At 45.4% G+C, this 42,736-nt stretch carries 36 protein-coding genes; 21 read left to right on the top strand and 15 right to left on the bottom strand.

What is annotated here, in order from left to right:
- Positions 1 to 499 (top strand): hypothetical protein (locus QUA47_RS07530; protein WP_333430277.1); only part of this gene is annotated, 499 nt, incomplete at its 5' end.
- 44 nt (positions 500 to 543) lie between these two features.
- Positions 544 to 1,278, top strand: coding sequence for a GTP-binding protein (locus tag QUA47_RS07525; RefSeq protein ID WP_333430276.1), 735 nt, complete (start codon positions 544 to 546; stop codon positions 1,276 to 1,278).
- Positions 1,279 to 1,310: 32 nt separating this feature from the next.
- Here QUA47_RS07525 and QUA47_RS07520 read toward each other — a convergent pair whose 3' ends face one another.
- From QUA47_RS07520 to QUA47_RS07490, 8 genes are all read right to left on the bottom strand, one after another.
- Positions 1,311 to 2,138 carry an IS4 family transposase gene (locus tag QUA47_RS07520; RefSeq protein WP_445302492.1) on the bottom strand — a complete coding sequence of 276 codons (828 nt, stop codon included), beginning with the start codon at positions 2,136 to 2,138 and terminating at the stop codon, positions 1,311 to 1,313.
- The gene (locus QUA47_RS30945; RefSeq protein ID WP_445302493.1) at positions 2,068 to 2,454 is read right to left on the bottom strand and encodes a hypothetical protein; all 387 of its coding nucleotides are present in this window, start codon (positions 2,452 to 2,454) and stop codon (positions 2,068 to 2,070) included. The genes QUA47_RS07520 and QUA47_RS30945 overlap by 71 nt, the downstream gene beginning before the upstream one ends.
- A 274-nt stretch (positions 2,455 to 2,728) precedes the next feature.
- Positions 2,729 to 3,130: a hypothetical protein gene (locus QUA47_RS07515; RefSeq protein WP_333430275.1), complete on the bottom strand. Its 402-nt coding sequence runs from the start codon at positions 3,128 to 3,130 to the stop codon at positions 2,729 to 2,731.
- 347 nt (positions 3,131 to 3,477) lie between these two features.
- Positions 3,478 to 5,361: a glycoside hydrolase family 2 TIM barrel-domain containing protein gene (locus tag QUA47_RS07510; protein ID WP_333430274.1), complete on the bottom strand. Its 1,884-nt coding sequence runs from the start codon at positions 5,359 to 5,361 to the stop codon at positions 3,478 to 3,480.
- 216 nt (positions 5,362 to 5,577) lie between these two features.
- Entirely contained in the window at positions 5,578 to 5,934 is a 357-nt protein-coding gene (locus tag QUA47_RS07505) for an STAS domain-containing protein (RefSeq protein ID WP_190658147.1), read from the bottom strand.
- A 104-nt stretch (positions 5,935 to 6,038) separates the two neighbouring features.
- Positions 6,039 to 7,289: a UDP-galactopyranose mutase gene (gene glf / locus QUA47_RS07500; RefSeq protein ID WP_333430273.1), complete on the bottom strand. Its 1,251-nt coding sequence runs from the start codon at positions 7,287 to 7,289 to the stop codon at positions 6,039 to 6,041.
- A 123-nt stretch (positions 7,290 to 7,412) separates the two neighbouring features.
- Positions 7,413 to 8,714: a glycosyltransferase family 1 protein gene (locus tag QUA47_RS07495; protein ID WP_333219180.1), complete on the bottom strand. Its 1,302-nt coding sequence runs from the start codon at positions 8,712 to 8,714 to the stop codon at positions 7,413 to 7,415.
- An 839-nt stretch (positions 8,715 to 9,553) separates the two neighbouring features.
- Positions 9,554 to 10,588, bottom strand: a complete 1,035-nt coding sequence (locus tag QUA47_RS07490; protein ID WP_333430272.1) for an aldo/keto reductase — start codon at positions 10,586 to 10,588, stop codon at positions 9,554 to 9,556.
- 425 nt (positions 10,589 to 11,013) lie between these two features.
- On the opposite strand from QUA47_RS07490, the gene QUA47_RS07485 reads away from it, so the two are divergent.
- From QUA47_RS07485 to dtd, 3 genes are all read left to right on the top strand, one after another.
- On the top strand, positions 11,014 to 11,415 hold the full coding sequence (locus QUA47_RS07485; RefSeq protein WP_190738996.1) for a fasciclin domain-containing protein: 402 nt from the start codon (positions 11,014 to 11,016) through the stop codon (positions 11,413 to 11,415).
- A gap of 451 nt (positions 11,416 to 11,866) precedes the next feature.
- A complete protein-coding gene (locus QUA47_RS07480) occupies positions 11,867 to 13,012 on the top strand; it encodes a GTP-binding protein (RefSeq protein WP_333430271.1) in 1,146 nt (381 codons plus the stop codon).
- 878 nt (positions 13,013 to 13,890) lie between these two features.
- The gene (dtd, locus tag QUA47_RS07475) at positions 13,891 to 14,346 is read left to right on the top strand and encodes a D-aminoacyl-tRNA deacylase (RefSeq protein ID WP_333430270.1); all 456 of its coding nucleotides are present in this window, start codon (positions 13,891 to 13,893) and stop codon (positions 14,344 to 14,346) included.
- A 313-nt stretch (positions 14,347 to 14,659) separates the two neighbouring features.
- Here dtd and QUA47_RS07470 read toward each other — a convergent pair whose 3' ends face one another.
- On the bottom strand, positions 14,660 to 14,890 hold the full coding sequence (locus tag QUA47_RS07470; protein ID WP_333430269.1) for a hypothetical protein: 231 nt from the start codon (positions 14,888 to 14,890) through the stop codon (positions 14,660 to 14,662).
- Between the two features lie 43 nt (positions 14,891 to 14,933).
- On the opposite strand from QUA47_RS07470, the gene QUA47_RS07465 reads away from it, so the two are divergent.
- The 3 genes from QUA47_RS07465 to QUA47_RS07455 all read left to right on the top strand — a co-directional run bounded on the left by QUA47_RS07465 (position 14,934) and on the right by QUA47_RS07455 (position 18,315).
- Positions 14,934 to 16,169 (top strand): HetZ-related protein, encoded by a 1,236-nt coding sequence (locus QUA47_RS07465; protein ID WP_333430268.1) that lies wholly within the window; start codon positions 14,934 to 14,936, stop codon positions 16,167 to 16,169.
- Between the two features lie 859 nt (positions 16,170 to 17,028).
- Positions 17,029 to 17,922 (top strand): DUF2382 domain-containing protein, encoded by an 894-nt coding sequence (locus tag QUA47_RS07460; RefSeq protein WP_333403197.1) that lies wholly within the window; start codon positions 17,029 to 17,031, stop codon positions 17,920 to 17,922.
- Positions 17,923 to 18,087: 165 nt separating this feature from the next.
- The gene (locus QUA47_RS07455; RefSeq protein ID WP_333430267.1) at positions 18,088 to 18,315 is read left to right on the top strand and encodes a hypothetical protein; all 228 of its coding nucleotides are present in this window, start codon (positions 18,088 to 18,090) and stop codon (positions 18,313 to 18,315) included.
- 179 nt (positions 18,316 to 18,494) lie between these two features.
- Here QUA47_RS07455 and QUA47_RS07450 read toward each other — a convergent pair whose 3' ends face one another.
- Both QUA47_RS07450 and QUA47_RS07445 read right to left on the bottom strand, forming a co-directional pair.
- Entirely contained in the window at positions 18,495 to 19,463 is a 969-nt protein-coding gene (locus QUA47_RS07450) for a TIGR03885 family FMN-dependent LLM class oxidoreductase (protein ID WP_333430266.1), read from the bottom strand.
- Positions 19,464 to 19,657: 194 nt separating this feature from the next.
- Positions 19,658 to 20,509 carry a DUF1206 domain-containing protein gene (locus QUA47_RS07445; RefSeq protein WP_333430265.1) on the bottom strand — a complete coding sequence of 284 codons (852 nt, stop codon included), beginning with the start codon at positions 20,507 to 20,509 and terminating at the stop codon, positions 19,658 to 19,660.
- A 1,077-nt stretch (positions 20,510 to 21,586) separates the two neighbouring features.
- Between QUA47_RS07445 and QUA47_RS07440 the strand changes: the two genes are divergently transcribed.
- From QUA47_RS07440 to QUA47_RS07430, 3 genes are all read left to right on the top strand, one after another.
- Positions 21,587 to 21,712, top strand: a complete 126-nt coding sequence (locus QUA47_RS07440; RefSeq protein ID WP_333430264.1) for a hypothetical protein — start codon at positions 21,587 to 21,589, stop codon at positions 21,710 to 21,712.
- A 457-nt stretch (positions 21,713 to 22,169) separates the two neighbouring features.
- Entirely contained in the window at positions 22,170 to 22,745 is a 576-nt protein-coding gene (locus tag QUA47_RS07435; protein WP_333281876.1) for a DUF3611 family protein, read from the top strand.
- Positions 22,746 to 23,182: 437 nt separating this feature from the next.
- Positions 23,183 to 24,823 (top strand): alpha-amylase family protein, encoded by a 1,641-nt coding sequence (locus QUA47_RS07430; protein ID WP_333430263.1) that lies wholly within the window; start codon positions 23,183 to 23,185, stop codon positions 24,821 to 24,823.
- Here QUA47_RS07430 and QUA47_RS07425 read toward each other — a convergent pair.
- The gene (locus tag QUA47_RS07425; protein WP_333403192.1) at positions 24,820 to 24,942 is read right to left on the bottom strand and encodes a hypothetical protein; all 123 of its coding nucleotides are present in this window, start codon (positions 24,940 to 24,942) and stop codon (positions 24,820 to 24,822) included. The two genes, QUA47_RS07430 and QUA47_RS07425, sit on opposite strands and share 4 nt — an antisense overlap.
- A 493-nt stretch (positions 24,943 to 25,435) precedes the next feature.
- Here QUA47_RS07425 and QUA47_RS07420 point away from each other — a divergent pair, with 493 nt between their 5' ends.
- The 9 genes from QUA47_RS07420 (at position 25,436) to QUA47_RS07380 (ending at position 36,601) form a co-directional block, all read left to right on the top strand.
- Positions 25,436 to 26,047, top strand: coding sequence for a hypothetical protein (locus QUA47_RS07420; RefSeq protein ID WP_333430262.1), 612 nt, complete (start codon positions 25,436 to 25,438; stop codon positions 26,045 to 26,047).
- A gap of 206 nt (positions 26,048 to 26,253) precedes the next feature.
- Positions 26,254 to 26,577, top strand: coding sequence for an SH3 domain-containing protein (locus tag QUA47_RS07415; protein WP_333430261.1), 324 nt, complete (start codon positions 26,254 to 26,256; stop codon positions 26,575 to 26,577).
- 14 nt (positions 26,578 to 26,591) lie between these two features.
- Positions 26,592 to 27,713, top strand: a complete 1,122-nt coding sequence (locus QUA47_RS07410; protein WP_333430260.1) for a hypothetical protein — start codon at positions 26,592 to 26,594, stop codon at positions 27,711 to 27,713.
- 170 nt (positions 27,714 to 27,883) lie between these two features.
- Complete coding sequence (locus tag QUA47_RS07405; RefSeq protein WP_333430259.1) at positions 27,884 to 28,870, top strand: mechanosensitive ion channel family protein; 987 nt, start codon at positions 27,884 to 27,886, stop codon at positions 28,868 to 28,870.
- 14 nt (positions 28,871 to 28,884) lie between these two features.
- Positions 28,885 to 30,204, top strand: a complete 1,320-nt coding sequence (locus QUA47_RS07400) for a DUF2254 domain-containing protein (RefSeq protein WP_333430258.1) — start codon at positions 28,885 to 28,887, stop codon at positions 30,202 to 30,204.
- A 23-nt stretch (positions 30,205 to 30,227) separates the two neighbouring features.
- Positions 30,228 to 30,980, top strand: a complete 753-nt coding sequence (locus QUA47_RS07395; protein ID WP_333430257.1) for a hypothetical protein — start codon at positions 30,228 to 30,230, stop codon at positions 30,978 to 30,980.
- Between the two features lie 742 nt (positions 30,981 to 31,722).
- Positions 31,723 to 32,484: a ZIP family zinc transporter gene (locus QUA47_RS07390; protein ID WP_333430256.1), complete on the top strand. Its 762-nt coding sequence runs from the start codon at positions 31,723 to 31,725 to the stop codon at positions 32,482 to 32,484.
- A 467-nt stretch (positions 32,485 to 32,951) separates the two neighbouring features.
- A complete protein-coding gene (locus tag QUA47_RS07385) occupies positions 32,952 to 35,483 on the top strand; it encodes a bifunctional serine/threonine-protein kinase/ABC transporter substrate-binding protein (RefSeq protein ID WP_333430255.1) in 2,532 nt (843 codons plus the stop codon).
- A 398-nt stretch (positions 35,484 to 35,881) separates the two neighbouring features.
- Entirely contained in the window at positions 35,882 to 36,601 is a 720-nt protein-coding gene (locus QUA47_RS07380) for a PHP domain-containing protein (protein ID WP_333430254.1), read from the top strand.
- 348 nt (positions 36,602 to 36,949) lie between these two features.
- Here QUA47_RS07380 and QUA47_RS07375 read toward each other — a convergent pair whose 3' ends face one another.
- Both QUA47_RS07375 and QUA47_RS07370 read right to left on the bottom strand, forming a co-directional pair.
- Positions 36,950 to 38,116, bottom strand: coding sequence for a CO2 hydration protein (locus QUA47_RS07375; RefSeq protein ID WP_333430253.1), 1,167 nt, complete (start codon positions 38,114 to 38,116; stop codon positions 36,950 to 36,952).
- 282 nt (positions 38,117 to 38,398) lie between these two features.
- A complete protein-coding gene (locus QUA47_RS07370; protein ID WP_333430279.1) occupies positions 38,399 to 39,913 on the bottom strand; it encodes an NADH-quinone oxidoreductase subunit M in 1,515 nt (504 codons plus the stop codon).
- 128 nt (positions 39,914 to 40,041) lie between these two features.
- Between QUA47_RS07370 and QUA47_RS07365 the strand changes: the two genes are divergently transcribed.
- Positions 40,042 to 40,653, top strand: coding sequence for a Uma2 family endonuclease (locus QUA47_RS07365; protein ID WP_333430252.1), 612 nt, complete (start codon positions 40,042 to 40,044; stop codon positions 40,651 to 40,653).
- Positions 40,654 to 40,788: 135 nt separating this feature from the next.
- On the opposite strand, the gene QUA47_RS07360 is transcribed toward QUA47_RS07365, so the two are convergent.
- On the bottom strand, positions 40,789 to 42,663 hold the full coding sequence (locus tag QUA47_RS07360; protein WP_333430251.1) for an NAD(P)H-quinone oxidoreductase subunit F: 1,875 nt from the start codon (positions 42,661 to 42,663) through the stop codon (positions 40,789 to 40,791).
- Positions 42,664 to 42,736: the final 73 nt, after the last annotated feature.

The following is a 42,736-nucleotide window of genomic DNA, read 5'->3' as shown; positions in this document are numbered from 1 at the left end:
CATCTTTTTTCACAGTTTTACTAGCTTTTTCATTTTGGCGCTTTTTTCATATATTTGCAAAAGTGAGATGCACCCGAAAGTATTTTTTATAGTGATCAATCAAGTTGACAAAATAGAACCTTTCAGAGAATGGGATGAAAAAAATCACAGACCAGGCCCAAATCAACTGCAAAATATAGAGGCGAAATTATCGGTTGTGTCAAGATTTTTTGCAACACCCGTGTCTAAAATTATTGCTGTTTCTGCTGAAGAAAAATACAATTTAGTTCGCTTAATTGATGAAATCGTGTTTGCGTTACCCAAAGATAAAAAAGTTACATTTGCCAGCAATGTAAAAAAAGAAAATGTTTCAGAACCAACAAAAACCAAAGCAGAAAAAGGATTTTGGGATACTGCTTGGGATATTGTCACAGAAGTTATTCCAGCAGTAATAGAGTCTATCCCCATAGTTAGTTCCTTCTATAAAGGTGTTAAAAGCATTTTCAAGTGGTTCTTTTAAATCGCTCGCCTCTAAATTATTTCGAGATGATATAGGATGAAAACATGGATATAAATGTTAATGTAAGATATGAAGCCTTGCTAGACAATTTGCTGATGAAATACCCATGTTTTCAATTTCTGAAAAATCAAAAGTTGAAACATTCAGATAGAAGAAAATGGCATCTCAAGAGTGAAGACAGGCTAATATACTGCCTTCAGGTCATATTTATTGGCAAAACTGGTTATGGTAAATCTACAACTGTCAATCATATTCTTGGACAAGAGATATTTGAGTCAAGTGATATTGAGAGTTGCACAAGAGAGTGCCAATCTGCTATGTTCCAAATTCATGAAAGCACCGATCTATATTATTTTTCCCTAGCCGATTTACCGGGAATTGGTGAGTCAATAGCTTTAGATAAGAAGTATATTGAATTATATTCCGAATTTTTAGAATTCAGCGATACTGTGGTTTATTTGTTGCGGGCCGATCAAAGAGATTTAGCTGTCGATTTAGAGACCTTTAGCCGTTTGTTTGCAACTAAAAAGCAAAGGGATAAAGTAATTATTGCTTTGAACTCAGTTGATAAAATTGAACCTATCAACCGGACTAAACCCTTTAAACCCAGTCAATTACAGCTAGAAAATGCTAACAAAAAAATGAAGATTATATCTGATTCTTTGGGAATTTCCCCAAATAAAGTATTGTATTATAGTGCAACAGAGGAATATAACTTAGACAGTTTAATGACAGCGATTGCTCAAAATTTGAAAGCACGCATAGACAAGTGGGCATAAAAGGTTAATAACTGGGGAGGTGACAAAGAGAGCTAAGAGCTAGGCCTAATCTGAGTTACAGCCCTCATCCCCCGTTGATAAAAGTGGCGCTTATGCGGGGTTAATTTCATTAACTCTTGAACTGCTCCGGTATATTTGTCTAGGTATGTAACCCATTGTTGGCTATCTAGACCGCTGCCAAAGGTACTCCGCCTCTGATACTTTCTCTTTGATTCTTTAGGACGAACAATATACTTTTTGACCGATTTCATTTTCAGCGTTGTCCCTTGCATGACAGCATTACTATAAGCGAGGGCTATTAATAAAATGAGGGCCATCAGTCGCTTACCTTTTAAGCCAGTTCCCTCTAAATAATAACCTCCACTTTTATAATCTCGGAACATCTCTTCAATTCCCATCCGCTTTTTGTAGGCAGCGATCGCACTATTGAGAGAGCCTAAATTGGTCAGGATAAACCAACCCTCCTTAACCGATATGCCCCGATATTTTCTTTTCCATTTACAAGCCACATCAAATCCCCCTATCGGTTGAGTCTTTCTGACTTTGACTCCAGGGAAATAGAGAGAAATTCCGGGAACTAATCCTACCTCCTTCAACGGCTTCCAGATTTGAGGTTCGGTTTCGATACAAAGAGAGCATTTAAGTCGTAAACAAAAATATACACCTGCCTCCCTGATCCAGTTAGCCAGCTCGACCGAGCAAAATTCCCGGTCTCCTAAAACCACTACTTTATAATCTTTCAAAAGCGGTAAAATTTCTGAGAGCGCATCCCTTTGTTCTGTCAAATTACTACTTCCTAGCTTGGGTAACAGGGACCAGGATAAAGGAATAGCTCTCTTCTCCCAAACCAGACTTACCACTCGTCAAGTTTATATATCCCCATTGGGTGCGATCGATGACAATTGATAAAGTCTGACCCACTTGGCAATAGGTGGTTAACCAATAAGTTATCAGGGGATACCAAATCTGGCGGAGGGTTAATTGAGGTAAATCCAAGAACCTTTGTAATTTCCGACGCCGACTTTCGGCGGTAATCGGGTAGGGAAACACTCGCGCTAATTGCTCCAACTTAACTTGTCTTTCCGATTGCAGTAGATTGAGCAGGATACTTAATACTAAAAACTGAGTACGAGTTAAGTGTTGCTGGAGATGCGTCTGATAAAATAGAGGTAACATAATTTGTGATAGGTCGTCGGTACTTTGAACGGGCCTATCTTTTTTTACCACAAGTGGGTCAACGCCTTACCTTGTCTAGCTTCTAACGGGGTTGTCACCCCCCCAGGGTTAATAAATAATAATCCTGCTTTAAGACCCCCTAAATTTCTTAGTCCGCGAAGGCGGACTTTGTTTGTGTAGAAGCGGTTTCAACCGCCGAGTCTCTAAGAAATTTTTAACGCAGATTTAGTATAAGGTGCGCCGAAGCGCACCCTACAGAATTAGATCGAAGTTTTTACTCGTGCAACTTCAGCAAGGGTTCAATCTGCTGCCTTTGAAACTGCAATTCATCCGCCAAAGGCTGGTAAATTTCTCGATCGCCCGATTCATTGCAATAATCCCACAAACGATTGTAACAGTGCCTGTCGTCGTCCCAACCCGGATGGTTAACAATCGGATACAAGCAGATTCCCTCTATCGGAACTCCTGCTTTCATCGCCGCCATTACCTCAGTGCACACATAATTAAACCAGACAGGTCTAAAATCGTCTTCAGTACCCGTTTCTGCTATGAATAACGGGCGACGGTAGCGCTCAAACACTTCTTGCAGCATTTCACGAAACGGGCGGTACAGCGGATCGGTGTATTTCATCGGCTCTTCATTGTGAATCCACTGATTGCAATCGTAATAATTCACCCCAATAATGCGGACTGTGTAAATGCCTTGCTCCTGCAAGCGTTGTTAGTCGGCTGCTGCAAATTTATCGTGACCGGTGGCGGCTGTGACATCGAGGCGTTTTCCGGATCGCAATCTCTGGGTGGAACATTCAAATCCGCCCATGAAAAAACTTTGAAACATCAATCGGATGGGTAATGGGGCATTCAGGTTTGTAGTCAGGACTAAATTCCTTAGATTTCAATCATAAAAAACTCAAGTCCTTACTACAAACGGTATTTTTGTAAGAAGTATATCGATCGGCAAAAACTCAAAATGAAATCAGAAAAAAATCTCAGATTTTCACTTTTTCCTTGACCAATCACCAATTAGCATTGAGTAATACCTTGCGGCAGTGAACTGTCTTCGGCCCTATTCCCGCCGAGAGTTGCCTCCGCGATCGCCTCTAGGGGAAACTTGGGAGTGCGATCGGCATACAGCAAACCGTTAGCTTCTTGGTAAGTATCGGTCAACTGCGTGTAACAAAATCCACTGAACATTTCCACTTGGTTTACCACCTTCAGCAGCGCAGTGTAGCGCCTTTGCAGTTCCTGGGTGTCCGACGCGCGTACGTAGCCCCAAACTCTGTAAAAATCGGGGTTTTCGCGGCCAGCGCAGGCGATGCCGCCGAATTCTGTCAGCATCATCGGCTGTCCTTGGTGGGGGTGGCCGTCGAGGGTGAGGATGCGCCCTCCCGGACGCCCGCGATCGAACAAATCCGCTAGCTGGACTTCGGGCCCGTAGCGCTTGGCTAGGGTGTGCGGGTTGTTGTCGTAGTCGTGAATCGCCAGGATGTCGGTATCGATGCTTTCCCAGCCGTCGTTACCGATGACGGGGCGAGTCGGATCGAGGGTTTTTGTCAAGAAATACAGCGCTTGCACGTAGTTGCGGTGGGCTGCTGCTTCGACTAAATTCGGAACTCCCCAAGATTCGTTAAACGGCACCCAGACTACGATACAGGGGTGGCTGGAGTCGCGGTCAATGACTTCCGTCCACTCCCGCGTCAGCCGTTGAACGGCTTTGGGAGTGAAGCGGTAGGCGCTGGGCATTTCTTCCCAAACTAAGAGCCCGAGCACGTCAGCCCAGTACAAAAATCGGGGGTCTTCGATTTTTTGGTGCTTGCGGACGCCGTTGAAACCCATTGCTTTGACTAACTCGACATCGTGGCGCAAAGCTTCGTCGGAGGGGGCGGTCATCATGGTGTCGGGCCAGTAACCTTGGTCGAGCACCAGTCGCAAATAGTAGGGGCGGCCGTTTAGCATGAAGCGATCGCGCTGGATGCTCACCGTCCTCATGGCGGTATAAGATTTAACCTCGTCGAGCAGTTTGCCGTCGGCCCACAACTGCACTTGAGCATTAATTAGCGTCGGTTTTTCGGGACTCCACAGCAATTCGTTGCGGTAGTCGTCGATACCAGGGTCGGAGAGGGCGATGCGGCGGTGGATTTCGCCGTTGATGACTTCGTAGGTGTCGTTGACCAGCAGCATACAGCCGATCGACAGTTTAACTTTAACCTGGATTCCCGACTGGCGATCGCCCGCGACAAACGCTTCAAAACCGATTTCCCAGCGTTCAAACTGGGGAGTCCAGCGGATGCGCTGGATATAAGTGTGAGGCACCAATTCTACCCAGACTGTCTGCCAAATGCCGGTCGTGCGCGGATACCAAATATTGTGTGGCTCTATTTGCCAGTCTTGCTTCCCGCGCGGTTGCTCCAAATCTTGCGGGTCGTCCTGCGCCCAGACTGTGACCCGCTGCGGCCCGTTGAGGTTCACAAGTGCTGTAATGTCTGCGCTGAAAGGAGTGTGTCCGCCTTCGTGTTCCATGACAAACTGACCGTTCACCCAGACGCGGGCGCGGTAGTCTACGGCCCCAAAGTGGAGGAGAGTTCTTCCTTCTGTATGGGGTATGTCAAATTCGCGCTCGTACCAGCAGTTGGCGTGAAAATTCGTGTCCCCGATCCCACTTTTTGCCGATTCTGGAGCAAACGGCACTTCTATAGTGTGAGTCCACTCAGAAATATCGATCGGCTGCACGCAGCGTCCCGCGTCATCGTAAGCAAATCTCCACTGACCATTGAGACAAATCCAGTTGCTCCGGCGCAGTTGAGGGCGGGGATAACCTGTTTTCCGTCCTTGAACTGTGACCTTACTATCAAGAGTTGCAGACTCTTCTATCTCGCAATTTTCTAATTCTCTTCCTAACCAACTCATCGGCACATCTACCTGAAGTTATATATATAGGTTAGCCACAATTACCACCACTTTGACAAGTTTTTTGCTGATTAATTTGCAAAAGTTCTGCACCTTAATACAGGCTCATCTGAAGGCTCTCTTGTGCTGAAGTCATTAGTCAGAAGAAAGAAGAATAAACCAGGAAGATTTTTCCTATTCCCCACTCTCCCCCTCTCCCCCTCTCCCCCTCTCCCTCTAGCTAGCAAGACTGTGCAAACCTCCTAACGGTTCAGTTAGCTCACTTTTGAGAGAAAAGTCTTCTGCAAACGGCAAACACTGAAATATTTGCTGTAGTCCCGTGAGTTCAAAGAGAATTCTAACTTGTTCGCTCATGGCAGAGATCAAAAGTATACATTCGCTGTCCCTAACTAATTTCACGATCGCCACTACAGCCATTAACTCGGAATTTTTCAGGAAATTTATTTTTGAGAAATCCAGCATAAGAATTTTCCCACCGCTTTCAATGAGGCGCTGTATTTCTTTCTGAAACTGAGCAAATTGAGAATTTTCCAAAACCTCATGAGACAAAACAATTTTAACTAGAACGTTCATTTTTACCTCACTGCTTGTTTGAATTATTAAATAACTTTTGATGAAAACCGAGTAAGGTGCTCTGTGGGCACCTTACCTTTTTACCCGTAACTCGCAGCTTCCAGCTACTTGCTAGCAGAGTTGCCGTTACCGTTGCCGTTGCCGTTACCGTTGTTGACAGCAGCGACTTCTAGAGAAGCTGCGGCTGGACGAGGGGGGGTAACTCCATTGGAGGAGCTTACATTAGAGGCCGAACCGTTAACATTTTCTACCAATTCAATTACCGGCTTGGTAGTAATTTGTTTGTAAGTTGTCAGAGCTTGAGCGACTACTTGATCCATGTTGTAATACCTGTAAGTCGCCAGCCTTCCCACGAAAGAGACTCCCGGAGTTGCATCAGCCAAAGCCTTATATTTCTTGTAAATTTCGGCATTTTCTGGACGCGGAACAGGGTAGTAAGGGTCTCCCTCAGCTTGGGGATATTCGTAGACAATGCTAGTTTTTTGATGCTCTTGTCCGGTGAGGTATTTAAACTCCGTGCAGCGAGTATATAAATGCTCGTTGGGGTAATTTACGACCGGTGCTTTTTGGTGTACGGGTACGTTCAGTGTTTCGTGCTTGAATTCCAAGGAACGGTAAGGAAGTTTGCCGTAGCAATAATTGAAATAGGAATCCACCGGCCCGGTGTAAATCATTTCTCCGTAAGGGATAAAACCCTCAATTTCCCGGTAGTCGGTATTCAGCATCACCTTGATGTTTGGGTGAGAAAGCATCTTTTCAAACATCCGAGTGTATCCGTGCAACGGCATTGCTTGATAGGTATCGGTAAAATAGCGATCGTCCCGGTTAATGCGAGTGGGTACGCGCGCAATCACTGAGTTGTCGAGTTCCGACGGGTCCATTCCCCACTGTTTGCGGGTGTAGTTGCGGAAGAATTTCTCGTAAAGTTCGCGACCGACTTTGCTGACAACCACATCTTCTGAAGTGCGAATGTAATCCTTTGGTTCTGCTACTTTCGCGAAGAAATCTTCTACTTCAAATGAGGTGAGATTCAGTCCGTAAAGTTGGTTGACGGTGTTGAGATTGATGGGAATTGGCAGCAGTTGACCGTCAACGCTGGCTAGGACGCGGTGTTCGTAGGGCCGCCACTCGGTGAAGCGCGAAAGATACTCGAAAACTGGGCGCGAATTGGTGTGAAAAATGTGGGGGCCGTATTTGTGTACCAGGATGCCGTGGTTGTCGTAGTGATCGTATGCGTTGCCGCCGATGTGGTTGCGGGTATCAATTATCAGGACAGTTTTTCCAGCTTCATTTGCTAGTCTTTCGGCAATGACGCTACCTGCAAATCCGGCTCCGACGATTAAATAGTCAAACATTGAAACACCTCTAATTGTGGGTAAGGGTAAGGAATAATTGGTAATTGGAGATAAAGCGAGGAGTGTTGAGTGTTAATTTTTGAATCCGTAAAGTGTAACTCTTTAAATTCACCCTCAACATTCCTAACTTAAAACTTTGATCCGGTCTTCGGCTTTCTGCCGTTTCTGGTCTATCGCACTTTCGATCAACCCCAGCATTTCGCCCCAGGTATTGTCCCAAGAATTGTCTGCTAAAAAGGCGTCTACTTGGCTGAGCCACTTGGTGCGAACGTCCGAACTTTCGCTGAGGATTTCTTGGGCACAAGCAACGAATTCTTCAGAATTGCTAGCAATCCGAACCAAGCCCTTTTCTCCGTAGGGCCGCACCACGTCGCGGATAGGAGTAGAAATCACAGGTTTGCCGGCAGCGAGGTATTCTGGAGTTTTCGTGGGACTAATAAACTTAGTCGATTCGTTTATCGCAAAAGGCAGCATTGCGATATCCCACCCGCCAAGATACGCTGGCAGTTCTTGATAAGATTTCCCGCCGAGATAGTGGATATTTGGGTGGGTTGGCAGAGTTGTCGGAGCGATTTTCGTCACCGGGCCAATAATGACTAAATGCCAGTCCGGCCTTGCTTGGGCTATGTCCCCCAGCAGTTTGATATCCATGCGTTCGTCTATAACGCCATAAAATCCCAAACGCGGGTGAGGAATGTCTTTTTGATCCGTCGGTTCTTGTGAAAGATTCCTGGCGGTCGCAAAGTGTTCTTTTTCGATGCTGCTGGGGAAGGCGTGAATGTTTGGGTGCTGGTGCTGCTTGGCTTCGTAAAGGTTGTGTCCGCCTGTAAATACTACGCTGGCGCGCTTTAATAGTTGGTTTTCATTGGCTTTTAAATCGGGGTGTGCGCCTTTGAATGCTGACAATTCATCCATGCAATCGTAGACTACAGCTAGCGGCTTTAAGTGGTTGGTGAAACTCACAGCCATTGGTGTGTAATACCAGAGGATGTACTGGCTGATTTCGGCCGCTCGAAACAAATCATCTAGCATGGCTTGCTGAGCAGTTTGTGCTGTTGCTTCGCTGGTTCCTTTGGTCAGGTGCGGTACTATTACCCAGACTCCGCTTTCGTGGATGCTGACATCAAGCCACCAATCAGTAGCCACGCTATAAATCGGTTCTTCTACAAAGAATACGCGACGACTTTTGGCACAACGACTTAAGAGATGTTGCGGACGCTGATAGACAAAATTCCACCGCAAATGAGACAGGCAAACTAAATCTGGTGCATCTAAAGCCTCAGTTTTTGATAAGTTGGCGCGCAATGCGGGCGAGGAAGCAAATTGAGAGGGCGATTTGGCTGGATCTATAGAGGTAAATCGGATCTCCCATGCTCGCTCTTTATTGCTATAACTATTGTTTACTGAGTTTTCTGGGGGCGACATATTAGCCTCGGGAATTTGTCCATGAAAATTTGTCCGTTAAAATTTGTCAATAGGATATATTTCTCAGCATTCTCTTACTGAAAGTCGCAAGCATAAATCTGAGAACTTTTATTGACTAGCAAGGGCCGCATTCAGTGAGCCAAACAAAGAAACTGTTTAGCTGCGGAGAAACACGCTTATCTGCTTTTTTCAGAAGTGAAACTTGGAGATAAGTTAATATTGTTAGACTTGCTATTGCTGTTAAATGTAACCCAGTTTTTCTGCCCTAACTTCTATCTGAAGGATGACTTCTATCTCAGGACGCGCTTAGCTTGTATGCTGGGTTCAAAAGCCGTTAAAAGGCCGATCGACCTTGTAAAATGACTCTTAACTGGCAGGGACGGCGTGAAAAAAGAGCGAGTTTTATTGCTTTATTTGGAGATGAAAGAAAATTTGTCATCAAGTTTATGTTGCTTTTTGATTTGACAAACCTGGCTTTTTTTTCACTCATCCGAGCGCTAATTGGGAAATTTTGTATCCTAATATACAAAAAGCCGGCCGACATTTCTGACTTCCGATAGATTAACAATTGACAGTTTCATAGAGTGGGGTTAAACTCACCGAAGAGCACCTGTCTCAACAATATCAAAGAAACCACGCAACCGCAACGATAAACCTAAGATTTTGCGCGAGTCTGCGACAAGAAACCAAGGTGGTGAGATTTGCGCTGTGGGCGTCAGTTTAACCTCGCGCCCACAGCAAAAATGTCAATCATCCCTCTAAGGGCGGCTTCGCCGATATCTGCAATGGAACGCCAAATATCCACCTAAACCCGCCCAGACTAGAAGATAGCAGCAATTTTAAAGTCGGCGGTCAATTTTTGCCAGTCCCCCTCCGAAGGCAAAATCTTGCAGCGTCGAACTCTTTAAGAAATCGTGGGGAAAACCCAATTCAATGGCACTTACGTTGTCTAACTGCTGCATTTGCTCCGGCGTTAATTCAAACTCCAAACAAGCGAGATTTTCCTGAAGTTGCGAGAGTTTGCGGGAACCCACAATCGGAATAACTTGGACTGGCTGTTGTCGCAGCCAATTTAGGGCTATTTGAGAAGCAGGTTTACCAATTTCGGCTGCTATTTTGCTAACTTCGCCAGCAATTTGGAGGTCTCGTTCGTTAATTTTTCCCGATTCAGGTGAATTCAGCCGTTTAGCTTCGCTGGCTGTTTCTGAAGTGTTGTATTTTCCTGTCAGCAAACCGGCTGCTAGGGGGCTCCAAGCTGTGACGCCAATATCAAAGGCTTTTGCCATAGGGATCAAGTCCCGTTCAGGAGTTCGCTCTTTTAAAGAATACTCGATTTGCAAGCCGATAAATGGTGTCCAACCGCGCAGGTTGGCGATCGTATTTGCTTGAGAAATAATCCAAGCCGGCGTATCGGAAATGCCGATGTAAAGAACTTTGCCGGCGCGCACCAAATCGTCAAAAGCGCGCATTACTTCTTCAACGGGTGTGGTAAAATCCCAAGCGTGCAGCCACAGCAAATCTATGTATTCAACTTGCAATCGCTTCAAACTGGCCTCTACTGCTTGCACCATATTTTTGCGGTGGTTGCCGAAACCATTGATTTCGCCATTCTTCATGTTGAGGCTATACTTAGTGGCAACTACCCATTTTTCGCGATCGGCTGCGATGAACTCACCGACATATTTTTCGCTAGTACCGTTGGTGTAGAGATTCGCGGTATCAATGAAATTGCCACCTGCTTCTGCAAAGGCGTCGAACATTTTCCGGCTTTCGTCGTAGGAACTTCCCCAACCCCACTCTTCCCCAAAAGTCATGGTTCCGAGGCAGATTTCGGAAACGCGAAGTCCGCTGTGACCTAGTAGTTTGTATCTCATGTCACCCTTCCGCTAGTTAATGTTTGTTAACAGTTTAGATCGGGATTTCCCAAACTGTTGCCATCAGTCGGGGTGGCGGGTTTTACCGGGCCTTAGCGCTGTGCTTAATGTTGAATGTTTTGCCAAGTCAATCAAAATGTTTTAGCTTCCGGGGTTCCGAGCCATCGCCCCTGCGTTTAGTTTAAACACCGGGCAGGGGCGATTATCTTATTAATATATTTAGGATTACATTAATGAATTAAAATACAGTAAAATCCCAAAAAAAAGATCTACCTTTAGATAGGTACTTTATGAAACGAGTTAAATTACACGGTGCTATCTTAAATATTCAGAAAACCCCACAGAACTAGAGAAAAAATTAATGTAGCTAAATTAACTTTTTAGCGTTATAGTGATTTATAGATTACAAAAACTAGGTGACTCACTTGGCTGATATCGTTGATACCGCCGTTTCGGCTGGATCTTTTACAACCCTAGTTGCTGCTGTCAAAGCTGCTGGTTTAGTAGATACTCTCAAAGGCGCTGGCCCCTTCACTGTTTTTGCGCCTACTGACGAAGCTTTTGCTAAGCTTCCCGAAGGTACTGTAGAAGCACTGCTTAAGGACATTCCTAAGCTCACAAAAATCTTGACTTATCATGTCGTTTCTGGCAAAGTTATGGCCGCTGATGTGGTCAATTTGAAATCTGCCAAAACAGTTGAAGGTTCAGAAGTTAAAATTGATGCTTCCAATGGCGTCAAAATCAATGATTCTACCGTTACCACAGCCGATGTTGCTGCTGATAATGGCGTCATCCACATTATTGATTCAGTCTTGCTTCCTGCGTAAGCACAGACTTAGATAGCGCAATACTATCTTGAGGGCGGTGGCTATAGTTAGCCGCCGCCCTGTTTTCGTTGAGGTTTAAATATTTTAGGCAGCTCAATAATTAAAACTATTATAGAGCAGCGGGAATTGACCGATCGCACTCAGCTTGACTTGGGTCCCAATTTGTCGCTGCTGGATTTACCGGGAAAACTCGTTGCAGGCAAACAGCGACAGGTACTCTGAACAAAAAAATTATCAAAAAAATAAAAAAGTGCGATCGACGGCGTTAGCAATTGTCCATAATTAGCGGCGCACTTATTTTGCACTCTCGCGCTGATTGCCATTGATGCGTAGATACCTGGCCACCAAACCCAAGATTTCTCCGAGCAACTGGGTTTACGGGGCCTTGTCCTAATTAAGATACAATAAGAACCACAAGTTTAAACTTTAGACCTTATTTGACATTCAAGCTATGCAATCTACAACTCAGTCCGAGACAGAACTGGCGATGGACGCTCCCAAACACGGATTGCCCGTTACAATCATTACAGGATTTCTCGGCAGCGGTAAAACAACCCTGCTCAACCACATCCTGACCAACCAGCAGGGTTTGAAAACAGCAGTTTTGGTAAATGAATTTGGCGAAATCGGCATCGACAACGAACTGATTGTCACCACCGACGACAACATGGTCGAGCTGAACAACGGCTGCATCTGCTGCACAATTAATGAAGATTTGGTTAATGCAGTTTACAAAGTTTTGGAACGTCAAGAAAATCTCGATTATCTAGTAGTCGAAACAACCGGACTCGCCGACCCGCTGCCAGTAGCGATGACTTTTTTAGGCACAGAACTGCGCGACCTGACTCGTCTCGATTCGATAGTGACAGTAGTAGACGCAGCCAACTACAGCTTAGATTTGTTCAACTCTCAAGCAGCTTACAGTCAAATAGCTTACGGCGATATAATTATCCTCAACAAAACTGATTTGGTTGAAGAAGCAGATTTAGATTTGTTGGAAGTTAAGATTCGGGATGTCAAAGAAGGTGCTAGAATTCTGCGAACGGTAAAATCGGAAGTTCCCCTACCGCTAGTTCTCAGCGTCGGATTGTTTGAATCTGACAAATATTTCCAATCTGAAAAAACTCCTAGCAGTCACGACCACGAGCATCACGAGCATCACGACCACCACGACCACCACGACCACCACGACCACCACGACCACGAACATCACGAACATCACGACCATCACGACCATCACGACCACAGCCATCACGACCACTCCCACCATTTAGAAAATGACGGATTTACCTCAATTTCTTTCCAGAGCGAGAAGCCCTTTTCTCTGAGGAAATTTCAATATTTCTTAGACAACCAACTGCCAACAAACGTGTTTCGCGCGAAAGGGATTATGTGGTTTGAAGAAAGCCCCAAACGGCATATTTTTCACTTGAGCGGCAAGCGATTTACGATGGACGATGACGAGTGGAAAGGCGAGCGGAAAAACCAGGTTGTTCTCATCGGTCAGGGTTTGGATACCGAGACTTTGCGATCGCAACTCGAAAACTGTCTTTGTATGCCTTCAACCAGTCGCGGCAAAGGTTTTGGGAAGAACTAACAGTAAAATATTCTTTTCACCTAAACCAAAGAGCGTCGCGGTGTAATTGTTTTCGCGATCGCGAACTGGAGATGGATGGGGACAATGAAGGCCGATCGCCCTCCAAGAAAAAGAGTGCCCTCCAAGAAAAAGAGCGCCCTCGAATAAAAAGAGCGATCGACCTATTTTATTGTTGCTAACAAAAACAGAGCCGCACACTTATACTGTCCGCCGATCTCAAAAGCACGATCGCCAGTGCTTTCAAAGGTGCAGAGTTGCGTTGGTTTTACGTAATCTCTGCACCTTTATGCTGTTCCCACCACCTCTCACCACTCCTACTTCCCACAAGCAGCGCCATAGTTGGCAAACTCAACGAGATCTGGGAGTTTCCCTTGACCGTCTCACGTTCCTTGTTTTCGGCTAAGCTATTACAACAAGCTTGCAAGGAGACGGGCTATGAGCAATCGGCAGCTAAAAAGAATTCGTCATTATATTTCGCTCTTTTTATCACGACTCCAAAGGAATTTTTGGTGTTTTTGGGTAAAAATTCAAGATGACATTTTTCTTTTTTTTGCTAATTGTTTATTAGCCCTTCTCAAATTTATTGGTTACACTGCCTGGTTTTTGGCTTTGATTTTAATGCTGGGTCATTTCTGTCTAGTTGACATACACATTAGCCGTGCGCGCATAACCCTCCAATCTCAGTGTCCTGAACCAGTGATCCAGCCTAAGCCTGCCGTGTCATTTAACACTCAGGCGGGTCAACTATAAACTTGCCTTTGAAGCCCCACGCTTAATCTAAGATTTAGTGGTGAGTGGCTGACAATTTCATTTTCATCCCGACACGGCGATTGCGCTGCTGTTGAAATAATCCTAGGACGCTACCAAAAAGCAGGTCAATGCGAGTCATCATCCAGCGAGTAAAATCATCTCAAGTCGAAATTGACGGTCAAATTGTCGGCAAAATTGGCTGCGGACTTAACTTGCTTGTAGGTATTGCAGACACCGACACCGAAGCAGAACTCGATTGGATGGCTCGCAAATGCCTGGAATTGCGTTTGTTTCCCGACTCGGCCACGGATACCGGGCGCTGGGACAAGTCCGTACAAGACATCGGTGGCGAGTTGCTGGTTGTGAGTCAGTTTACGCTCTATGGGGACTGCCGCAAAGGTCGGCGGCCTTCATTTGACCGAGCCGCGGCTCCTGAACGAGCTGAAATTTTTTATGATAAATTTGTCGAAAAGTTGCGCCAGAGCGGCTTAAAAGTTGAAACAGGCTTGTTTGGAGCGATGATGCAAGTCTCGATCGACAATGACGGCCCAGTGACTTTGATATTAGAGAGAGAATGCGGGTGAGTTGGTTGACAGGCCTCTCTGTGCACCGCACCGCACCCTACTTTTCTTGTCTTCCTACCCTTCGGGAACGGCTTCGCCGAACGTGTCCTTTGCGTCTTCGCGGTTCGTTCAAAAAAGGCCGTTGCGCGTTTTACTAAGAGCAAATTTTCAGATTAACCGGGTTTCCTAACTGCTGTTGCGTAGGTTCAGAAGACATGGGTTTTCGCTACATTTTCTCCCATCCCGATTCCAGAACCTCAAACCCTTAAAAAACCAGTTTGTAAATCGTCCACTCAGCGGCCCTGGAACACCGTCAATCTTTTTCGCGATCGCCCTACCCGAGTAACAGCTCAGAATGCTTGTACAGTAAGGCTTTAATGGCAATAAAACCAATCTCCCACAGCCAGCGCTTAGAATCAGATTCAGCAGCCAAAAACTGTTGGATGAGAGAGTGGAACACTGGCATCACTGCGGTTATCTCTACTTCCGTAACATTCAATGTATAGAGAGTTGAATCAGCACAGCAAGCGAAACCGCCAGCAACTGCCACCTCACTCTCTAACAAATGTCCTCGCACACCCGCTGTGCCCTACCACCCGATAAACGCCATGACTGTCAAAGCTGCCACCACCGTCAACTGCAACACCGCTTCTGACCTCAACTGCATTCCAGCCGCCTCCAGCGAACCAAACGCCGAAATCAATACTGTTCCCAGCATCGATATCCTCGCTTTGGCTAACTTCGCCCTCAAAGAATTGCAAGCCGAAATGAAAACTGCCAGCCGCAGCGCTCAAGCAGTGGCGATGCGGATTGCTAAGGAAGTCGAACGGATTTGCCAAAAAAGCGATCGCATCCAAATTTCCGGCGAAGTTGAAGCTTGGCAAATCACCTTGGCCGAGCACCGGTTGCAAAAAACCCTGCAATACTACCGCCTCGGTTCCAAACAAGGCCGCGTCGAACTGCACTCCCACCTCGCGGCTATGATTTACCGCCATGTTGCTTCTTTCCGATCGAACTTGAACTTCCAAGCTCGCTACAACATGATTGAAGACTTTTTGCAAGGCTTTTACATCGAATCTCTGCGAGCTTTCCGCCGCGAACACCAACTCGATGCCACCTACCAGCCCCGCACGCAGCTAGAATTAGCTGAGTACATGGCTTTCACCGAACACTACGCCAAGCGCCAAATTGGTTTGCCCGGCCGCAACCGCCAACGCCTGATCGTGTTGCGCGCTCAAGGATTTGCCAAGGGTCAGCCTCCAGAAACTGCGATCGACATTGAAATGGCTGTAGAATCCGGCAAGGGAGAAGAAGCGGAAATGTACAGCCGCTCTCCGGCGCTGCAACAAGTGCGTGAGCAAATGGTATCGGAAACTGTCGATCCGGCTGATGCTGTGCTGCGCGATCGAGTAGTCTCGGAATTGATCGCCTATCTGGAATCGCAAAATCAGCCAGAATGCGTGAATTACTTAACTTTAAAATTGCAAGACCTTTCGGCTTCGGAAATTGACCGCGCGCTCGGTTTGTCTTCCCGCCAGCGCGACTACTTGCAACAACGTTTCAAGTACCACGTCGAAAAATTTGCCCGTACTCAAAATTGGAAACTCGTCCACGAATGGCTGGGTGCTGATGTCGATCAAAAGCTGGGAATGACTTCGGACAAATGGGAAGCATTTCGCGCTCAACTGTCGCCGGAACAGCAGCAACTGTTAGACATGAAGCGGAATCAAGAAAGCGACAAGGCGATCGCCACCGCCCTCAAATGCACTCCCAAACAAGTCCAAAAACGCTGGGCGCAACTGTTGGAGCTGGCTAGCCAGACTCGCAACAGCAGCCAAGCTTAATTGGTGCTCCAATATGAATGCAACTGTTTTCTTGAGACTGGAAAATGCGATCGGGTGCGGCACCTACACAGGAATGCCCGCCCCGGCCTCCGCTCTCAAATCAACAAGCGCTGCTACTAAATTATCGCCGCTTTTTGGCCTATTCAATTTATTAAAACAACATTACTTTTTTTAATATCTTTCGTTCCCTGGTTAGGCCGGGGAATGTGTTTTTATTAGTTATTATTACTTTTTTAATATCTTTCGTTCCCTGGTTAGGCCGGGGAATTTGTTTTTATTAGTCATTAGTCGTCAGTTATGGGAAATTGCTTGCTGAATAGGAGGCATTGCATATATTCATAATGATATTTAGGGCTTGCGGTCGAAGGGCATAACACCGGAGTCCAGACATTATCTGGCGCGGGTTACATCGCAAGACCTTATGTTATTATTCCCAGTCTAAAGAGATGTTGCAACTTTCGAGTCGTTTGTTGCTTTTTTAGCTCAAACAGAAAAAGCCCAATTTTTTTCTTGTTTTTCCGTGAGGATTATGAATATATGCAATGCCCACCCAACTCTAGTTTTAAAGTAATAAATTGGTCTATAACATGTTTTTTTATCCGTTAATTCCGCGTATTAAAGTATAACTTATAATTTTATTCTTTGATAAAAACAGTTAAAAACCGATTGTGAAAATTGAGGGGGCGGAAGGCGGAGAAAAAATGACAATTTATCTATCCTAAGACAGAAAAGAATCAAAATAAATATACTCATCGTACTATTCTGTTTCATTTAATCCTCCATAAGAAGGAAGCATCAAATTTGAGTTCTATCTAAAATGGGGGCATAAGTTGATGTAGATAGAAAGGGAAGGACTCCTATGTTACTTTACAAAATTGAAGATTTTAATCCCAGCTACCGCGAAGCTGCTTTTAATGGCGAAGATATCAAAGGTCTGGATATCTATGCTGGAAATACAGATGAAAAGATTGGCTCCATCGATACCGCGCTAGTTGATGAGACAGGACGTTTCCGATATTTTGTTGTTGACACGGGTTTCTGGATCTTTGGCAAGAAGGTATTAGTTCCAGTTGCTCTTTGTCGAGTAGATGTTGATGCAGAACGCATCTACGCGACGGGTTTGAGGAGTAAAGACCAAGCAGAAAGACTACCCACGTATGAGGATGGGATGGTGGTTGATTACGATTATGAAGAACAAGTGCGGGGTGTTTATCGTACTCTACCTGTAGAAGCGTCTGCACCTGTAGAAGCATCATTGCCTTTAGAGGCATCTGCACCACTTTCTATGCCGCGTTCTGTCTCTAACCAAGCTAGGGCTGCTGCTCATGACCGCAACACCTACACTTACGAACAAGAGCCTCAATTGTATCAGATGAACGAGCGCGAGCATTACAAATTCCGACTCTACGAAGAACGACTGGTTGCAGAGAAAAGCCGTCACAAAGCTGGCGAGGTAGCAATTAGCAAGCGAGTAGAAACCGAAACGGCACGAGTTTCAATTCCCACAGAAAAAGAGCGAGTTGTAATTGAGAGTATAACTCCAGAAAATGCAGGTGCGCCAGTAACTCGGGATACTCCCTTCCAGCAGGAAAAGGTGATGCGTATGGAAGTTTACGAAGAAACTGCTGAGCTCAAAAAAGAAGCTTTTGTGCGCGAAGAAGTTAACATCAGGAAAGAAGTTGAAACGGAGATTGTTGAGGCAACGGAAACACTGCGTCGTGAAGAGTTGGACGTGAAGACGGAAGGGCGTTAGAGTGCGAATGAATTGAACAATGGTTTGTAGTTGCGCTGTCTTCAACCACATATGCGTTGAAGCGCAAATACGAACCTACAAAATTACTACACTTCCCAAAAGAGATGAGATTTATAATGTCTAATTGCTGGCGTTTGCCGTTAATTAAGTACAGCATTTTTAGCTTTGTCGTTTAGCATCTATGCGATTAGTTTTTTAGTAAAATCTCAGCCAGTTGCAGCTCAACAAGCTCAGCAGACATTTCATATCGTTCTTGCCTTCAAAGATGCTGGCATGGGCTTGCCCGATCCTGATGTGCGAATGCTGATGCCGCGCCATCCCGATAAGTGGCGAACCGCATTGGGTTTGGGAGATAGCGATCGCACTCAGGATTCTGACAATCCTAGTCGGTAAGTCATATCGATTCCAGTTGCACCGTCGGTGATAGTTGACTGTTGACTATGAGTCAAAAAACTGAAAATAGCGCGCTATATTTGTTCGCAGCTTGATTCGACTTTACGGCCGACGATGAAGCGGGGATTTGATATCATTCCGGCACGCCGGAATGATATCAGTAGCATCATAATTACGACTCAACTTTTTGTCAGCCCTGGCACTACTTTTTCGCCAAACACCTCAATAAACTGCTCTTGCTCTCGGTTAACGTTGTGCAAAATTAGTTCATCAAACCCCAATTCAATATCTTTTTGCAACCACTCAAGATGCTGCTCTTGGTCTGCCGAGATGCGGACGTGTTGATATAACTCTTCTGGTTGTACAAACTCCCCGGCGGCATCAAATTGATCGGGTGTTATCAGTTCTGTCAACATTTTGCTTTTGAAGATGTTACTGCGCCATTGGTCGTGAGCGCCTTGTAGTGCTTTCTCTGCATTACTGTCATAGGAAAGCTGCACTTTCAAAATCATTGGTTTCCCTTCTCCGCCACCGCGACGAAACGCATCGACGACTTTTTTTAACTTTTCAGGTGGGCGAGAAGTAGTAATTAATCCATCAGCCCAACTGCCCAACCATTCTGCGGTTTCTGGGGTAACTGCCGCGCCGATAATTAATGGGAGAATTTCCGGGCGGGTATAGAGTTTTGCATCTTCTACGCACACTAAACCGCGATGGGTGACGGTTTCTCCTGCCCAAAGGGCGCGGATAATATCGACACATTCTTTGAGGCGCGCGTTGCGATCGCTCTTAGTAGGCCACTTATCCCCAGTAATATGTTCGTTCAACGCTTGACCGCTGCCAACCGTGAGCCAAAAACGATTTGGAAACATTTCTGCCAACGTGGCCGCAGCTTGGGCAATAATAGCCGGATGATACCGCTGTCCGGGAGCGCAAACAACCCGATAGGAAAGCCTCGGCGTTGCTTGCATTGCTGCACCCAACCAAGACCAAGCAAAACCGCTTTGTCCTTGCGCTTCACTCCAAGGATGAAAGTGATCGGAAGAAAGGGCAAGGGTAAAGCCAGCTTGTTCTGCCATTTGGACATATTTCAGCAGTTCGCTGGGCTTAAACTGTTCGTGGGAAGCGTGATAACCAATTTGTGCCATAAGTTTTTAGGAGTTTTGAGTTTTGAGTTTTAAGTTGGGAATTTTAAGTTTTGAGTTAAAATATCTCGACTTAAAAGCAGGTGATTTAATCAGGACGCCTAGTAAAAGTTTTGAGTTTTGAGTTAGATAACTTTTGACTTCACCAAAAATAATCTTGTACTCAAAATTCATAACTTTCCGTATAACGGGCAAGCTTATGAGCGGAAAATTCGCCGATAGCGAGCTTCAATTACCGAGTAGATGCCATAGGCAATTAAACCCAAAGGTACTAGAGCCAAAATCACTGGACTAAAAGGCTGTTGTGCCAGAATTGCCAAGACCTCGCCCAATCCCTTCGTTTGGCTGGCATCCGATAGCCTTGCTGCTTGAATGAAGAAAAAACCGATTATAACGAAAACAATTCCACGGGCAGCAATTCCAAATCGACCCAACCGTGTCGCCCACTTTTGCTCGGTTGCGCTCATTTCATCTAGCTTGAAATGGCGGCGAAATTTGGCTTTATATGCTTCGTAGAAATAAGAAAAACCTACACCAATAACAATTGATCCCGCCAATCCTACCAGCCATTGTCCAAACGGTTGCGCTAAAATTTGGGCTGTCAAATCTTCGGTTGAATCGCTCTTACTAGCGGCCGAACCCATTATCAGTTTTACAGCCGTTAAAGCCAAACCTGCGTAACCTAAAGCACTTAAGGCGTAGCCAATGCGTTGGGCAATTCGCTTGGCATCCATTTTCTGTCCTTGGTGTTCTGGGTCTAGAATTGTCTGAACGATACGCCAAAGGGCATAACCAATAATGCCAATCGTTACAAGAAATAGCAGAATTTTACCGAACGGTTGGTTAACAATTTCTGATAATGCACCGCTAGTATCGGTTGTCCTGCCGCCCGTACTAAAGGCTGCTTGTGCTGCTAGAAAACCGACAATAAAGTAAACTAAGCCTTTGGAAGCATATCCCAATCTTGCCAGTCGCTCAAACCATGGATGAGAAGCTGCCTGTCCAATTGAGTCTTTAATGCTGTCGGTGGGTGAGTTGTCCCGTTTCATATTTTTTATACTTTAGTTGTTAACGACTGCTGGCATACGGCTATGATGAATTCCTTTCCCGTTAACTGAGTTTTTAAACAAATAATTTATGTTATTATCTATAAGTTTAATTATTAGCTTGTTTAGAGATCTTTTTCATCACTCTTTAGCGGGAGTTTCATCGGTTTGATTGATTGATAGATTTCACATTTATTACCCTTGACAAATCTAGCTTTCTGGGCTATTAGACAGCTTCCGTGATGGAGCAGTCTGCCAGCAATATAGTAGATCCTTGATTAAAAGTTCTTTAACCAAAGTTTTAATAACAATTAGAATTCGTGGCGTTAAAAATTATCCCCAAAAAACCCATAAAAATCTAAATACTGTCTTGAGTGCTAAGGTGTAATTGGAAACCAAATCTACCTGCTTATTCATAAGAATTGGGGTGACAAAACAGCCTGCTCCACTTTGTGGAATTAGGAAATATAGCAACAACACTTAGCATGGTTTTCCAGGCTAATCTAATAAAGGCCGCCGTGCTGAAATTACACTTAAAAATTCGCCTTTCTAGGGAATAAAAGCGAATATAAATGCCACAATTCAGTTAACAAAAAGCATTGGCCCTTGCAAAGCAAACAAACCAATAATGCTCGTAAGATAGCAAGCCTAAATCATTTGTGAATTTCTTACTCCCTCCCCTTAGTAAGGGGAGGGTTGGGGTGGGGTAAAAGATTTATGACTCCTGCAAGGATTGCTATAGCAATAAAACTCCTGCTTTATGCAATGCCTGCCAACCAACTCATTAAACCCTTTTCTAATTTTGAAATAATTGCATCGGCTCGCTGGCGGTAAAAAGCCGGGAAAAGGCTGATAGTTCCGTGGCGCTATGGCATCGGATTTACCAGGAGTCGGGTCAAACAATATAATTAATAAGCTATGGATAATTAGGCTTAGATAGTGGGAATACAACAAATAAATATGCGAATTGGTTCACATAAAACTCGTTTAAATTTGTTCGGTTAAATCGTCAATACTGGAAAGGCGATCAAAAATTTGTCCGGGTAATCTTGCTTGCAACGAATAGATCCCAACTCGCATATGAATAGTAGGGAATCTGGAATAGCTGCCTTAACTAGGTTATGGACGTTGCAAGAATGGATGCGCCCTAGTGCGGCTGTTGGGAATCAAGCATCTATGGCCAATAGTGCGATCGCTCGCACTTAACTCAAAGCTATATCATAAATTTTCGCTCAATCATCTTCCATCAGGGGGATATTTTCTTATGGCATCAGACAGATGGCAAGGTCTGGCTAGTTAGATTAAATGGAGATAGAAGCAAGATTGTGAAATGTTGAACAGAAACAAGAGACGTTTTGCCTAAGTCGATTTTTAAGACTCTAAATTCCCATTACCGCAAGAAGTTGATTGTTCCAAACCGGGAGGATTTGAGGAAAATCCAATCAACCACAACGGCAGTGGCTGTGTTGAGTTCAACCTTTTATTTACCGAAAATTGCCCCAGTCGGTTCCTAAACATCAGGCATCCTGCTTGCCCTTAACTGACTTTTCAGGAAAACTCTAATAGCTAACCACAAGGCGATCGCTGGCGACAGGAAGACAAGCAGAACCTATTTCTTACGTCGTTTGCTTTCATGATCAATTCAGCAATAAGGTGTATATATATGAATCAACTGAATCAACCAGAATCCTTGTCGCAACCGCTGACCCAAAGCGAATTCGTCGCAACTTTTCGCTTGTTTAGTCGATTTAGCTTCTGGATACAGTTATTCTTGGGTGCTGTTTCCGGCATTGTTTTATTATTTGCTATGTTGGGTCGCAACATGGGCGAACAAACCAATAATGCAGGTATTGGTTTCGGGGTAGTTTTAGCAATAATTGGCCTGTTATTGCTGGGCTTTAGAATATTTTGGGATTTTCGCTATAGGCTGTTAGGCAGACTTTTGCACGCCGAAAATTCCCAGGTCTATCCCAGCAAAGAACATATTACTCACACCTTACGGATTGGATTAGTTTCTAGTTTGGTGGGGGTATTAATCGCCTTTGTTGCTTCTGAAGAAACAGTTGCTGTAGTCCTCGCAAAAACTCTTAGTCAGCCCCAAGCGATGACAGCTTATTCGCCAGAAAATGTGATTCGTTCCCTAGATATTTTTGTGACGATGGCAAACGTCAATCTGATTGGCGCTCACTTTTTTGGAGCTGTTACTTCTCTTGGGTTACTCAATTGGGTAGAAGATTAGTTGGCAGCATGGGCGATCGCTAAAGGCAAACATAGCTCCTAGGTTGTTAGGAATGACAAGGGCTGACCGATATAACTAATGTTTGTGGTTTTGCACTGTCTTGGCGAAAGAGAGCGAAGACAGGGCAGCTACAAGCTAAAGAACTTGGCTATTTGGATGAACATCTAATCGGAAATTCGTAGCGATCGCTCCTGCTAATGATAGTCAGCCGGATCGACCGTTTTTTAATTGAAAAAACGTAATTGATTTATTATCTTGAGAGATATTTCATCTACCTTTATATTGAGAGATATATTTTTAATTGGGACAAACAGAACTTAGGCTCATATTCCGAAAGATGAGCTATACCGGTGGCATTCAGCTTCCTAAATAGCGCTGTGACCGGATTTCTGAACACAGCCAAGTTACACAGTTTCTTTATTAGGAAATTTACTGCAATGAAAGACCTCTGGTATAAAAACGCAATTGTCTACTCCCTCGATGTTGAAACCTTCATGGACTCCGACGGCGATGGTGTTGGCGACTTTCAGGGACTTATCAACCGCCTAGACTATTTATCCGCGCTAGGAATTACTTGTTTGTGGTTGCTGCCGTTTTATCCTTCCCCTAACCGCGACAATGGTTACGACGTGATGGATTACTACAACATCGATCCGAGACTCGGAACCCTGGGAGATTTTGTCGAGTTCATGCACCAAGCAAGGGAACGAGGAATTCGGGTGCTGATCGATCTGGTAGTAAATCATACCTCCACTCAGCATCCTTGGTTTGTTGCATCCAAAAGCGATAAAAACTCCAAGTATCGCAATTACTACGTGTGGTCAGAAAATCCACCCAAAACAGATCCAGAATCGCTGGTGTTTCCCGATGCCGAGGACAGTATTTGGGAGTACGACGAACAAGCAAACGCTTACTATTTGCATCACTTCTATAAGGAACAGCCAGATTTGAATATTGGCAATCCGGCGGTACGAGAAGAAATCTGCAAAATTATGGGTTTCTGGCTAGAACTGGGCGTGTCTGGATTCCGCATTGATGCTGTTCCCTTTTTAATTAAAGGAATTGGCATCGAAGGTGCAGACCCCGAAAACCTGCGAGGTTTCTTGGAAGAAATGAGAGAGTTTGTGTCATCGCGTCAGGGTCATGCTGTGTTGCTGGCAGAAGCAAATGTCGATCGCGATCAAATTTCTATCTACTTTGCTAAGGGCGACAGAATGCACATCCTGTTCAACTTTTTGCTGAACCAGCATCTGTTTTTGGCCCTGGCGCGTCAAGAATCCACAGCGCTGCGCGATGGACTAAAAACCTTACCGGATATTCCTGATATTTGTCAGTGGCTTAATTTTGTGCGCCACCATGATGAACTGACGCTAGACCGCATTACTTCATCGGAACGAGAGGAAATTTTTGCAGCGTTTGCCCCTGAGAAAACTATGCAAATTTTCGGGCGCGGGATTCGTCGTCGCTTACCACCGATGATGGGAGGTGACCGCCGCCGGATTGAACTGGTCTACAGCTTGCTTTTCACCCTGCCTGGTACACCCATGCTGCGCTATGGCGAAGAAATTGGCATGGGCGACGATCTTTCGCTGGAAGGTCGAGGCAGCGTCCGCACGGTGATGCAATGGTCAGATGCAGCAAATGGTGGCTTCTCGACGGCTGCAACTGATGCCCTTGCCAGACCTGCGATCGCCAACGGAGAATACGGTTACAAACAAGTCAATGTCGTCGCAGCGCAGCGCGATCCTGCCTCATTAATTAACTGGATGGAACGTGCAATCAGCATCCGCAAGCAATGTCCTGAGTTGGGTAGGGGCAAGTGGCACATTCTCGAAACCGACTCTCCTTCGGTGTTAGCCCACTGCTGCGACTGGCAAGGCAGGACGGTGATTGCTGTCCACAATCTAGCCGACAAACCTTGTACCGCTACGCTGAAATCTCAGGAATACAGCCATTTGTTCGATTTATTTGGCGATCGCCTGTATGAATCTCTCGGTGCCGACTCGCTCTCTATTCCCTTAGAAGCCTACGGCTATCGCTGGTTTCGAGTCAATCGAATCCTGGGTGGAAAAAGTTAATGTTGATGGGAGTTATCAACGGTATTTCCGGCATACACATCCAGCCCTTTGATATCGTCGTCATCAAAAGCTGCTTGGCGGTAGTTGGGATTAAAATCCTCAATTTTGTAAAGTAACATTGTTGTTTCCTGTACTATCTACATCAACTTGTGCAGTTACTTTAGATAGATATCAGTTCTCATACTTGCTTCTTATGAATGATTCAGCAAATTGAAAATCATCAAGATAGCGAGATTTTTTTATATTTTTCTATCTTTAGGTGGATGAATTTAGCTTTCCTGTACTGAAGGTGATAAATTTATCTAATCATTCGTAGGTTGGGTGGAGCCAACCTACAACCTTTCTGCCACCAACTCTCACAAGGATTTATTAGGTTTTATTATCACCTTAACTACGGGATATCCTACAAAATTAAGGGCATCTCTAAACTAACTGCTGGTTTTTATTTAAAAGGAGATTTCGATTTTATGAGCTAAATTACTACTTTTGATATGTAAAATTTTCAACTTAAAAATATTAGGCCCATCGGTAGATATTCTGGTAATGATGATTAAGTAAAATTAAATTACCTTCAAGGAAAAAATGACAACGTAACGCAGGGGTTAATCTTTTATGACTTATCCAGATCGATCGGACAGTCAACTCACTGAGCCTACAATCGTCAATCCGCTGGTGGATTACCACGACCAAGTGAGGTGGGGGCCAATTTTGGCAGGAATTGCGATCGCTCTGGGCACTCAACTGGGTTTAAGCGCTTTGGGAATGGCGCTCGGATTAAGCGCGGGTGCAACAGGTGCGGATGCAGGTTCCGTTGGTTTTGGGGTCGTAATTTTGTCGATTATCAGTTTGCTGATTTCCCTATTTTTAGGCGGTTGGGTGATGGCTCAAAGCTGCGGCCCTATGACTAAGAAAACAGCACTTTTGAATGCAGCAATTCTGTGGGGAACTACCTTAGCACTTAGTTCTTGGTTATTAGCAAGCGGGATATCGGGTGCTGTTGGCGCTGCCGCTGCTAATGCTGGAGAAATTGCCAATCAAGTACAACAACAGGACGGCGTTAATATACCGAATCAAGCGCCGAATGTAGACTCAAATCAAGTTCGCGATATCGGTGGTAATACAGCTAAAGCTGCTTGGTCATTTCTACTTGGCTCTTTGCTGGGTTTGGCAGCGGCAATGATTGGTGCTACTGTTGGCGCTCGCAAACCTCGCGTTTATGCTTGATTAGCGATGATAAAACCAGAAAATTCAACAAGCACAGCAGCGAGTCGAATTATTTTATACCCTTGGGATGGTAATTCATTCTTTCTTGGAGAAGATGAACGAGCTAAAAACCTTTTCTAAGGTTTTGGCATAGAGATTTAAAAGGAGATAAAGCGATGCAAGAGCAGAGGATATGGCAAAAATATACAAGGTTAACAAGTTCGATCTTGTTAACGGCAACGGTTTTAGTTGCTCCCTCGTTCGCCGCTGATACAAATAAAACACAGATTCAAGGTGAATATTTACTAGCGCAAGTACCGGATAGCTGTCGCCAGGTTATTGCGAGGAATGGTCTTAAGGTTCGGCGACAACCGACGGCTAACAGCGAAGTGATTGGCATCATCGATTCCGCGCGAAATGTGACGAATCAAAGTCTTGGTGAGAATGGACGAAGAGTGACGATTGAAAGTTTAGGAAGGGATGGTTGGGTGCCGATTACAGTGCTGCTGAGAGGCTACGTCCAAACTGAAAACCTGGCGTATTGTAGTTAATTGAAAAAACAGTGATGGATCACCAATCAAAGCCAAAAAAAGAAACTAATTCACAGCAAAAGTCTGGTTTGTTAAATTTCATTGCCGAGACAACAGAATCTGCACTGAATACAGGCAAAGCGGTTGTTGACACAGCAGTTGATTGGGGGGAAGCTGCTGCTAAACAAACTTATCGATTGATTGGACAAGCGACGCAAGGAACCGGAGATGCGGTAACTTATGTTGGCAATCTTCCCTTTGTTAAACAAGTCGCAGGGTTACTCAGGCTTGATTGGTTAGTTGGGGTCAGCGATCGCATCGACTTAGCCAAAGCCGAAGCTCAAGTCAAGGAACTCCAACAAAAGTATCCCAATGAAGAGCCCAGCGAAATTGCCCATCGCATTATGGTGGAAAAAGCGATCCACGCCGGTGGTGTCGGATTTGCTAGCAGCATTTTACCCGGTGTCGCGGCTGCACTGCTGGCGATCGATTTAGCCGCGACTACTGCGATTCAAACCGAAATGGTTTATGAAATTGCCGCCGCTTATGGGATGGATTTGCAACAGCCAGCCCGAAAAGGCGAGGTGTTGGCAATTTTTGGGTTAGCGCTAGGCGGTAGCAACGCAATGAGAGCTGGTTTGGGCTTTTTACGCAACGTACCGCTGGCTGGCGCGATGATTGGTGCGAGTACGAATGCTACGATGCTGTACGCGCTGGGATATGCGGCGCGCCAGTTTTACGAAGCCAAAGTGAGGGAAGAGACTGAAGAACCTGGAACCGAAACGCTGCAAGCGATCCAGCAACAAAGCGAGAAATATCTCGATGTGGCGATCGCGCAGCAAGCAGGGATGGATCAAATTATGGTTCACATGATTTTGGCAAGTTATCCCAACAAAAACTGGGAAGATATTCTGCCAGAATTGAAGGTCTTGCAATTAAATGCCGATTCTCTCAAAAGGATTGCTGCTAACATCAAGTCCCCCAAACCATGGGGTGCATTGTTAGAACAACTTAACCCCGACTTTGCAGTACCGCTATTAGCTCAATGCCGTCGCATTGCCGAAAGTAAGGGAGAGGTTTCCGAAGCAGAACAGAAGGTGCTGGATGCGATCGCACACAAACTCAACGGTCAAGATGTGGCTTCGATATCCACTTGAAAAAAATTGTTGGTGCGTTAGCTTTCTGCCTAACTCACCATCCCCAATATTTACTGTCGCTGTGTAAGTCCTAAATTAGCCTCACGTTACCGTAATCTACTGCCTTAAGATAGAGTTTGACATGGCTAATTTTAATACTATCAATAACGACTGATGCAAGAGGAAGTTTTATGACAGCAGAAATATCCGGAGTCTGGGACAAGATTGAGAGCATGATCAATGACTTCATTGTCCTGCTGCCTAATATGATACTAGCGTTAATTGTTTTTGCAATCTTTTTCTTTGTTGGCCGGTCAATTAAGAGAGCGGTCAGGCAGGTTACCCGCAACCACCGCCAATCCCGGAATTTGGGACTGGTGTTGGGAAGGTTAGCGCAGGGTATTACTGTTCTGGTTGGTCTGTTTATTGCCTTGTCGATTGTAATTCCCACATTTAAAGCAGGCGATTTGGTGCAACTGCTGGGAATTAGCGGGGTAGCGATTGGTTTTGCCTTTCGCGATATCTTACAAAACTTCCTCGCTGGTATCCTAATTCTTTTGACGGAACCGTTCCAAATCGATGACCAGATTGTGTTTAAAAACTTTGAGGGAACGGTAGAAAGTATTGAAACTCGCGCTACAACAATCCGAACCTATGATGGCCGCCGGATTGTAATTCCCAATGCCGAATTGTTCACCAATTCTGTTATGGTGAATACCGCCTTTGATAAACGCCGGATGGAATACGACGTTGGTATAGGGTACGGCGATGATATTGACCGAGCCAAGCAGTTAATGATGGAAGCCATGCACAGTGTGGATGAGGTTTTGAATGACCCTGCTCCTGACGTGCTGCTGATGGAACTTGCAGGAAGTAGTGTCAATATCCGCGCTCGATGGTGGATTGCTCCGCCGCGACGAATTGACGATCTGCGATCGCGGGACAAGGTGCTGTCTGCGATTAAGGAAAAGCTGACTGCCAACGGCATCGACTTGCCGTTTCCTACGCAGCAAATTTTGTTTCACGACCAAACCGAAGAGACGGATGGCGATCGCAAACGTCAACGCGAAGGATGGCCCGTTGGTAGTGGCGAAGTTCCTAAACCCCGCAGCATCAGCGGTTCTCTGCAAAAACTAATTGAACTGCGATCGCAACAAGACGGCAACGGACAATCTTAACCCCACCCCAACTCATGAAAAATGTCAAGTTAAGCAAACTTTGGGACTCGCTGCACTCTAGCTACTGGTTTATCCCAACGTTGATGGCGGTGGGGTCGATGATTTTAGCGATCGCAATGCTGACACTTGACCGCACGGGTAATGTACCAAACTGGAGGTGGATTTACACGGGTGGAGCCGAGGGTGCGCGATCGGTTCTTTCATCGGTTGCCGGTTCAATGGTCAGCGTTGTTGCTACAGCTTTTTCCATTACTATTGTGGCGCTTCAGTTGGCGAGTTCAAATTTTGGTCCCCGATTGCTACGTAATTTTATGCAGGATACGGGCAATCAAATCGTGCTTGGCACTTTCATTGGCACGTTTATTTACTGTTTACTCGTACTGCGAACCATTCATGCAGAAGGAGAAGGATACAGTCTCTTTGTACCCCAACTCTCGGTTACAGTTGCTACCGGATTGGCAATTGCCAGTATCGGCGTACTGATTTACTTTATCCATCACGCATCAACCATTATTCAAGCGTCCCATGTAATTACTCAAGTTAGTGGCGATTTAGACAAAGCTCTAGAGCGTCTGTTTCCCGGAAAAATCGGAGAAGGTAAAGCGAACAACTCGCGACAAGTGGGAGAAATTCCTGCAAATTTTGACTCGGAAGCAAGTCCAATCAAAGCCACTGGCGAGGGTTATTTGCAAGCAATCGATGACGACGAATTAATGAAAATTGCCCGTCAGTACAATCTGCTTGTACGTCTTACAACTCGACCGGGAAAGTTTATCGTCAAGGGCAGCGATTTAGCGATGCTTTTCCCGGAGAAAGGGGTGAATCAAAGCCTGACCCAACAGATTAACGATGCTTTTATTCTGGGCAAAGAACGGACTGAATATCAAGATGTAGAATTTCCAATCGATCAGTTAGTTGAAATTGCCTTGCGTGCGATTTCTCCTGCTATCAACGATCCGTTTACTGCGATTCGGTGTATCGATCGACTCAGCGCCGGATTATCCCGCCTCGCTCAAAGGGATTTTCCCTCGCCCTATCGCTACGACGATGAACAGAATTTGCGCGTCATTGTTGAAGGAGTGAGGTTTCAAGGGTTAGTCGATGCTGCCTTCAACCAAATTCGCCAGTACAGTAAATCAGATGTGGCGGTAACAATTCGCTTATTGGAAGCTATAGCTTGCATCGCCACTTACACCCGCAATTCCAAACAACGAGAAGCTTTACGCCGTCAGGCGGAGATGATTTTAAATAGTAGCCGCGAACAAATCTCTCAGGAGCAAGACCAGAAAGATGTGCAAGAGCGGTATCACCAAGTCATTAAAGCTTTAAAATAGGATTAATTTGGTTGAGCAGAATTATGGTAATAACAACAGCTTTACGATCGGCTCCTAATACTTTAGCTTTAAGCGCGCTGATTGCCATTGGTTTAGCGCTGACACATTTATTTTGCGGCAAGTTGCGGTTTGCTCCTATTCCTCGCAGTGGCTGGCTTTCAGCAGCAAGTGGGGTTTCGGTAGCTTATGTTTTTGTGCATATTTTACCGGAATTAAATCTGCACCAAGCGGTATTAGAGCAAGTAGAAGCAGGAGTTATTTCCTATCTCGAACACCACGTTTATTTAATAGCTTTGTTAGGATTGACTGTATTTTACGGCCTGGAGCAAATGGCAAATTTATCTCGTCAGCGTGGCGAAGAAGATGTGACCAGTCCTGCTGTTTTTTGGTTGCACATAGGCTCTTTTTCAATCTACAACGCTCTGATTGGCTATCTGCTGCTGCATCGGGAACAACCGGGCGTTACCAATCTGCTGTTGTTTTCTTGTGCAATGGCGCTGCACTTTGCAGTGAACGACTCTGGTTTGCGGGAACACCACAAGCATATTTATGACCGCATCGGACGCTGGATACTAGCAGCAGCTATTATTGTGGGGTGGGTGTTGGGTAGCGCTACTGAAATTGGAAAAACTACGATCGCAGTTTTATTTGCTTTTTTAGCCGGAGGAATTGTTCTCAACGTCCTCAAAGAAGAATTGCCCGAAGAACGAGAAAGTCGGTTTTGGGCATTTGCTCTTGGTGCTGGAATTTACACGGCTCTTTTATTGGCTTTATAGAGGAATCAAAGGAAGCCAAAACATTGGAGATTAAAACCATTAGAAGGAGCCAATCGTTCTTGCAGACGCCGTTGAAAATAACCGGGATAATTTTTCCTAGCACTGCTACAAAATGCGACGGTATTAACAGTCTTAGCTTTTGTCAAATTTCTGAGCGGTCAATGTTTATTATTCGCATCCCTTGCTGCCAGTTCATTTTTAATTTATCTAGACATCCAACACAGCACAAACGCAGTCAAAAGCCGGGTAATTTCTCACATGATTGCAGCAAGGGTTGGTGGGTTCACTTATCTAATTCTTGGGTCAGGATATCCGTCAATCGATTTTAGATTTTAGATTTTAGATTAAAGAATTGAAGCATTGACCCCACGGATAAATTCGGGGGGCAAGTTTCATCGGATACAGGTTTTTTATTTTTCCACGGATGAATCCGGGGGCTTGTATCCTGTATGCTTTCGGTCAGCGGAGACGGCGATAAGGAGCAAAGCTCGTTATTATTGATTGAATAATGCTAGTTAAAAAAATTAGCCCTCTATTCCCTTAGAAGCCTACCGCTATCGCTGGTTTCGAGTCAATCGCATCCTGGGGTAAAAAAGTTAATGTTGATGGGAACACTAGCGACTCTAACTATGAGGAATGTACTTAGTGAATTAGGTAAAAAACCCGTTTTATGGCCCCCATCTGTAAGTCCTATATATAATTTTTAGGCGGGCATAAAAAATTTTCCTCTGAGGTAGGGCTGATGTTTCCAGTGTGGTTGCAGGCAGGATTTTGGGGTTTAGTGGGGGGTTCGGCGCTGCTACTGGGAGCGGCGGTGGGTTACTTTGTGAGCATTCCTCAGCGGGCGATCGCGACAATTATGGCTTTTGGCGCCGGTGTGCTGATTTCAGCGCTATCCTTTGAACTGATGGATGAAGCTTACAAGCTCGGCGGTTTCGACTCGACGGCGATCGGCTTTTTGGGGGGCGCTGCTGTCTACACAGCAGCCAATTGGTTTTTGAATCAACAGGGAGCCAAACACCGCAAGCGATCGGGCACTTTGCACCCAGCTAAAACAGAGTCAGGCGATGGCGGATTAGCTATAGCCCTCGGCGCGCTGTTAGATGGAATACCGGAGTCGATCGTCGTTGGTGTCAGCATGATTTCTGGAGGCGCTGTCAGTTGGGTGACAGTAGCGGCAATTTTTCTTTCCAATATTCCCGAAGGGCTCTCTAGCGCCGCCGGTATGAAAAAAGCAGGGAGATCGATCGGTTACGTTTTTGGAGTTTGGGGCGCGAGCGCAGTTATTTCCGGTATCGCAGCATTGTTAGGATATACGCTTTTTAGCCACTTTTCTCGGGAAATAATCGCTGCAACTACCGCCGTAGCAGCGGGCGGTATTTTAGCAATGATTTCAGATACCATGATTCCCGAAGCCTTCGAGGAAACTCACGATTTTGCCGGATTAATTACTGTCGGCGGGTTTCTGGTTGCTTTTGTACTCAGCAAGTTAGGGGAAACTTAATTAGTCAGCAGTCATCAGTCATTAGTCATCAGTTTGCTGTAGAGTGTGTCATATTAACCGTAATTTCTGTAGAGTTCAAGGTCGTACTCGAATAACAAGTACAGCATATTCGACTACGACCTTGAAAGGGTTCGCGCCCGATCTTCAGTACAAATCCGAGATCCTGTAAACCCGCCCCGGCCGACTTGCAATATTCGATCGCCCGAATGAAATTTCGCTGGCTGACACCCCGGGCTAACTTGTTAAAGCGAGTTCGATCGATTGCCGGTTTTTGATATAATATCAGCCTGCATCTGGCAGCGAAAAAGCTTGTAGATTAGTTTTCAAGTCAGTTAGGTACTCGCCGAGCGATTGCCAATTACTAATTATCAATTACTAATTACCGATTGCCAGACCTCCCTCACCTAATTGAGCCTGCTATAATCGACATTCAAAACCGCAGTTTATCAAGAGGTTTGATAAAAATTATGTGTCTAGAACCAGAGCATATTCTGCACGGAAGCTACCAAATTATCGAGTTGTTGGGAGAGGGAGGGTTTGCTAAAACCTACAAGGCTGCGCAAGTAAACAAACCCGATCGTCCTCTGTGCGTTGTTAAGGAAATTCCTTTTCCCGAATCGGAAGAGCCGCGCGTCTTGGAACAAGCAAGGAGGCGCTTTCAAAGCGAAGCTAGCGCCCTGCACCGTCTCCGGCATAACTCGCACATTCCCGAATTGTTCGATAGCTTTGAAGAAAACGACCATTTCTACTTAGTTCAAGAATACATTGAAGGATATGAGATCCGTCAAGAACTCGTTGCGGGTCAGGGGTGGATCGACGAGGAAAGAACCGTTGCTTTTTTGCTGGAAGTTCTGGAGATATTACAATCTGTTCACCAAGAAGGTATTGTACACCGCGACATTAAACCTGATAACTTAATGCGACGCGAATCCAATGGAGAAATTGTTTTAATTGATTTTGGAGCGGTCAGTGAAATAGCCACTCTTAGCGTTAACTCTACAGGTGAAATATTAACAACCCAGGCGATCGGCACTAGGGGTTATATGCCAGCCGAACAATACAATCCGCAGTCGTTACCGCAACCTTACAATGACATTTACGCGCTAGGAATTACCGCTATTGAAGCTTTCACCGGGCGAACTCCCCCTTTTCTCCCCGATCGGGAAACTGGCGAGGTCATTTGGCATTACTCAACACCCGATCGACCTGCGGTACAAGTTAGCGACGGTTTGAGAAATATTTTAACTGAGATGGTGCGCTGGAATTTTAGAGAGCGCTACCAATCCCTGAATGAGATTTTGCAACACTTGGATTTGTTAGTTGCACAACCTCCGCTAGCTGAACCTCCGTTAGTCGAAACTCCGCTACCTGAACCTCCCGTAGCCGAACCTCCGCCACCTGAACCTCCGGTAGTCAAAACTCCGGGTTCCGGGAAATCGCACTTTCGCCGATTGTTGTTAGGTTCTGTGGGAATTGCTACTGCATTGGCGATCGTACTTTTAAACCCCAGAATTCCCCCGCTAATCCCCATAACTTCAACGCAACCAACGCAGGCTGAACCCTCCCCAATTTCACCGCCACCAACGCTTCCTACACCCTCCACAGATGGTGTAAGTTCTGGCGAAAAACTTCTAGTACAAACCTCCGCCCTTTGGTCAAAACAAAGAGGAATTAGCGAATTTGCCGACTCAAATTATCCAGAAGCTTTTAAATTGCTCAAACAGTCATGGAGGGAAGATCGCAGAGATCCGGAAACTTTAATTTACATAAACAATGCCCTGCTGGAAGCGAGCGGTGCAGAGTATTATACCATCGCCATTGTTGTTCCCATCCGCAGAAATCAAGACGGTAGCATCGCCAACGCCAACTTAGCCGAAGAACTGCTGCGCGGCATTGCTCAAGCTCAAACCGAAGTTAATTTAAGTCTCATCTCCAATGAGAGCGATCGAGACTTTCCCGGTAAAGGATTTCTCCAACCAAAAGCTATTAACGGAAAAGGTCTTAAAGTCATCATTGCTGATGACGGAAACATTAAATCCTACGCAGTTCAAAGAGCAAATTACCTAGTCCAGCGGCCCGATATTCTAGCACTCATCGGACATTATACCAGCGACATGACTGTGGAAACAGTAGATATTTACAATCGCCATAAATTAGTCGCCCTTTCTCCGGGAAGCACCACAGAAGAACTGACCCGAAAACCCCGAAAATTTTTCTTTCGGACGGCTCCGACAACTAGCGTAGAAGCTGAAGGCTTAGTAAATCAATTGCTGAGCGTAGGGCGAAAAAAAGTTGCTGTTTTTTACAATCCCGACAGTCCATTCAGCTATTCTTTGTGGGAAGAATTTACCGAGCAATTTGAAGCCAAAGGAGGTAAAACTTATAGACTCAGAAATTATGAGAACTTATCCAAAAATGATTTCAACGCAGAAGCAGCGATCGAAGAAGTTGAGAAAGCCGGAATAAAAGCCATAGCACTCTTTCCAGACGGTCAAGTAACTAAGTCCGTAGAAAATGCGATCGAAATGATAAAAGCTAACGGCGATCGCAATTGGATTGTCGGGCCCTGGACGCTGTACGAGCCGAGAACGCTAGAAGTAGCAAAAGAGCTAAAGTCTGTTGAAAAATTGGGAATATCTCTGTTTTGGCATCCGCTAGCAAGCTTTGACAAAAAATTTCCTGTAAACGCGGAAAAATTGTGGGGAGGCCCGGTGAATACTCGATCGGCTTTAACCTACGACGCCGCCCGGACGCTGATTAAAGCCCTAGAAATGCAGGCGCAACCCACTCGCGAAGGAATGCAAAAAACCTTAGCCGATCCAAACTTTAAAGCCGAGGGAGCCACGGGTATAATTGAGTTTGACTCAAAGACTGGAAATCGGAAAAATCCTCCCAAACGAGTAGCGCATATTGTACCCTGTTCTACAGCAATATATGGCGTTACCTTTGTGCCGATCGAATTTCCCACCGCCGCAGCCGCAGGTTTAAAGTGCGATTGAATTGATATCTTGTGGCCTTGTCAACAAACCTTTCGAGGGCGGGCAGGATGCCCACCCCACAAGAAAATTTACTCTTTGTAGAACAGGCATCTTGCCTGTTGTTAAGAATGATGCAATATGTGGGAGTAATTGATATCTTGTGGCCTTGTCAACAAACCGTCCGAGACGAGTTTTACCCAATATAATTGCCTAAAATCAATAATCTCATAAACCCGCCCCCACCAGACGATAAAATTCTGGATAAAGAATTGTGCAAGATGTGCGAGTGAATTGATATCTTGTGCCGAACGCAACAATCCGCTAGGTGTTTCAATCCTACAGCCGACTCTTGCCAGAGGTGCAACATATCAATTTATTAGATATATTAAACAAAGCTAGTTTTTTCTATAATAACGCTTATGGCTGTCAATTTCGCTCGCTCCCCCGCTTCTAGTCTCAAACCAGAAGCCCAGAATATCTCAGCACTCAAACAAGTCTTTCAGACAATTGATGCCGATAGCTGTCCGGGTTCCTATAACTTTCATATGCACACAGTCTACTCCGACGGGCGATTACAGCCAGAGAAATTGATGGAACAAGCCATAGCCGGAGGTCTCAAAGGCTTAGCTATTACCGACCACCACAGCACCCAAGGCTACGTTAAAGCTCAAATTTGGCTGGATAATTGGAAATTAAACCATCCCGACAAAAATAGCGAAGCACCTAGTCTCTGGACAGGCGCTGAAATTAATGCCGACTTGCTCAACAATGAGGTACACATTCTCGGTTACGCCTTCGATCCGCAACATCCCAGTCTCCAACCATACCTACGAGGTAAAAGCACTGAAGGCACTTATTGTTATTCAGCAGCCAGGGTAATTGAAGCTATTCATGAAGCAGGAGGTTTAGCAGTTCTCGCACATCCTTGCAGGTATCGATCGACCGCAGATCAACTAATCCCAGAAGCAGCCCGTTTCGGAATTGACGGTGTAGAAATTTACTATGCTTACGGTAATCCAAATCCTTGGAAACCGAGTCCCAAACAAACTGCTTTAGTCAAAGATTTAGCCGAAACTTATGGTTTGCTGGGAACTTGTGGCACGGACTCTCACGGCCTGAGTCTTCTAGTCCGAATCTAGATAGTTCGGAAATAAGAAGTGCTTTATCCTGTCATTACCAGTCTAAGCGTTAGCGGATATACCTCTTATAAAAGCAATCACAATGGCCCGAAAACAAACAGTTTATCAGGTCATATTATGTCCGCTAAAATGACTACCGTAAAATTGTTTGGTAGTCAGGACTTCAGTCCTCATAAAAGTTTGAGGACTGAAGTTTTCACTACTTGCCTTATAACAGCTATTTGACGGGACGTGATATCATTTCGATCGCCAGCATGAGCTTTCGCACTCCAAAAGAAAGCAATTGCCAAAGCAGGTAATATTGTTGCAACTCCTAGAGACATTGCGCCCTAAAAACCAGTCGCCCTTCTACCGTTCTGGGAACAACTGACAGGCCCGGTTAGTTGGCTGATTTGCCCAATCCAAGCGAGAATTCCCAAATCGATCCATCCAACCTTCCAAATAAGCTCGATTAGCCTTTTTTTCCTCTGGATCGGAGGTATTCATTGGATGAGGTGCTAGACCCAAAATAGTCGCCGTCGTCACGCAAAACATCGACTTCTGAAAACTCTGACAAATTTGCACCCGCACATCGTCTTCACCGCGACAGCTAGTGCGATAAACTTCCTGCAAATACTCCGGCAAATAATGCCGCATATCTTGCATCAATTGAGTTGGCGGAATCCCTGCGCCTCCAATAGGTAAAGGGTCAGCAAACAAAGCCCCGTAGGCAAATTCTTTTTGTTCTCCCGGAATTTGATGAGCTTGAGCATTGTATGAAACTGTGCCAAAAAACGCCGTGCCCCGAAAGAAAACAGCCTCTACATAAGGCACGGCTACATCTGGTAAAAATGTCAAATTAGCCGTCGCTGGCAGGATATCGTAGACTTGAGAGCCAATCTTGACGCTGTAGGTAATCGGTAGGCTGGCTGCGGCGACTAAACCGGCTTTGACAAAATCAACTACATCAGAAATAGACTTAGTTTCCCCTCGATCGTAGGAATCAGATAAGTCCATAAACAAATCGCTCATTACCCGCCAAAACTGACCGAGGCCGGTGTAGTAAGCCAGCATCCGCACTTGTTCCGGCAAAAAATTAGGAAATGCTTTGTGTAGTGCCTGCATAAAAAAATTGCCTTTCAATTTAGCCGCGATCGCCTTTTCGGCCAAACTGCTAAATTCCGGGGAATCCAAATAACTGTCCAAACCCCCGCCGCCGTGCCAAAGCATTGTTTTCATGCAATACTCAGCATACTCAAAATTAATCCTGTCGTGCCACAAATAGCGCATTAACTTCGCTACAGTGACTTCCCCATTGAAATATTTAAAAAACGGGAAAAGCACTAAAAACTGTTCTTCTGCAATATAATTGAGATTGCGAGAATAGGCATCTAAAACAATACCATAACTTTTCAGCACGCCGACAACTTCAACCACATTTTCCGTAGATTCAGGCAGTAAAGCTTTGCCTGATTCCAAGAGGTCAATGTATGCGGATAGGGGATGGGCCGAGGGTTTTAATACGGTACTTTTCATCGCGAGTTAGCCTGAATTTAAAACTATTTTTTTACTGTTTATAACTCTGCTATTATATCATTTTGGGTAATGTTTGCTACATAACAACACAAACCTTTACTTTTTGGTGATATAAAAATACCTACCCTCCAGGAAGCACTCTATCTCGAAGAAACCGGAGTTTTTACGGTTTATGCAGGTTGCGTTTGTTTGTAGTGAGTATGGCCGTCCTCACACTTGTAGGATGACTGGCATTCCTCACTACAAACGAATTGGATTGCGGTCGAGCGACCGGACATCCTATCAGTCTAAGTTGTGAGCAATCACTTTAACTTGCGGTGGCACATTAGCTACCATCCCGATCGCAGTTTTTTCGCTCAAAGCAACTAAAACTCCCGGCTGCACTCCCATGATTGCGATAATTATTGCTAAAACCAGCGAAGGGATGCGATCGCGCCAGCGGACTTGCGGCAAATTTACCACCACATCCGAAAGGCGGCCGAAAAAGGCGCGGTTGACCATAATTAAAAAGTAAACTGAAGTTAAACCCGTGCCGATCATGCAGAGGAAAGTTTGCACCGGAAACACTGGCAAACTGCCCCGAAATATCAAAAATTCAGCAATAAATCCAGCCAAACCCGGAATGCCGGCACTTGCCATCACGCCGAGGATCATTAAACTGCCAATCATCGGCAAACCGCGATCTGGATTGAATAAACCTTTGAGCACATCGATGTTGCGGGTGCCAGATTTTTTGTAAACAACGCCGACACTCAAAAATAGCAGCCCCGAAATTAAACCGTGGCTAACCATTTGCAAAACTGTTCCCAGCATACTAATGGGAGTAGCTGCGGCGCTAGCTAACAAAATGTAGCCCATGTGAGCGATCGAACTGTAAGCTACAATTTTTTTCATATCTTTTTGGGCGATCGCGCAACTCGCCCCGTAAAGCACACTCACCACCGCCCAACTCGCCAAAGTCGGCGACGCCACCGCCCACGCATCTGGAAACAAACCCAAACCAAAGCGCAGCATCCCATAAGTTCCCAGCTTCAAAAGCACCCCCGCCAGCAGCACCGAAACCGGCGTCGAAGCTTCTACGTGAGCATCCGGCAGCCAAGTATGAAAAGGCACCAAAGGCATCTTAATTCCAAAAGCCAGCAACACCCCTGCCAGCAAAACAATTTGCCTTACCAAAGGCAATGGCAATCCTCCTTGCAAATGCGATGCGCCCGCTGCACCCACCATATCGAAACTAGAAGCACCGCTAAGCCACCCAGTGCCCAAGAAAGCAGCCAGCAGCACAATTCCCGAAAATGCAGTATAGATTAAAAACTTAGTAGCAGCATAACCCCGGCGCTCGCCTCCCCAAATCGCAATTAACAGGTAAAGCGGAATCAATTCTACCTCAAAAAACAGGAAAAACAGCAGCAAATTTTGACATAAAAAAGCCCCTGTTACGCCGCCGGTAATTAACAGAATCAAAGAATAATAAAGTCGAGGTCTGCGGATCGACTCATCCGTAGCGTAAATAGCTACCCCTGTCAGCAGAGTATTTAAAATTACCAAAGGCAGAGACAAACCATCAACACCGAGATTGTAATTCAATCCCAAAACATCTATCCAAGGAATAAATTCCGAAAACTGCAACTGACTGGTACTGGCATCAAACTGAACTGCCAAAATTACCGAAAGAATAAAAGTTATACCCGCAATGGCGATCGCGACATTCCGAACTATTTTAGAACTCACTGAACCGGGCCAGAGCCCAATCAGGGCAGCAGCCAACATTGGTATCCAGATTAAAGCACTGAGCATCAATTAAAACTTTCCTTGGTTACACAGTATTTAGAGCTATATTTAACATTAACGCAAAGCAACTACATATAAAAGCGATCGGCTGATTTTCTTGTTAACATAGATTCCAATGTCTCTGGAATCCTCCTATGACCTCAAGTCTTACAGATCGAGAAGATTTGCCAATTAAATCCGGTTCTCCTTCCACCCGCCTCACCGTTGCCGACTTGGAAGAACTGCAAGGTATACTCTCGGAAGCACATCTAGACTACCAACTCGAACTGGTAGACGGGAAGATTATGGTTAGGGGCCCATCAGACATTGTATCGAGCGAAATTGGACTTGAGTTTGGCAGTCTTTTGCGTAACTGGGTCAAACCCCGCAAACTCGGACGAGTGTTTGAGTCCAGCGGCGGGTTTATTCTCCCCAATTCAAATCTTACAGCACCGGACGTTTCGTTTGTGGTAGCCGATCGCCTCAAGCAAAGTAAAAGGTATTTTGCCGAACTCGTTCCCGACTTAGTTGTAGAAATCAAATCTCAGTCCGATCGCCTCAAACCCCTGCGAGAAAAAATTTTATCATTTCTCGAACTCGGAGCAAAAGTAGGAATATTAATCGACCCAGACAAACGTACAGTAACAATTTACACTCCGACTGCAGAGCCAGTGGTATTGAGAGACGGCGACATGATTTCAATTCCCGAACTTTTGCCCGGTTGGGAAGTTGCGGTGACAGAATTGTGGCCGATCGATTTTGAGTAAAATGACATAAAAAAGCAGACAAACCCAGACTAAAATCATCTGCGTTCATCTGCCCTCATCTGCGGTTTAAAATTAAATAAAACTAGATCCAAAGCAGACAAATCCAGAATAAATTCATCTGCCAACCTCTGCGGTTTAAAACTGCCAAATAATCAACGCCAGCAACACAGCAACCCCCCCCGCAATAGTCAACACATAAAACTGCGACTGACCGGTGCCGCTGTACTTCAACCCTTCACCGCTGAAAATTGTCGCAAAACCGAATAAATTCACCGCCCCGTCCACCACATACTTATCAGTCCAAGCGCTGATTTTAGAAATAAAAGCCACAGCCCAAACGACAGTCAAGCGGTAAACCCGATCGATATAAAAATCGTAAGCAAACAAATCCTGCAACGCCGGGACCGGCAGTCGTACCGGTCGAGGTAAAACGCCGTACCAATAAATCGCCACCCCAACCGCAACGCCAACCAACCCAGATAACAACAACAGCGGCGTATCCAGCGTCTTCAAAAGCAAATTTAAAGCATCAAAATCTCCCGTTTCCGCCCAAGGCCCAGTCCAACTAATTAATAGTTGCCACTCCTGCAACATCCAAGGCACCAACAGCCCCATCACCGTCAAAATTACCATCGGCAAAGCCATCTGCCAACCGACTTCCGGAGCTCTGCGAGTTTTCGGCTGCGGTTTTCCCACAAACACTAAACCGAATATGCGAGTTAAATTTAGCGCTGTCAAACCGTTAACTAAAAGCAGCACTATTACCAGCCACAAAGGCACAGTCCAAAAACCGTTGAGCCAGCGCCGCATCGCCCAAAAGTTGCCCAGAGGCAACAGCGCTACCATCCCCGCAGCGCCTACTAAATAAGCCGTAGTCGTGGCAGGCATCTTCGACCACAACCCACCCATTTCTGTTAAATCTTGAGTGTTAGTTGTGGTAATAATTGACCCTACGCTCATGAATAATAGGCCTTTGGCGATCGAGTGGGCGAACAGCAACAGCAAAGCAATGTCAACTTGATTTAGCCCCACGGCGATAAACACCAAACCCATAGAAGCGCTGGTAGAATGCGATAGTGCTCTTTTGATGTCGATTTGGGCGATCGCCACCAAGGAAGCGCCAACAGCCGTCACCGCACCTAAAACCACCAGCACCGCATCTGCGACCGGGGAAAGCGCTAAAACAGGCTGAAGTTTAATCAAAACATAAGCCCCAGCGCCCACAACTACGGTATTCCTCATAATCGAAGCCGGGTTGGGCCCTTCCATCGCCTCGTCGAGCCACAAATGGAACGGAAATTGAGCGCACTTTGCCGTAGGTGCGGAGATTAAAGCCAAACCTAAAAGAGTCGCCACTACAGGAGACAAAGTTGCAGTTTCAGCCCATGTTTCCAAATCGGAAAAATTCAAACTTCCCGCTAAAGTTGAAAGCGTCACTACTCCCATCAGCAGTGGCACGTCTCCTACACGCTTTGTTAAAAACGCATCTCTAGCGGCTGTTACTACCAGCGGTTGAGCGTACCAAAACCCGACTAACAAGTAAGTTGAAAGCGTCAGCACTTCCAACAAAGCGTAAGTTAGAAGCAGCGAGTCGCTAATGGCAATGCCGCTAATTGCTGCTTCAAAAAAACCCATCAGCCCAAAAAATCGAGCTAGCGCCCAGTCTTTTTCCATGTAGCCTAGAGCGTAAATTTGTGCTAGCAAACTCAGAACACTAACTAACTCCATTGCTCCGACGCTGACTGTGGAGATTTCTATTGCAAAAGACAAATCTAAATCGGCTGCTTGCACCCAGTGCACGAGCAACTGTTGGGGCGGTTGATCCCAAGTCGCTGTAAAAATAACTGACCCGTGTATGAAAGCCAACACCGTCATCAGCAAATTGAAGTAAGCTGCAGGTCTCGGGCCAGTTCTGCGAACGGTGCCGGTAGACCACGGCAAAGTTAAAATTGCGCCTATCAAGCCATATAAAGGTACCCACCAACAGGCTTGGAGGAGAAATTGAGTCATTTAATTTATCCCTTAAACTTCAAATTACTGGCTGCCTTTATACAAAAACAGTCGCAGGCGATCGCGCGAGACC

The organism is Microcoleus sp. MON2_D5 (assembly GCF_036701905.1).
Taxonomy (GTDB): domain Bacteria; phylum Cyanobacteriota; class Cyanobacteriia; order Cyanobacteriales; family Microcoleaceae; genus Microcoleus.
Note: the sequence above shows the minus strand (reverse complement) of the source record. Positions and strands in the feature narration are given on the sequence as shown.

Excerpts from the sequence above, each read along its gene's own strand:
- QUA47_RS07510 (WP_333430274.1), bottom strand. The coding sequence starts at position 5,361 with ATGAGTTGGTTAGGAAGAGAATTAGAAAATTGCGAGATAGAAGAGTCT.
- QUA47_RS07460 (WP_333403197.1), top strand. The coding sequence starts at position 17,029 with ATGTTACTTTACAAAATTGAAGATTTTAATCCCAGCTACCGCGAAGCT.
- dtd (WP_333430270.1), top strand. The coding sequence starts at position 13,891 with ATGCGAGTCATCATCCAGCGAGTAAAATCATCTCAAGTCGAAATTGAC.
- QUA47_RS07495 (WP_333219180.1), bottom strand. The coding sequence starts at position 8,714 with ATGTCGCCCCCAGAAAACTCAGTAAACAATAGTTATAGCAATAAAGAG.
- QUA47_RS07375 (WP_333430253.1), bottom strand. The coding sequence starts at position 38,116 with ATGAAAAGTACCGTATTAAAACCCTCGGCCCATCCCCTATCCGCATAC.
- QUA47_RS07490 (WP_333430272.1), bottom strand. The coding sequence starts at position 10,588 with ATGAGATACAAACTACTAGGTCACAGCGGACTTCGCGTTTCCGAAATC.
- QUA47_RS07450 (WP_333430266.1), bottom strand. The coding sequence starts at position 19,463 with ATGGCACAAATTGGTTATCACGCTTCCCACGAACAGTTTAAGCCCAGC.
- QUA47_RS07525 (WP_333430276.1), top strand. The coding sequence starts at position 544 with ATGGATATAAATGTTAATGTAAGATATGAAGCCTTGCTAGACAATTTG.
- QUA47_RS07380 (WP_333430254.1), top strand. The coding sequence starts at position 35,882 with ATGGCTGTCAATTTCGCTCGCTCCCCCGCTTCTAGTCTCAAACCAGAA.
- QUA47_RS07430 (WP_333430263.1), top strand. The coding sequence starts at position 23,183 with ATGAAAGACCTCTGGTATAAAAACGCAATTGTCTACTCCCTCGATGTT.
- QUA47_RS07400 (WP_333430258.1), top strand. The coding sequence starts at position 28,885 with ATGAAAAATGTCAAGTTAAGCAAACTTTGGGACTCGCTGCACTCTAGC.
- QUA47_RS07395 (WP_333430257.1), top strand. The coding sequence starts at position 30,228 with ATGGTAATAACAACAGCTTTACGATCGGCTCCTAATACTTTAGCTTTA.
- QUA47_RS07440 (WP_333430264.1), top strand. The coding sequence starts at position 21,587 with ATGAATAGTAGGGAATCTGGAATAGCTGCCTTAACTAGGTTATGGACG.
- QUA47_RS07465 (WP_333430268.1), top strand. The coding sequence starts at position 14,934 with ATGACTGTCAAAGCTGCCACCACCGTCAACTGCAACACCGCTTCTGAC.
- QUA47_RS07370 (WP_333430279.1), bottom strand. The coding sequence starts at position 39,913 with ATGCTCAGTGCTTTAATCTGGATACCAATGTTGGCTGCTGCCCTGATT.
- glf (WP_333430273.1), bottom strand. The coding sequence starts at position 7,289 with ATGTTTGACTATTTAATCGTCGGAGCCGGATTTGCAGGTAGCGTCATT.
- QUA47_RS30945 (WP_445302493.1), bottom strand. The coding sequence starts at position 2,454 with ATGTTACCTCTATTTTATCAGACGCATCTCCAGCAACACTTAACTCGT.
- QUA47_RS07505 (WP_190658147.1), bottom strand. The coding sequence starts at position 5,934 with ATGAACGTTCTAGTTAAAATTGTTTTGTCTCATGAGGTTTTGGAAAAT.
- QUA47_RS07410 (WP_333430260.1), top strand. The coding sequence starts at position 26,592 with ATGGATCACCAATCAAAGCCAAAAAAAGAAACTAATTCACAGCAAAAG.
- QUA47_RS07480 (WP_333430271.1), top strand. The coding sequence starts at position 11,867 with ATGCAATCTACAACTCAGTCCGAGACAGAACTGGCGATGGACGCTCCC.
- QUA47_RS07445 (WP_333430265.1), bottom strand. The coding sequence starts at position 20,509 with ATGAAACGGGACAACTCACCCACCGACAGCATTAAAGACTCAATTGGA.
- QUA47_RS07425 (WP_333403192.1), bottom strand. The coding sequence starts at position 24,942 with ATGTTACTTTACAAAATTGAGGATTTTAATCCCAACTACCGCCAAGCA.
- QUA47_RS07435 (WP_333281876.1), top strand. The coding sequence starts at position 22,170 with ATGAATCAACTGAATCAACCAGAATCCTTGTCGCAACCGCTGACCCAA.
- QUA47_RS07390 (WP_333430256.1), top strand. The coding sequence starts at position 31,723 with ATGTTTCCAGTGTGGTTGCAGGCAGGATTTTGGGGTTTAGTGGGGGGT.
- QUA47_RS07405 (WP_333430259.1), top strand. The coding sequence starts at position 27,884 with ATGACAGCAGAAATATCCGGAGTCTGGGACAAGATTGAGAGCATGATC.
- QUA47_RS07420 (WP_333430262.1), top strand. The coding sequence starts at position 25,436 with ATGACTTATCCAGATCGATCGGACAGTCAACTCACTGAGCCTACAATC.
- QUA47_RS07365 (WP_333430252.1), top strand. The coding sequence starts at position 40,042 with ATGACCTCAAGTCTTACAGATCGAGAAGATTTGCCAATTAAATCCGGT.
- QUA47_RS07360 (WP_333430251.1), bottom strand. The coding sequence starts at position 42,663 with ATGACTCAATTTCTCCTCCAAGCCTGTTGGTGGGTACCTTTATATGGC.
- QUA47_RS07385 (WP_333430255.1), top strand. The coding sequence starts at position 32,952 with ATGTGTCTAGAACCAGAGCATATTCTGCACGGAAGCTACCAAATTATC.